Raw genomic sequence first — 57,671 nt, forward strand, 5'->3', positions numbered from 1 at the left:
TTTCGAGGTTGCCAGCGCGTTTTTCGCGCCGCGCCTCGACGCACCGCATTTCGCGCTCTCGCTCGAGATCAGGGAAATCATGCCCGGCACAAGCTGGAAAAAGAACACCATTCATCCGCGCCTGCAGGCCGGCTGAGTCAGGAACCGAGGACGCCCATGTCGACCCTGCAATCCAATCTCGCCAAGGCGAAAGGCTATCTCGCCCGATTCGAGTCCGGCGGTGTGGCCAACCACATTGGGGGCGAGAAGGTCTGGGCGGACGGCGACCGGACCTTCGAGACAATCTCACCGATCGATCTGGCGCCGCTGGCCAACGTGGCCCGTTCGAGGGCTTCCGATGTCGATCGAGCGGCGAAGGCTGCCAAGGCCGCCTTCCGCGAATGGGCGGCCATGGAGGGGGCCGCCCGGCGCAAGCTTCTGCATCGCATCGCGGATGCCATCGAGGCGCGGGCCGAGGAAATCGCCTTCACCGAGTGCATGGACACGGGCCAGGCGCTGCGCTTCATGTCGAAGGCTGCGCTGCGCGGGGCAGAGAACTTCCGGTTTTTCGCCGATCTGGCGCCTTCGGCGCGAGACGGCCAGGCGCTGCGCGGCCCCGGGCAACTTAACGTGACGGGGCGCTTTCCCATTGGGCCGGTCGGGGTCATCACGCCCTGGAACACGCCGTTCATGCTCTCGACCTGGAAGATCGCGCCGGCGCTCGCCGCCGGATGCACCATCGTGCACAAGCCCGCCGAACTCTCGCCGTTGACGGCCTCGCTGCTGGTCGAGATCGCCGAGGAGGCGGGGTTGCCCAAGGGCGTGTGGAACCTCGTCAACGGGTTCGGGGAGGAAGCCGGCAAGGCACTTTGCGAACATCCCGACATCAAGGCCATCGGCTTCGTCGGCGAAAGCCGCACCGGCTCGATGATCATGAAGCAGGGGGCCGATACGCTGAAGCGCGTCCACTTCGAACTCGGCGGCAAGAACCCGGTCGTCGTCTTCGCCGATGCGGATCTGGAGCGCGCCGCCGACGCTGCCGTCTTCATGATCTACTCGCTCAATGGCGAGCGCTGCACCTCGTCGTCGCGGCTTCTGGTCGAGGCTTCCATCCACGATGCCTTCGTGAAGAAGGTCGCCGAACGCGCGAAGCGCATCAAGGTCGGCCATCCGCTGGATCCCGACACGGTCGTCGGCCCGCTGATTCATCCCAATCACGAGAAGAAGGTGCTGTCCTACTTCGATCTGGCGCGAAAGGAAGGCGCGACGATCGCCGCCGGGGGCGAGAAGGTCGGCAAGGAGGGCTGTTTCGTTGCGCCGACGCTTTTCACCAACGCCCGCAACGACATGCGCATCGCGCAGGAGGAGATCTTCGGGCCGGTGCTGACCGCCATTCCCTTCGCCGACGAGGCGGAGGCGCTGGAACTCGCCAATGGCGTGCAATACGGGCTGGCCGGCTATCTGTGGACCTCTGACATCACGCGCGCCATTCGCTTCTCGGAGGCGATGGAAGCGGGAATGATCTGGGTCAATTCGGAGAATGTGCGTCATCTGCCCGCGCCCTTTGGCGGCACGAAAAGCTCCGGCATCGGCCGTGACGGCGGCGACTGGTCGTTCGACTTCTACATGGAGACCAAGAACGTCGCCTTCGCGACAGACCCGCGCAAAGTGCCGAAGCTCGGCGGCTGACCGCCCGCGCGTCTTGCGCTCAATCAAGGAGGGATGCGGCCCGCGCCGCATGATCGAGCGCCCAGGCGCATTTTTCGGAGGACTGAATGCCCGTACCCGCCCCAAATCTCTATCCCGAGTTCAACATCGTCCGGCTGTCGCATGTCGAACTGGTCGTGCGCGATCTCGCCGCCAGCCGCGCCTTCTATGCCGACACGCTCGGCTTCCAGGTCACCTATGAGGATAGCGAGCGCTTGTGCTTTCGCGGCCTGGAGGAGCGCGGGCACCATTGCATCGTGCTCACCAAGGGCGACGAGCCGGCCGCCGAGGTGCTGGGCTTCAAGCTCTATTCCGCCGCCGATCTCGACCGCGCCTATGGCTTCTTCTCGGCGCGGGGACTGCCTGTGTCATGGGTGGAACGTCCGCATCAGGGCCGCACCTTGCGGACCAGCGATCCGTTCGGCGTGCCGCTGGAATTCTATTGCGACATGGAAAAGCTGCCGGCCATCCACCAGCAATACAAGCTCTATCGCGGTGTGCGTCCGCTGCGCATCGATCACTTCAACTGCTTCTCGATCGATGTCGACGCTTCCGTCGCCTTCTACAACGGGCTCGGCTTCCGGGTGACGGAATATACCGAGGACGAGGAAACCAAGAAGCTCTGGGCGGCCTGGATGCACCGCAAGGGCGGCGTTCACGACATGGCCTTCACGAATGGCCGCGGCCCGAGGCTGCATCATGTCGCCTTCTGGGTGCCGACGCCGCTCGCCATCATCGACCTGCTCGACCTGATGTCGACCACCGGCTATCTTGCCAACATCGAACGGGGACCCGGTCGGCACGGGATATCGAACGCCTTCTTCCTCTATGTGCGCGATCCGGACGGGCACCGGGTCGAAATCTACTGCTCGGACTATCTGACGGTCGATCCCGACCTGGAGCCAATCAAGTGGGATCTGAAGGACCCGCAGCGCCAGACCCTTTGGGGGGCGCCGGCGCCGAAGAGCTGGTTCGAGGAGGGCACCCACTTTACGGGTGTTGGCATCGAGGAGGCGACCCTGAAAGCCCAGCCCATCGTAGCCCCCTGACAACGGAGTGATTACTTGACCGACCGTCCCCGCCTCGCCGCCTTCTTCGCCAACGGCCGCAGCCATTACGGGCTGGTGACGGGCAGCGGCGTCGTCGACCTCTACTCCCGCTATCATGATCGTTGGCCCACGCTGCGCGAGGTCATCGAATCGGATGCGCTCATGCGCGTGGCCGATGCCTGCGCCGGTGCGGAGACGGATTTTTCCTTCGACGACATCGCCTGGGAAATCCCGATCCCGGCGCCGGAAAAAATCATCTGCGTCGGCGTGAACTATCCCGACCGCAATGCGGAGTACAAGGACGGCCAGGACGCGCCCGAGAACCCGTCGCTCTTCGTGCGCTTTCCGCGCTCCTTCGTTGGCCATGAACAGCCGATCGTGCGCCCGCTTGCCTCCGAGCAGCTGGATTACGAGGGCGAGGTGGTGATCGTGATCGGCAGGGGAGGGCGCCACATAGCCGAGGCCGACGCGCTTGACCATGTCGCCGCCGTTTCGCTCTCCAATGAAGGAACGATCCGCGACTGGGTGCGCCACGCAAAGTTCAACGTCACACAGGGCAAGAATTTCGATGCGTCGGGCGCCATGGGGCCATGGCTAGTGCCGTTCGAAGACGAAGCGCAGATCGCCGATATCGGGCTGGTGACGCGCGTCAATGGCGAGGTCCGGCAGGAGGACCGCACAAGCCGCATGATCTTCTCCTTCCGCCGCATCATCGCCTATGTGTCGACCTTCACCACATTGGTGCCGGGCGATGTCATCCTGACCGGCACGCCGACGGGCGCCGGCGCGCGGCTCGACCCGCCGGTCTGGCTCAAGCCCGGTGACGTGGTGGAAGTCGAGGCCGATGGCATCGGGATCCTGCGCAATCACATCGTCGACGAGGAACCGGCATGACGCGTGAGGAAATCCGGGCCGCCGCCGCCGCTCTGGACGAGGCGGAGCGGACACGCTCTCAGATCGGGCTCCTGTCTCGCGCCCACCCGGAGATGAGCATGGACGATGCCTACGCCGTCCAGGCTGCCTGGGTGCAGAAGAAGCTGGCCCACGGGCGCCGGGTCATCGGGCGCAAGATCGGACTGACCTCCAAGGCGATGCAGGCCGCGCTTTCCATCGACATCCCCGATTCGGGCATCCTCTTTGACGACATGTTGTTCGAAAACGATGCGGCCATTCCACGCGACCGTTTCATCCAGCCGCGCATCGAGGCCGAAATCGCCTTCGTCATGAAGTCCGATCTGAAGGGCGATGTGGGCATCGACCAGGTTCTCGACGCCACGCATTATGTGCAGCCGTCGCTGGAAATTCTTGATACCCGGATCGTCCGCATGGATTCCGAGACGGGTGCCACACGCAATGTCTGCGACACGATTTCCGATAATGCCGCCAATGCCGGCATCGTGCTTGGGGGCGAGAAAATCGGACCGCGCGCGGTCGATCTGCGCTGGATCGGCGCCATCGTGATGAAGAATGGCGAGGCCGAGGAAACCGGCCTTGGCGGCGGCGTGCTCAATCATCCGGCCGAGGGCATCGTTTGGCTGGTGCGACGACTGGCCGAGTATGGGGATTTCATCAGGGCGGGTGAGATCGTCCTGTCGGGCTCCTTCATCCGTCCGGTGGAAGCCCGTCCGGGTGACGCGATCGTCGCCGATTTTGGCGGTTATGGGTGCGTGAGCTGTCAATTCTGAGGAGCGTTTCGTGACAGAGAACCGCCCTGCGAATGTTCGCTTGAGGAGCTTTTCCCGATCGCTGCCGATGGCGCTTCTGGTGGCACGCGAGGCGGTGATGAACCGCTTCCGGCCATCGCTCCACCTGTTCAATCTGACCGAGCAGCAGTGGCGCGTCCTGCGCGCGCTGAGTTCCGTGCATCAGGTCGAGGTGATGGACCTCGCCAAGGCGACTTGCCTTCTCGCCCCGTCGCTGTCGCGCATCCTGCGCGATCTGGAAGCGCGCGGGCTGGTGGCGCGCGAACATCCCGAAGCGGACATGCGAAGATCGTTGATCTCCATCAGTTCGAATGGACTCATGCTGATCGATGCCGTCGCGCCGCTGTCCGAAGGCACCTATGCCGAGATCACCGAAACCTTCGGCAAGGAGCGCATGGAGTTGCTGCACGGCCTGTTGAAGGAACTGACGCAGGCGCTCGACGCGCTGCCGCAGCGCGATCATTCCGGTGTGGAGCTCGACGGGGAGGTTGCCGGTCTCCTCAATGAAAGGCGCCGCGGCCGTCCGCGAAGCGGAAGCGGCTAGGGACCGCCTGAGGCGGGCCTGGTGAAAGCCGCCATCTGAGAAGGGCCGCCAAGACGCCGATGCCCTTCGGGCACGGGCTTGAAGACGACAGCATAGCCCCATTGCGACGCGATGCGTCCTGCCCATTCCTCGAACGTGTTCCGATCCCATTCGAAGCGATGGTCGTGATGACGGAAGCGCCCCTCGGGCACGCCAAGCAGTGGATTATACTCGCTGTTCGGCGTCGTCAGAATGACGGTTTCGGGTCGCATGAGGGAGAAGAGAGCCGCTTCGGCGGCCGGCAAAGCCGCCGGGTCCAGATGCTCTATGACCTCCAGCAGGACGGCGCAATCGAATCCCGCCAGCTGTCCGGGCTCGTCGGTCAGCGAGCGCACATCCAGGCGCACATCCCCAGGAAGCGTCATGTTCAGCGTTTCCAGACGCAGGCGGGCTGTCTCGATGGCGCCGGCGTGAAGATCAAAGCCCCACAAGCGTTCGACCTGCGGCAGGCGTGCCAGTTCCACCAGAAGATCGCCGTCGCCGCAGCCGAGATCGAGGATGGTGCGGGCACCGCTTGCCCGTACCTCGTCCAGAACGGCTTCGATACGTCTTCGATGAAGGCCGCTCCCGTCGCGGTTCAGGCCCATTCGCCTTTGCGGAAGACCGGTACGCGGCTGCCGTCCTGGTGCACGCCGTCAATATCGATCTCGGCGGAGCCGATCATCCAGTCAACGTGAATGACGCTCTCGTTGCCGCCGCGCTCGGCGATCTGTTCGCGGGTCAGCGACCCGCCGTCGCGGAAGCATTTGGCATAGCACTGCCCGAGCGCGATGTGGCAGGCGGCGTTCTCGTCAAAGAGCGTGTTGTAGAACAGGAGCCCGCTTTGCGAGATCGGCGAGCCGTGCGGCACCAGCGCCACCTCGCCAAGCCGGCGCGCACCTTCGTCGGAATCGAGCAGTTTCTCCAGCACCTTCTCGCCGCGCGACGCCTGCGCCTCGACGATCCGCCCTCCTTCGAAGCGCACCCGGATGTCGTCGATAAGGCTGCCTTGGTGCGACAGAGGTTTGGTGGAGGAGACGTGACCCTCGACCCGTGCAGCATGCGGCGTGGTGAACACCTCCTCGGTCGGAATGTTCGGGTTGCAGATGATGCCGTTCTTGGCCTGCGAGGCGCCGCCCATCCATTCATGCCCATCGGCGAGACCGACTGTGAGATCGGTGCCTGGTCCGGTGAAATGCAGGGCGTGGAAATTCTGACCGTTGAGCCAGTCGGAGCGCTGCTTCAGCGCGGCATTGTGCTCTTCCCAGCGCGTCACCGCGCCTTCCGTGTCCACCCGCGAGGCAGCAAAGATCGCATCGGCCAGTCGGCTGACCGCCTCGTCTGCCGACAGCTCGGGGAAGACGCGCATGGCCCAGGCCGTGCCCGGCCATGCGATGATGTTCCAGTTGATGTTGAAGCCCGTGATGCGCTCGCGCGCCGGGGTATAGGCGATCGAATTCGCCTTGTTGGCGCGCCCGACTTTCTCCGGGTCCTCGTTGGCGAGCAGCATGGGATCGTCACCGACGATGGCGAGCCTGGCCGTGTTTTCGTCGAAGGCCTTCCCCATGCCGTCATAAAGCCAGGTCGGCGCCCGGTCGAAGCTTTGCTCCTCGGCGTGTCTGAACCGAGCGAGCGACAATTCCGGATCGGAGAGCAAGGGCGTGACGACACCCGCGCCCGCCTCATAAGCGTGCACCGCAATCCGCCGGACGAGCGGGAGCGCCTCCACAGGAGCGGTCAAGAGCAGGTCCTGGCCGCGCTCGAGCCGCAGCCCGACCTTCACAGCAACCTCCGCCAGCCTGTCGAGTCTGACTTCGTCGATGGGTATGGCGGCAACCGGGGACTGGAGGTTCATGGCGTTCCTTGAGGACAAGTATCTTGGCCGCGAAACTAGGTTCGGCATCGAGCCTGGTCAATGGCAGCTTCCCGCGCTCGTTGCCGATTGCGCACGCGCCCGCGCTTTCGAAAGCTCTTTACAAACGTAATAACATAACGCTATCGGAGCAGAGCCTTCTCTGATTGCCGGAGGACGAAAGCAATTGACAAAGCCGTCTGATTTTCCGACCGTCCGCCCGGTCAAGGTTCTTTCAGGTCGGAGTTTTCCGGCGTGGAAGCTAAGAGGGAATCCGGTGCCCCCCGGCGAGAGGGAAATCCGGAGCTGCCCCGCAACTGTAAGCGGCGAGCCGCTTTGTCGAATACGTCACTGGCATCTCGATGCCGGGAAGACAGGCAGAGCGACGACGACCCGCAAGCCAGGAGACCTGCCTGACCTCATAGAGTTCCGTGGGCGGGGTGTACCATGGGAACGCACGCGCATTTGGGAAGTCTGCCTGCCGGCAGGTCTTTTCGCTCGTGGTTTCCGCTTCTCCCATCCGCACTGAGGAGAAGCGATGATGCAGTCGACCAGGACCGGCAAACTTGATCAGGCATCTGCCGGGCATGGCGGCCGCGCGGTGCTGCTCGTCGCGCGCTCGGCCTTCGCCGCCGCCCCGCATCGAGAGATGGCCCGGATCGCGACACGCGCTGGTCGCCTGCCGGGCGTCGACCGGGCCGAATTCTGCTTCATCGAACAGGGCACGCCTTCGCTGCTGGAGCGGCTGCTCGAACTGAGACGCGAGGGGCTGGCGGAGATCACCCTCGTGCCGCTGATGCTGCCGATCGAGCCCGGCTTCAGAAACTGGCTCGTCCGATGCCTGCGACGCTGGCAAGGCGAAGTTCCCGGTCGGTGGCCACGCCTAAGTATCGCCAGTGGGCCTGCGGAGAGCCCGGCGCTCGAAACCCTGCTTGAATCCGTGCTGACGGACGAACGTGTGGAGATCATTCCCGAACCTGGCCGCCCGCTGGCGGTCGAAGGCTCGATCGTGCCGGCACAGAAACGCCGCGTCCTTGTCTGTGCGGGGCGTGCCTGCAACGAGGCTGGCGCGGACGCGATCTGGGGCCACCTGCGCAACTGTCAGGAACGGCGCAAGCTGCGCGTGACGGGAGATGGCGTGATGACGGCCAAATCCACCTGTCTCGGCCCGTGCAGTCTCGCGCCGGTGCTGCAGGTGTTTCCCGAAGGAACCTATTATGGGGGCGTCACCGAAGCCGCCATCGACGCCATCGTTGAGGAACATCTACTCGGCGGACGGGTCGTTGAAAAACACGCATATCCACCGACCGGCAGGAAGCAACGGCTGCGCGATCCGCACGCCGACTCCGCCACGCCTTATCGAGAAAAGGACGAAATTCATGCATGACAAGCACACAAGACTTCTCGCAGGGCTGCTGACAGCCGCTTTCGCCGCCACTGCGCCGGTCGCCGCCATCGCCCAGGACAAGCTTCAGGTCGGCGCGACCTTCCTGGCCAGCGGGCTCGACCCGGCGCGCGGGTCCAATGGCTGGTCGCTGGTCAGCCACGGCATCGGGGAAAAGCTCTTCATGGTCGACGCCGAAGGGCGTCTCGTGCCGGAACTGGCGGAGCGGGCAGAGCGCATCGATGAGCTGACCTGGCATGTCAAACTCGCTGAGGGTCGCTACTTTTCCGATGCAAGACCTGTGACTGCTGAAGCCCTGGCAGAAGGCTTTTCCAATACATTCGCCAACAACTCTACCGCGCGCTCTACGGGAGGCATGATCGAGTTCTCGGCGTTCGACGATCACACGCTGGCAGTCCAGACGGAGCGGCCCGTGGCCTATATCGAGGCGCTGTTCGCCGAATGGCCGCTGATCGCCTACACGCTCGATGATGATGGCGAAGCGGTCTTCACCGGCCCCTATGCCGTCGAATCCTTCCATCCCGACGACCGGATCGAGCTGGTCGCCAATCCGTATTTCGAGGGGGCGGATGCGCGCTCCGACCTGACGCTGCGCCGCTTCGGCGATGCGCAGACCCTGGCGCTCGCCTTCGAGGCTGGGGAACTCGATCTGGCCTTCGGGCTTCCCTCCGAGATGGCGCCTCGGCTGGCGGCACAGGCGGGGCTGGAGGTGAAGTCGTTCACGGTTGGCTATCAATACATGGCGATCCTCAATCTGGACCGGCCCGCGCTGCAGGACGAGGCCGTGCGGCAGGCGATCGACCTTGCCATCGACCGCGAGCAACTCGTGGCGGCCATTAATGGCGGCGTGCCGGCGACGGGCGCCTTCGCGCCCTATTTCCGCTTCGCGCCAGCCGACCCGCGCCCCTCAGACGTCGAGGCGGCCGCAGAATTGCTTGCCGACGCCGGCTATCGTGCCGGCAGTGATGGCGTGCTGGAACGTGATGGCGAGCGCTTGTCCGTGCGCATCCTTGCCTATCCGCAGCGACCGGATCTGGTGACCATGCTGCCGGTCGTGCGCGCGCATCTGACCGGTCTCGGCTTCGAGGTCGATACGCGGGTGGTGGAGAATGTCAGCGAGGCTGCGGCCGACGGCGACTTCGACATATTCCTCTGGGCCCAGCACACCGCGCCTTCCGGCGACCCTGCCTTCTATTTCACTTCCATGCTCCGAAGCGGCGGGCCGATCAATCACAGCCGCTACGCGGATCCGCAATTCGACGAAATCCTCGACCGTCTTGTAGAGGCGGAGGATGCGGAATTGCGTGCTGAACTGGCACTCGACGCGCAGGACCGTCTCTTCGAGACCGTTCCGGTCGTCTACCTCGTCTCGCCGCAATGGCATGTCGGGCTTTCGGAGAGGCTGGCGGGATACGAACCTTGGGGCTCGGACTATCACGTCCTGCGCGCCGAGATCGGCCAAGGTCGGTAGGGAAACATGGCACGGCTGGCAATAGGGAGCGGCATTCGCGCGCTCGCCAGCCTGCTGGCGGTGTCGCTTGGGGCATTCTTGCTGATCGCGCTCATGCCGGCCGACCCGGTCATGATCGCGATCCGCGCCTGGAACCTCGCGCCCACGGAAGAAACAGTGGCCGCGTTGCGCGAGAACTGGGGCCTCGACCGGTCCCTGCCTGAACGATACGTGATCTGGCTTACCGGGTTCGTGGCCGGCGACTGGGGACTGTCCTTCCGCACTGGCGAACCGGTGCTGACGGAGTTCCTGCGCCGACTTCCCCTGTCGGTTGGCGTCGGCGTGTCGGGTCTCCTCCTGGCGATCGCGCTCTCGGTGCCACTCGGGCTGGCCGCCGCCCAGCGACCGGGTGGATTCGCCGACCGCTTCAGCCGGCTCATTGCCATCTCCGTGCAGGCCGTACCGGCGTTCTGGATCGGTCTCGTGGCGATCTGGCTTCTGGGTGTCCATCTCCAGATCGTGCGGCCCTTCTCGGGTGGACCGAGCATCGTCGCGATTGCCACTGCCATCATCGCACTGCATTCGATGGGGGTGCTTTCGCGCGTCTATCGCAAGGACATGCTGGAGCAGGCGAGCCGGCCGCATTTCCGCACCGCGCTGGCCAAGGGTCTCTCGCGGCATCAGGCGCTCTGGCATCATTGCCACCGTAGCGCCTTTTTCGCGCTGCTCGCGGCGGTCCGTTCCGAAGCAGGCTGGGTCATCGGCTCGACCGCCACGCTGGAGGTGTTGTTCGGCCTGCCGGGCATCAGCCAGTTCCTGGTGCAGAGCATCGCGGTTCGCGATTATCACGTGCTTATCGCCTATGTGATGGTCGTCGCCGGATGGATGCTGCTGATGAACGCAATCCTGCAGTTTGCCATGCGCCGGCTCGATCCGAGGCACGCATGAAAGGCTCCCTTCTTCTCGGCGGCCTGCTCATGCTGCTTCTTCTCGGCGGGGTGTGGCAGCCACACGATCCCGATGCGATCGATCTGCTTGCGCGGCACGCCACGCCGTCGGTGGCCCATCCGCTGGGGACCGACCATCTCGGGCGCGATCTTCTCTCGCGGATGATGGTGGCGGGATGGCGCTCCGCACTCGTCGTGCTGATCGTAGGCGCGATCGGCCTGGTGGGCGGCTCGCTGCTGGGCACCGTCGCCGCATTGATGGGCGGCTGGGGCGAGGCTGTCATCGTCAAGATTGCCGAGACCTTCATCGTCGTCCCCACGCTTATCGTCGCCCTGGCAATGGCAGCGGTCATGGGGCTGTCGCCGACGAGTGCGGGCGTGGCGCTCGGACTGGCGGGTCTCGGACCCTACACGCTCTTGTCGAATTCCCTCACGCGGCGTCTGCTCGGCCAGCCTTTCGTGCTGTCGGCGCGGGCGATGGGTGCCGGAACTGCCGCCATGACGCTGCGCCACATTCTGCCCAACACCGCGCCGGTGCTGTTTGCCTATGTCGGCAGCAATGCCGGACAGGCCATCATCGCCTATGCGGCGCTCGCCTTCATCGGGCTGGGGGCGGATCCGACCCGGCCGGATTGGGGCGGCATGCTGTTCGAGTACCGGATGTTCGTTTTCGATTCGCCGATGCTCATGCTCTGGCCAGGCCTGGCGATCGCGGTCACGGCCGGGCTGCTGAATTGGGTCTTCGATCCCGAGGCCGTGCCGGCGGCGACATGATGCGGCTTGTGTCACCTGTAATTTCGCAACAATAACGCCCCCAGATTTCCCGGACTCCCTTTGCCATGAACCACTCGGCCCTTCTCGCCATCCTCTTCTTCATCTCCGGAGCAGCCGCCCTGATCTACCAGGTGCTGTGGGTGCGCGAACTGGGACTGCTCTTCGGATCGACCGCGGAAGCGGCTGCGCTGACGATCGCCATCTTCTTTGCCGGCATTGCGCTCGGCGGCTGGTTCTGGGGCGCGCGGGCCGGGCAGACACCGCGACCGCTCAGGACCTTCGGTCTTCTGGAGATCGGCGTGGCCATCACCGCGCTGGGGCATTTCCTGGTGGCCGACATCTATTTCGCGATCTACCCGACGCTTTACGCCGCGATGGGCGCTTCGCCGGTGCTCGAAACGTTTCTCAAGGCGCTTGTCGCCGCGACGATCCTGATGCCCTCTGCCTTCCTGATGGGCGGAACGCTGCCGCTGATGGGGCAGCACGTGGTCCGCGCCCGAGACGAACTCGGACGCCAGGGGTCGCGCCTCTACGCAATCAACACCGCCGGCGGCGCCACCGGTGCTCTCGTCGCTGGCTTCGTCCTGCCGATGGCGCTTGGCTATTCAGGTGCCTATCTGCTGGCGGTCGGCATGGATCTGCTGGTCGGTCTTTCGGCGGTCGTTCTGGCCAGGCGCGTGCTTCCGATGGCGACGCAGCAGAGGCAAGCCGCCTCCGCGAGCCGGCTTCCGTTCCTCATCTGGTCCGTGGCCTTCCTGTCGGGCGTCGTGACACTGGCAGTCGAGGTGATCTGGACCCGCCTCTTCGCACAGGTATTGCAGAACTCCGTCTACACCTACTCGCTCGTGCTCACGACATTTCTAGCGGCGCTTGCCCTGGGTGCGGGGCTCGCCAACTGGCTGGCCCGCCAGAAGGTCTTCCACCCCGGCCATGTGCTCAGCCTTCTGCTGTTCGGTTCCGCGCTCGTCGTGGCGGGCACGCCCTGGCTCTTTCATGCCGTGACCGGCGGGCTCGGCTATCTCGGGCATGGACAGGATTTCCTCGGCTACGTCCTCGCCGTCCTCGAGGCGGCCAGCATCGTGATGCTCCTGCCTGGCGTGGTGCTGGGCGCTGTGCTTCCCTATCTCCTGCGGCTCATGCAGGGGGAGGGAGCAGCTCCGGGAGCGGTGCTGGGCCGTCTCATTGCCGTCAACACGGCAGGCGCCATTCTCGGTGCGCTGCTGGCAGGCTTCGCGCTGTTGCCGGTGTTCGGCTCGTGGCAGTCCCTGCAGTTGCTCGCTGCCGTCTATCTGGTGCTGGGCGCCGCGACGCTTGGCATCATGGGCAACATCAGGCTGAGCGTGAAGGCGCCGGGCATGTTGCTTGCGATCACTGCGGCCATATTCGTGGTGACCGTTCCGCCCGAACTGGAGACGATCCGGATCAATCCCATGCGCGGCGAAAACCTCGTGGAGATGCGCGAAGGGCGCGCAGCACACACCGCCGTCATTGAGCGCGAGGGCAATCTGGCGATACGGGTCAACAATTACTACACGCTCGGCGGATCGGGCGCGATGATCGCGGAGCGCAACCAGACGCTGATCCCGCTGCTGGCGCATCCCGATCCGCGGGAGATTTTCTTTCTCGGCATGGGAACAGGCATCACTGCGGGGGCGGCGCTGTTTCTGGATCCCGAGCGCGTGACGGTCTGCGAGATCCTGCCGGACGTCGTGGAACTCGCCGAGGCGCATTTCGGCTCCTACACCAACGGACTCTTCGAAGACGAGCGCGTGACCATCCATGCGGAGGACGGGCGTCACTGCCTGGCGCGCAGTACGGCGCGTTACGATGCCATCATCGCCGACCTCTTCACGCCGTGGAAGGCGGGCACGGGCAATCTCTACACGCTGGAACATTACCGCATCGCTTCCAGTCGCCTGAAGGAGGGCGGCTTCTATGTCCAGTGGGTGCCGCTCTATCAGGTGTCCATGGCGGAGCTCGAAATCATCGCGCGCACCATGAATGAGGTCTTCCCGCAGCTGACGCTCTGGCGCGGCGATCTCTATGCGGAGCGGTCGATTCTTGCGCTTGTGGGGTCGACCGACGAGGCCCCGCTCGACATCTCGGTCCTGCGCGAGAATGCGCGTGCCACGGCGACGAACCCCGACATGCCGGATGCCTATTTCGAGGCGATGGGGCTCAAACTCTATGCCGGCAACGCCCGAAGCGGCCTTTTTGGCGATGCCGCGATCAACACCGACAACCGGCCGATCATCGAGTATCAGGCGCCGCGAACCCACCGCGCGGTGCTGACAGGCAGTGCCCGCTGGGTCACCGGCCTGGAGAGGGACGGGTTCTATCGGTTGCTCGCCGAGGCTCTTGCCCCTTCCTCCGATCCCTACCTGGCTGGTCTCGACGAAGACCGGCTCGGCTATGTCGACGCCGGTCGCATCTATGCCGCCTACCGGGGCCAGCATCACCGAGGCGAAAGCGAGGCAGCCGCGGAAAGCTGGCAGGCCTTCACCACGCTGACACCGGCCTTTGCGCGCCGGCCGGATTCGCCCGCCGGTCAGGTCGGAAGCGGGGTGACGATGTTCGGTCTGTCGGAGGACTGATCGCGCTGTTGCGGCCTCGCAAAGGCAACCAAACGCGGACAGGCCCGTTTCGCAGAAGGCCTGGATATGAAGTCGCGATGAGTTTGAAGATCATCTTTTGGATTGCCGCCGCCTTCGTGGCGGTTGCACTGCCCTTCCTCGTTCTCCTGTCGGGAGAGCGGGTCGAGGGGCATGCGCTGTTGTTCGACTTCTCGATGGGCCTGGGCTTCGGTGCACTTGCGCTGGCCAGTCTCCAATTCGCACTGACGGCCCGATTCAGGCGCATGACGCATCCTTTCGGCGTCGACATTATCTATCTGTTCCACCGCTATCTGGCGATCGGTGCCGTTGCGGTGATGCTCGGACATTTCGCCATCCTTTACATCTGGTACGAGCCGGCACTTGGCGTGCTCAATCCGCTGGAAGCACGCTGGGAACTCACATCGGGCCGCGTGGCGCTCGGCTGCTTCATCGTGCTCGTGGTCAGCTCCGAATTCCGCAAGTGGCTGAAGCTCGAATATGAGCTCTGGCGTTACCTGCACGTGGCCCTTGCCGTCATAGGCTTCGGCGCAGCCGTCGCGCATGTGCTCGGCGTCGGCCGTTTTACGGCCGCGGCCGACCAGCGCGCGCTCTGGCTGGGGGTCACGCTGGGCTGGCTCGTGCTGCTGCTTTGGGTGCGACTGGGCAAGCCGTGGAAGCAGCGCAACAATCCGTGGAAAGTGGTCGACAATATCGAGCGCCATGGTGGGGTTCATTCGCTGGTCTTCGAGCCCCAGGGCAGGGCGTTGTCGAAATGGAAACCGGGACAGTTCGTCTGGCTTACCCTGGAAAATTCGCCCTTCGGCCTGCGCGAGCATCCCTACACCATCTCCAACGCGCCGGAGCAGGGGCCGAACATCATGCTTTCCATCAAGCCGCTCGGCGATTTTTCGGAACGGGCCGTGGGGACCGAAAAGGGCGCCACCGCCTATATCGATGGTCCCTACGGTGTGTTCTCGATCGACAGCCATCCCGACGCGACAGGTTTCGTCCTCATCGCAGGCGGCGTCGGTATCACGCCCATTATGTCCAATCTCCACGCCATGCAGGCGCGCAATGACCGTCGGCCCGCAGTGCTCTTTTACGCCAATTCGAGCTGGGATGACGCCGCCTTTCGTGACGAGCTCGAAACGCTAAGCGGGCAGATCGACCTCAAGGTGGTTCACATTCTGGAGGAAACGCCCGATGACTGGGACGGCGAGGAGGGCTATCTCGACAAGGAAATCATGGAACGCCACCTCCCGGCCGATCGTAAGGGTTTCCGCTATTTTCTATGCGGACCGACACCGATGACCGATGCCGCCCGGAAGGCGCTGACCGATCTTGGCGCACCGCTCACGCACATCGATTCCGAAATCTTCGACATGGTCTGACGGAGAGCCTCATGCGTCCGCAAATCGCGCTTGCCATCGCAATCCTTTTGACCGGCTTCACCGTACTGTGTGCGGTGCTCTTCGCCGTGGTGCTTAACTAGAAAGGTCTTCCATGTCCGACCGCGCGGCCGCGCTGACGCGCGAATTGATGTCCGAGATCGCCGCCTGGCACGCGGGCGAGGAGGAATATCTCCAGGCCGTCGAAGAAGTCGTGCGGGCCGTCATCACGGTTGAGAAGGCCGATGCGCAGTACACGGCCGCCCGCGTCCTGCGGCGGCTGGCGGAGCCCGACCGCGTCATCGCCTTCCGCGTTGAGTGGGCCGATGACAAGGGCGAGATCCGGCTCAATCGCGGCTGGCGGGTGCAGCATTCCAACCTGATGGGGCCGTATAAGGGCGGGCTGCGTTTTCACCCCTCGGTGACACGCTCGATCCTCAAATTCCTGGCCTTCGAGCAGACCTTCAAGAATTCCCTCACCGATCTGCCGCTCGGCGGAGGCAAGGGGGGCTCGGATTTCGATCCCTCAGGCCATTCGGATGCCGAAATCATGCGGTTCTGCCAGGCCTTCATGGGCGAACTCGTCCGCTATATCGGCCCCTCGCGCGACGTGCCGGCCGGCGACATCGGCGTGGGAACGCGGGAGATCGGCTATCTGGCGGCCGCCTACAAGCGGGCTACCGGCGAGGCGGAGGGCGCGATCACAGGCAAGGCGCTCTGCATCGGCGGGAGCGAATTGCGGGTCGAGGCGACGGGGTACGGGCTTGTCTATTTCGTCTGCGCCATGCTCGCGCGTGCGGGAGAGGAGATCGAGGGCAAGCGGGTGGCGATCTCCGGCAAAGGTAATGTCGCGCGTCACGCGGCGCGCAAGGCCATGCAACTTGGTGCGACGGTGGTGAGCCTGAGCGATTCTTCCGGCCTTATTGCCGCTGAAGATGGGTTGAGCGTCGAAGCGCTGGACTGGATCACCGCGCGTGCCGATGCCGGCCAGTCCGTGGACACGCCGCCAAAGCGCGTGGGATTCGAATATCTGCCCGGAAAGAAGCCATGGCAAATCGAATGCGACATAGCTCTGCCTTGTGCGACCCAGAACGAGCTTGATGCGGACGATGCGCGCGCGCTCGTCGAAGGCGGTTGCCGCTTTGTCGCCGAAGGCGCGAACATGCCTTTGACCAACAAGGCCGCGGCGGTTCTGTTGAAGGCGGGAGTTCTCCATGCACCCGGAAAAGCGTCCAACGCCGGGGGAGTTGTGGTCTCGGCCCTTGAAATGCGCCAGAACGCGGCCTTCCGTTCGATGCCGGCCGAGGAGGTCGACGGCCTGCTTCGCGACATCATGGTCGGCATCCACAGGCTGATCTGCGAGGAGGCCAATCGCGGCACGGCCAAGTCGACGGCGGAGGTCGACTATGTTCGCGGCGCCAACATCGCCGCCTACCGCAGGCTGGCCCGCGCCGTCGTCGATCATGGTCTGATCTGACGCTTCGCTGCTTGCGCTCCGCACGCCGTCCAACCCACAATGCGGTCTCGTGAATGGGGAGGGCGAATTGTCAGGAACCGAATACGCAGCCTATGTAGGGCGGTCGCGCCGTGCGCAAGACACCGTCGAACCCTGGCGCGTCGAAGCCCTCGCGGCATCACTTGATCTTGAGCTTGATGCCGCGCCCGGCGCGCCGCTGCCACTGCCGTTCCACTTCGCGCTGTTCCGCGAGACGACACCGCGATCGGCGACATCTCCCGACGGCCATCCCCAGCGCGGAGTCTTCCTGCCGCCAATATCGTTGCCACGACGTATGTTCGCCGGCGGGCGCATGGTTCAGCACGCCCCGCTGGCGATTGGCGGGGAGGTCGAGCAACTGGAACGAATCGCAGCCGTCGAGGACAAGGCCAGCGCTGGCGGTCGCCTGGTGGTGGTCCGCGTGGAGTACGAGTATCGCCAGGAAGGTCAGCTCTGCCTGAGCGAGGAACGCGACCTGATCTATCTCGAAGATCGAGGCCCGACTCCGGCCCCGGGGGCAAGCGAGACGGTGGCGGATGCGGCATGGCAGCGCGACTGGGAAATCGATCCGGTTCTCCTGTTTCGCTATTCCGCACTGACCTTCAACAGCCACCGTATCCACTACGACCAGCGCTACGCGAGAGAAGAAGAGGGCTATCCCGATCTCGTCGTCCACGGCCCGCTTCTGGCAACGCTGCTGTGCCGGCTGGCGGAAGAGGAAGCCGGCCGTGCCATCCGGAGCTTCCGTTTCCGGGCCATGCGGCCCTTCTTTCTCGGCTGGCCCGTCCGGCTGAGGGGGCAGCCGGACGGCGAGGGCGGAGGACTAGTCGAAGCGCTGACGCCATCCGGGGAGGTGGGCATGCAGGCAACTTTCGCATTTGCCTGAGCCAATACGAAAAGCCGGGGACGATGTCTGGAGCGTCCTTCATGCAGCAGGCGAATCTGCCACAAGGTACATCTCTTCCCAACTCCGAGATGAGAGGACACCATGGCTGCCAGCCTGCCGACAGGAAGTTTCGCCGAACTGAAATTCAGCCTCTCCGATCTTCGTGGCCCCGACGCTTCGGCCATGGAAGCCGCGCGGCAACGTCAGTTGGAACTTACCAAGCCGCCGGGCTCGCTCGGGATGCTGGAAGATCTGGCGGTGTTCCTGGCCGGCTGGCAGGCGCGCGAAAAGCCGATCCTCGATCGTGCCCAGGCGCTGATCTTTGCCGGCAATCACGGCGTCTGCGCACAAGGGGTCAATCCGTTCCCGCAGGAAGTCACCGCGCAGATGGTTGGCAATTTCCAGAATGGCGGCGCGGCGATCAACCAGCTCTGCCTGGCCAATGGTTGCGACCTGGGGGTAATCGCCCTGGAGCTCGATCGGCCGACAGGCGATATCAGCCAGGGACCCGCCATGGACGAGGCGGAAACACTCGATGCCCTGCGCCAGGGGGCAGAAGCCGTCGATCCGCAAGCGCAGCTTCTCGTTCTCGGCGAAATGGGGATCGGCAATTCGACCATCGCAGCCGCGCTGGCCTGTGCGGTCTTTGGCGGTAACGGGGCGGACTGGGCCGGGCCGGGCACTGGTGCGGATACCGAAGGCGTTTCGCTGAAGGCACGTGTCGTCGACCGCGCGGTGGAAGCCAACCGTGCAGCGATCGGTGATCCACTGGCGACACTCGCCGCGCTCGGTGGGCGCGAGCAGGCCGCGATCTGCGGTGCTGTCCTGGAAGCGCGCGCACGGCGCATCGTGGTCATTCTCGATGGCTTCATCTGTACGTCGGCGGCCGCCGTGCTGCACCCCTTCGCCGGAGCCTTGGATCATTGCGTCGCCGGTCACGTATCAGCCGAACCCGGGCACCAGCGCCTGCTGGCGGCCATCGGCAAGACACCGCTCCTGTCGCTCGGCATGCGGCTTGGCGAAGGTTCGGGGGCTGCGCTGGCGGTGTCGGTCCTGCGCTCGGCGGTGGCCTGCCACAACGGGATGGCCACCTTTGCGGAGGCTGGCGTGGCGGGGGGCTAAGCGCCATGCTATCCGCGGTGGACCGGAGGTACAGCTCTTGGAACTCAAGCTCATCGGCATCGGGACCGGCAATCCCGAGCACCTGACCCTGCAGGCCATTCGCGAGATGCGCGACTGCGATCTCATCCTCCTGCCGCGCAAGGGGGCCGACAGGCAAGACCTCGCCGATCTGCGGCGTGGCATCTGCGAGGAACATCTGGGCGCGACCACCCGCATTGTCGAGTTCGACATGCCGGTGCGCAATGAGGCCATCATCTCCTACCGGCAGCGTGTCGACGCCTGGCACGACGAGATCGCCGAACGCTGGATGGAGGCGATTTCGGCTCATGGAACTGCCGGCAGGGTGGGGCTTCTCGTCTGGGGCGATCCTTCGCTCTATGACAGCACGATCCGTATCGCCGAGCGGCTGTCGACGCGTGTGGATCTGCAACTCACGATCATCCCCGGCGTCACCTCGCTGCAAGGGCTCACGGCAGCACACGGCATCCCGCTCAACGAGATCGCAAAGCCCGTCGTCATCACGACCGGCCGCCGCCTGCGCGAGGAGGGTTTTCCCGACGGCGCGGACACGGTTGCCGTCATGCTCGATGGCGAGTGCTCCTTCACCTGCCTTGATCCCGCCGGGCTCGACATCTGGTGGGGGGCTTATGTGGGCATGGCGCAGGAGGCCATCATGGCCGGCCCGCTCCGCGACCTGGCCGGCCCCATCGAAACACGCCGCGCCGAACTCCGCGCCGAAAATGGCTGGATCATGGACATCTACCTGCTGCGTCGGCGAACAGCCTGAACGCTCCGGCGAGGGTCATGGTGCCCGATTACCGGTGGCAACTACTTAGTTGACATCGGTAACTAATTGCTCCCATTCTCCGGAAGCGGGAGGAATGATGACGGATTTTCAGCTGCACCAAAGACTGGGCTACCGGGTCTCGCGCCTGTCGCGCATCATGCAGTCCCGGCTCGAGGGCCTGATCGCCAAACAGGGCCTGACGCGGCTGATGTGGTGCGTGCTCACCGGCGTCGGCGAGGAGGGTGTCACGACCCCTTCCGACCTTGCGGATTATATCGGCATCACTAGGCCTGCCACGTCGCGGCTTCTTCGCGAGATGGAGGCCAAGGGCATGGTTGCACGCAATGGCAGCGATGCGGACGGACGGGGCAGGACCGTGTCCGTCACCCCGCTCGGGCGCGATCTGCTGGAAGCCGCGCGTCCGTCGATTGAAGCCGTCAACGATCACTTCACGACCAAGATCGCGCCGGATGAACTGGCGCTGGCCATGTCCGTGCTGGACCGGCTCGCCGCTGGTGAGGACGAACAGCTCACGCGGCTTTGAACGCGTAATGCGGCCATTGCGGCCGGGAGGAAGATGTCATGCGTTTCTTTTCCTACAAGGACCGGCCGGTTCATCTGGGGCCCTTTCCGCTGGAGCGGCTTCGGCGCAGCCAAGAGGCCCCCGATCTCGATCGTCTGCCAGAGATCGAGCCGCTCGCCTTCCATGCCGACGATCCGCACTCGCTGACCCATGCCATGGCCCGTTTCATGGGCATGTTCGATACGGTGCGCGACGGCGCGATCGTGCATGGCGAGGCGGAGGTGCCAGCCGACCCGGTCGAGCGCAGCAAACATCTGAAGGCGGCAGGCTACTATTTCGATGCGTCCATGGTCGGCGTCGCGCGGCTGAACGAGGCGCATTTCCTTTCGCAGCCATTCCGCAACCCCGTGATCGACCAGATCAGGTCCGAACTGGAGGCCGGTCAGCCGAAGAGTTATGCGGCAGGCGTCGACATGGTCTATGCCGACATTCTGGAGTCGGCCCGAACCACGCTCGAGCCGGCCCGCCACCACACGCATGCGCTGGTCTTCCTGGTCGAGCATGTCCGCGAGCCGCGACGGGACGAGCCTGGTACGGACTGGCTGCATGGCACCCAGGCTGAGCGGGCCGCACTGCTGACGGCCAACACGGCGATCGTGCTTGCCAACTACATGCGCATGTTGGGTTTCGAAGCACGCGCTCACACGGCCACAACATCGGAGATCGATCTTCGTCGCCTTGCCGTCTCCTGCGGGTTGGCTGGCATGGTCGAGGATGGCAACGGCGTGGCGATCGAGAACGCCTATGTCGGCCGGCGCTTCGGCCTCGCCGCCATCACCACCACGATGGAGATGGCGCCGGATTTGCCGCTCGCCCCCGACCTCGGGCGGAACGGGCTTGCCTCGCACGGTCCGTCCTGGTGGCTGGGCAAGGGCACGGCGCGCAAGGCGTCCACGGTCGAACCCTATCGCGACCGCGAGTTCCGCAAGGGCCCCCACCCTTTCGAGACGCTGAAGCGGCGCGACGAGCCCACCACCTTCATCGACGAGGAACGCGTGCCGCGTTTTCCGAAGCGGGCGGATTTTTTTGCCAGGGCGCTGTTCGGCGACATGGGCAAATCCGTGCAGGAAGCGGCCAAGGGCGGCATGTATGTGATGAAAAGCCCGATCGGCGCCTGTGCCCGCCGCGCGCTCGGCGCGCTGCTCCTGCTGCAGTTCGGCGAGGCGCGCGGTCCGGTCGCGCCGCAGGCGGCCGATCCGAAGCGCAACGCCGAGAACCTGAAAGCTGCCGCCTATTATCTGTCGAGCGACGCCGTCGGCCTCTCGCGCGTGCCGCAATGGGCCTATTATTCGCATGATGCCGGTGGCAACGAGCTTGCGGCTTATCATGACAGCGGCATTTCGATCCTGATCGACCAGGGTCATGAGACCATGGAAGGCGCCAGCGGCGACGACTGGATTTCGGTCGCGCAGTCCATGCGCGCCTATCTGCGCTTCTCGCTTCTGGGCGGGGTCATCGCCGAACAGGTGCGGCGTCTCGGCTATTCGGCGCGGGTGCATTCCGTGCTCGACGGTGATGTGCTGCAGCCGCCGCTGCTGCTTCTGTCCGGCCTGGGCGAAGTCAGCCGCATCGGCGAGGTGATCCTCAATCCGTTCCTCGGGCCCCGGCTCAAATCCGGCGTGGTGACGACCTCCATGCCGATGGCCCATGACAAGCCGATCGATTTCGGTCTCCAGACATTCTGCTCGAACTGCAACAAATGTGCCCGCGAATGCCCGTCCGGCGCCATCACCGCCGGTCCGAAGCTGATGTATAACGGTTACGAGATCTGGAAGTCCGACGCCGAAAAATGCGCGCGCTACCGACTCACCAACACGGCGGGCGGCATGTGCGGGCGCTGCATGAAGACCTGCCCCTGGAACCTCGAAGGCCTGTTCTCCGACGCCGCCTTCCGCTCGATTGCCATGAACTTTCCGCAGATGGCGCCGGCCCTGGCCAAGCTCGATGACCAGCTCGGGCACGGGACCATCAATCCGGTCAAGAAGTGGTGGTGGGACATCGAGCTCGATCCCAGGGCGGGGCGCTACGTGACGGCAGGCGCCGTCAATATGCGTGGCCTTTCGACCGAGATCGACCTGAAATACGAGGACCAGACACTCGCCGTCTATCCGGCCGATGTCATGCCCGCGCCCTATCCGATCATCCAGCCGCTGAACCGCGAGGAGGGGATCAAGCGCTATCGCTCCATGCTCACGCCGCAGGCCTATCGCGAGCGGCTTTCGAAGGGCGAAACCGAGGGTCTGGCGCCTGGCCCGCGCCATCACGAGGAGAAGCCGCCCGTTTTTCCAGTCGTGGTTTCCAGGCGCGAGGATCTGTCCGAGGATGTCGTGCGCTTCGAACTCACATCCGCCAATGGCTCGCCGCTGCCGCCCTTCACGGCGGGCGCCCATATCGATGTCGTCATCGCGCCGGAATATCAGCGGCAATATTCGCTGGCCGGCGATCCGGCCGACAGTTCGAAATACGTGCTCGGCATCCAGCGCGAAAAAATGGGTCGGGGCGGTTCGCTTCTCATGCACCGCGTCTTTCGCGAAGGCCGGCGCATCTTCGTCTCCGAACCGCGCAATCACTTCCCGCTCGATGAAGAGGCCGACTTCACAGTGCTGATGGGTGGCGGCATCGGCGTGACCCCGCTTCTGACCATGGCTCACAGGCTGCATGTGTTGAACAAGGATTTTCTGCTTCATTATTCAGCCCGGGCCCGCGAGGAATGCGGCTTCGTCGACGAGATCGAGGCCCAGCCCTGGGCGGACAAGGCCGGCTTTCACTTTTCCAAGGAAGGTGGGCGGGGCGATTTGTCGGCGCTCATTCCCGAATATCGCCGCGGCATGAAGCTCTACACCTGCGGGAGCGACCGTTACATGGATGCCGTTTTCGAGGCGGCCCGCGGCAGGGGCTGGCCGGAAGAGGCGTTGTCCAAGGAGTATTTCACCGTTCCCGAGCCGCCGGATTACGTGAACCATCCCTTCCTTCTGGAACTGGTGAATTCGGGACGCGTCATCGAGGTGCCGGCGGAGAAATCGGCGACCGACGTCCTCGCCGAGGCGGGTATCCACATCTCCACCAAATGCTCGGACGGCATTTGCGGGGTCTGCGCCTGTGGCCATCTGGGCGACGAGATCGAGCACCGCGACTACGTGCTGTCGGCTGCCGAGCGTGAAAAGCGCGTTATCCTCTGCTGCTCGCGCGCGAAGGCGCCGGGTGGCCGGATACGGGTGGCGCTCTAGCGCGTCTTTCGCGCGCCTGGCGGCTGGCTTCAGCCTGTCCGACGCAACATGATGGCGGCCGCGTTCTCGGCTATCATCATGGTCGGCGCATTGGTATTGCCGGCAACCAGCCGTGGCATCACCGAGGCGTCGACCACGCGCAGACCCTCGACGCCGCGCACGCGCAACTGCGGATCGACCACGGAGGCCCCGTCCTTTCCCATGCGACAGGTTCCGGCCGGGTGGTAGATCGTCTCGGCGCGGGCACGGATGTCGGAGAGCAGTTGATCGTCGCTCCGCAGATCGGGACCGGGATGCAGTTCCGCCTTGCGGTGGGCGGCCAGGGCCGGGGCATCCATGATCGCGCGCCCGATCCTCACGGCTTTGAGCATCGTGTCCACGTCGCGGGGGTCGCCAAGATAGTCGGGCTCGATCCGGGCATTGGCTGTCGGATCGGGCGAGGAGAGGCGGATGCGGCCCCGGCTTTCCGGCAGGAGGTCGCAGACATGCATGGTGTAGCCATAGCCGAACGAGATCTGCCTTCCGTGGTCGCGCAGGTAGGCGGGGATGAAGTGGAACTGCAGGTTCGGCCGGTCGCGCTCCGGACCGCTTCTGACAAAGCCGCCGGCTTCGGCGACGTTGCTCGTGAACTCCCCCGTACCATCGCGTGAAAAGGCCCGGTAGGCGCGAAACGCGCGTGGCAGATAGGACAGCGACAGCCCGATGGCGTCGCGCGTGCTGGCTGCAGCCATCAAGGTGACATCGAGATGGTCCTGCAGGTTTTCGCCCACTTCGGGCAGATCGTGCAGGACGGGGATGCCGTGACGCTGAAGTTCCGCGCCCGGACCGACGCCCGACAGCTGAAGCAGTTGCGGGGAGTTGATCGCGCCGCCCGACAGGATCACCTCGCCGCCGGGATTGAGTTTGAGGTCGCCCTGGGCAAGCGCGACACCTGTCGCGCGACGACCGTCAAACAGGACTCTCAGGACCAGCTGGCCTGTACGCACCTCCAGATTGGGGCGCCCCAGTGCCGGTTCGAGAAAGGCACGGGCCGAACTGAAGCGCCGTCCGTCGCGCTGCGTGACCTGAAACAGGCCAAATCCTTCCTGCCGTGCGCCGTTGAAGTCGTCATTGCGCGGATATTGCAGCTGGGCGGCGGCCTCCACGAAGGCATGGCTCAGCGGGTTGGCATGGCGCAGATGGGCAACAGCCAGCTCGCCTTCGACGCCGTGATGTTCGTCATGGATGTCGCAATTGTTCTCCATCGCGATGAAGAGTTCGCGCGCGCGCCGCCAGCCCCATTCGCCGCCCGCCGCCTCGGCCCAGCCTTCATAATCCGCCTTGTGGCCGCGCATGTAGATCATGGCATTGATCGAGCTCGATCCACCCAGCGTCCGGCCGCGCGGCCAGTAGAGCCGGCGGTCGTTCAGTTCGCGCTGCGGTTCGGTCAGATAGCCCCAGTTGATCTTGCGGTTGCGCGCGATCGCCGCCAGGCCGAGGGGCATGTGAATGAACGGGCTGGTATCGCGCGGCCCCGCCTCGATCAGGCAGACGCGTTTGTCTGGATCGCGCGACAGCCGGTTGGCCAGCACGCAGCCGGCCGAGCCCGCGCCCACGATGATGTAGTCGTACATGCCATTCTGCCCCTCACCCCAGCAGCCGGCGCGCCATGCGGATCAGCCGCTTCACCCGCTCCGTATACGGCGGAAACAGCATGGGAACCGCAGAGAAGCGGTTGGTCAAGATGGATTTTTCATGGCTGAAGGCGCGGAAGCCATGGATGCCGTGTGCCGCGCCCAGCCCTGAATTGTTGACACCGCCGAAGGGCAGTCCGGGATGCGTATAGTGCAGGAAGGCGGCGTTGACGCTGACCCCGCCCGAACTTGTCTCGGTCACGACCCGATCAATCAAGGCCTTGTCCCTCTCGAAGACATAGAGAGCCAGGGGCTTGGGCCTTGCATTGATCGTGACAATCGGATCGCCGATGTCGGCATAGGTCATGATCGGCAGGATCGGCCCGAAGATCTCTTCATGGTCGATTTCCATTTCGGGCGTCAGCGCCTCGATCAGCGTCGGCTCCAGGAAGCGCCCATCGCCTTTGCCGCCTTGGATCACCTGCGCCCCCTTCTTCAGCGCGTCGTCGAGGAGCCCGCGCAAACGCGCCGCGTGGTGATCGTTGACAATGCGGGCGAAGTCCGCCGACTGCTCGGCCTCCACGCCATAGAATTTCGTGATCTCGGTGCGGAGTGCCGCGGTGAAGTCCGCCGCGACGGATTGATGGACGAAGACGTGGTCAGGCGCGATGCAGGTCTGACCTGCATTCGAGAAGCGCCCGAACGCCGTCCATTGCGCGGCCTTCTTCAGGTCTGCGCCGGGGCCCACGATCGTGGGCGACTTGCCCCCCAATTCGAGCGTGACCGAGGCCAGGTTCCTGGCGGCTGCCGCCATCACGATCTTGCCGACCTGCGGGCTGCCGGTGAAGAAGATATGGTCGAAAGGCAGTTCCAGCAGTCGCTGCGAGACGTCCTTGTCGCCCTCGATAACGGTGACGAGTTCGGGCGGGAAGGTTTCCGCCACCATCTCGGCGATGAGGCGCGAGGTGGCGGGGGTCATTTCCGAAGGTTTCAGGATGGCGCTGTTGCCGGCCGCGAGTGCCGAAACCAGTGGCGAGAACATCAGGTTGAAGGGGTAGTTCCAAGGCGCGATGATGAGGCAGACGCCGCGCGGCTCGGGGCGGATTTGCGCGCTCGTGCCGAAGGTGGCCATGGTGGGCAACATCCGTTGCGGCTTCATCCAGCCGCGCAGGTGCCGGCGCACATGCGCGATTTCCTGGGTCACCGGCATGATCTCGGAAAAGATCGTTTCGGCCTCCGGCTTGGCGAAGTCGGCTGCGATGGCGGCCACGATGTCCTGTTCGCGGCGGTCGATCGCGGCCTTGAGGGCGTTGAGGGCGGCCAGCCTTTCCGCCAGCCCGAATTCGACCCTGCGGCGCGCACTGCCGGCCTTCTGAAGTTCGAAAGCCGAGGCGATCCTGTCGTGCTGGTTCATGGCGGTTTTCTTGTCCCGGTCTGCCTGCGGGCGAGTGTAGAAGCCTGCGGCGGGTTGTCGATATGCCTGGCAATCGCAATTAGGCATCGCCGCGGTTCTCTGCTAGGGGACGGGCGTTTCAGGCAACTCAAGGACACGGACGAAAGCATGCCTCCCTATCGTTCCCGCACCAGCACCCATGGACGCAACATGGCCGGCGCGCGCGGCCTCTGGCGCGCCACCGGCATGAAGGACAACGATTTCGGCAAGCCGATCATCGCGGTGGTGAACTCCTTCACGCAATTCGTGCCGGGGCACGTGCATCTGAAGGATCTCGGCCAGCTGGTGGCGCGCGAGATCGAAGCTGCCGGCGGCGTGGCCAAGGAGTTCAACACCATAGCCGTCGACGACGGCATCGCCATGGGCCACGACGGCATGCTCTATTCGCTGCCGTCGCGCGAGCTGATCGCGGATTCCGTGGAGTATATGGTCAATGCGCATTGCGCGGATGCGATGGTCTGCATTTCCAATTGCGACAAGATCACGCCCGGCATGCTGATGGCCGCCATGCGGCTCAACATACCTGCCGTGTTTGTTTCCGGCGGGCCGATGGAGGCAGGCAAGGTTGTGCTCGACGGCAAGGAGGTCGCGCTCGATCTCGTCGATGCCATGGTGGCTGCCGCCGACGACAGCTATACCGACGAGCAGGTACAGACCATCGAGCGCTCGGCTTGCCCGACCTGCGGCTCGTGCTCGGGCATGTTCACGGCGAACTCGATGAATTGCCTCACCGAGGCGCTGGGGCTCTCGCTGCCGGGCAATGGATCGACCCTGGCGACACACGCCGATCGCAAGCGCCTGTTCGTGGAAGCCGGCCATCTCATCGTCGACGTGGCCCAGCGGTACTACCAGCAGGACGATGAAAGCGTGTTGCCGCGCAACGTCGCCTCGAAGGCTGCCTTCGAGAACGCGATGGCACTGGACATCGCCATGGGTGGCTCGACCAATACCGTGCTTCACATCCTCGCCGCCGCGATCGAGGGCGAGATCGATTTCGACCTCGACGACATCGACGCGCTTTCGCGCAAGGTGCCGGTTCTGTGCAAGGTCGCACCCGCCAAATCCGATGTCCACATGGAAGACGTTCACCGCGCGGGCGGCATCATGGCGATTCTGGGTCAGCTGGACCGGGCCGGGCTTATCAACCGCGATGTCCCAACGGTCCACGCGACGACGATCGGCGAGGCGATCGACCGATGGGACGTATCCCGGACATCAAGCGAGAGCGTGCGGGACTTCTTCAGGGCGGCGCCCGGCGGCGTGCCGACGCAAGTGGCCTTCAGCCAGCAACGCCGCTGGGACGATCTCGATCTCGACCGCATGACCGGCGTCATCCGCTCGGCCGATCACGCCTTTTCGAAGGATGGCGGCCTCGCCGTGCTGACCGGCAATCTCGCCGAGAATGGCTGCATCGTAAAGACGGCCGGCGTCGACGAATCGATCCTGGTCTTCTCCGGCCCGGCACGGGTCTTCGAGAGCCAGGATTCGGCGGTCAACGCGATCCTGACCAACAAGATCTCGGCCGGCGACGTGGTCGTCATCCGCTACGAGGGCCCGCGCGGAGGGCCTGGCATGCAGGAAATGCTCTATCCGACCAGCTATCTGAAATCGAAGGGACTGGGCAAGGCCTGTGCCCTCATCACAGATGGCCGGTTTTCCGGCGGCACATCCGGCCTGTCGATCGGGCACGTCTCGCCCGAAGCCGCGGAAGGCGGCACGATCGCACTGGTCCAGGATGGCGACTTGATCGAGATCGACATTCCCGGTCGCTCCATCCGGCTGACGGTCGCCGAGGAGGAACTCAAGCGCCGACGCGTCGCGCTGGACCATGTCGGCTTCAAGCCGACAGAAATCCGCAAGCGCAAGGTGACGGCAGCGCTCAGGGCCTACGCCGCCATGACCACCAGCGCCGACAAGGGCGCGGTCCGGCACGTGCCCGAGTAGGGCTCGCGCCGCCAGCTCAGCGCTGGCACATCCGCCTTGGGCCACGATAGGGCTGGTATGTGCAGTCGGCGGCTCGGAACGAGCGGTAGGCACGCGAACAGGCCTGAACGTTGCAGCTCGCGGCTGCTCCCTGGCGACCGCCAGCGGCGCCATTCGTGCGCTCGTTGTTGCGTGCCATCTGTCGACGCGCGCCGGGGGTGAACACCTCCACGCCGTTGGATTGCGCCTGTGACTGGACCGGGTCTGCCGCGCCGATGTCGCACATCCGTCGGCCACCGCTGTAGGGCTGGTAGGTGCAGTCGGACGCACGGAACGAGCGATAGCGGCGCGAGCATGCCTGGACGTCACAGGAAGGACCCGCCTGGGCAACCAGGTCGTCGCGGGACGAGCCGTGCTCTTGAGGCTCGTCCAGGGGCGCGTTGAAGGTCGGCCGGTGGTTCAGGGGATCGATGCCGTCCGGAAACCGTGCATCTGCCTGATGGACGAACGAACTGAAAATCTCAGCAGGCAGCCCACCGCCGGTCACCCGGTTCATCGGCGTGCCATCATCGTTGCCGACCCAGACACCGACCACCCAGTTTTCCGAAAAACCGACAAACCATGCGTCGCGGAAGTTCTGGCTGGTGCCCGTCTTGCCCGCCGCAAAACTGCCCGTCGCCGCGTTGCGGCCCGTGCCTTCGTCCACCACCAGACGCATCATGTCGACCATCTGGTTGCGGGACGCGCCCAGTTCCTGCGTGCGCATGCGGGCAGGTCCGACGCGCAGGGGGCGGCCGGTCTGCTCGGCGCTGAAGGAGGCAATCGCCCACGGCTCGGTCGGTGCGATGCCGGAACGGATCGATGCATAGGCGCCCGTCAGGTCGAGGAGGCTGACTTCCGATGTGCCGAGAGCCAGGGAAGGGGTCTCCATCAGCGGCGAGTCGATGCCCAGCGTCCGTGCGGTTTCGGCTACCTGGTCGATGCCCACTGTCTCCGCGATCGACACTGTGGCCGCGTTCAGCGACCGCGCGAAGGCGTCGGCCACGGTCACCTGTCCGTAGAACTGGCCCCCGAAATTCTCTGGCGCCCAGCCGGCGACCTCGACAGGCTCATCGATGACAAGATCGTTGGGATCGATGCCGGCTTCCAAGGCGGCGTAATAGACGAAGAGCTTGAAGGTCGAGCCCGGCTGGCGCATGGCGGCAACGGCGCGGTTGAAACTGCTTTCGCCGTAGTCGACGCCGCCCACCATCGCCAGAACGGCGCCATCGGGTGCCATCGCAACGAGTGCAGCCTGAGTGGCGCCGGACGTTTCGCCATTCTCCTCGATAGCCTCACGGACAACTTCACTGGCAATTTCCTGAAGCTCGGGAACATGAGTGGTCTGGACGCGGATCGTACCGCGATAGGGACCGGCGATGTCGCGGGCCTCCTCCATCGCCCAGTCCGCAAACCAGCTGCCAGAGCTTTCCGGTGCCGGGCGCGTCACGATCTCGGTACCCTCGAGATCCGCTGCATAAGCCTCCTCGACAGTAAGCCGGCCGTCGATGCGCATTGCATCAATGACGACAGCAGCGCGCTGGCGCGAAGCGTCGGGATTGCGGCGAGGATTCAGAACGGAGGGCGCGCGGATGACGCCGGCGATCAGTGCGGATTCCTCCAGCGTCAGATCGCTTACGTCCTTGTCGAAATAGACGCGTGCGGCAGCCGGAACGCCAGTTGCTCCCGCTCCGAGATAGATGCTGTTGAGGTATCGGGTGAGAATCTCCTCCTTGCCCAGCCTTGCCTCTAGCCAGAAAGAGACAAATGTCTCCTGGACCTTGCGCCGCAAGGTCCGGTCTTGCTCCAGATAGAGCACCTTGACCAGCTGCTGGGTGATGGTGCTTCCACCCTCCACGACCTGGCCGGCACCAATGTTTCGCACGAAGGCACGCGTGATGCCGCGCAGGTCGATGCCGTAATGATCGAAAAAGCGCCGATCCTCGATGGCCAGCACCGCGCCAACGAGGTGGTCGGGATAGTCTTCCAGCGGCGTGTGGGCACCCTGGTAGGGGCCGCTCTGCACGAGGGGGTCGCCAGAGGCATTCTCGAGAAGGACCACCGGCCTCAGTGTTCCGTCGGCGATCTGTTGCCATGGGACGTCCCGCAAGGCCCACCATGTAATGGCGCCCGCGGCAACGATCGAGATCAGAGCGGCGACAGCTATCGCAGAAACCCAGTTGATACCTCTTCGGCGAGGTCTCGAGGATGGGGCCTCGCCCGCCTTGTCCAAAGGGTTGCCCCGGCTCGCTTCGTGCGTGCCATTATCGTTCTTGTTGTCAGCCATGCGCCTCTCCCGCTGTCGCGGCCGTCCCTTGCCGGTCTCGTCCCTTGGGGAGGACGATGATCTGCAAACGGACGACCTCGGGCGGGGTTCCCTCGCTCGACAACTGAACTGTGGAGTTCTGGCCTGCGCCGTGCTGGCGAGGCTCAGTCGACCGGCACTTCCACCCGCTTCACGGCCGCCTCGATCAGCGATTTGCGGTTCTCACCTTTCAGGCGGGCTTCGGCACCCACCACGATGCGGTGGGCGAGAACCGGGACGGCGAGATCCTTGGCATCGTCGGGAACCACATAGTCGCGGCCTCTGATCGCGGCCAGGGCCTGCGCGGCGGCGTAGAGCCGCTGGGTGGCGCGAGGGCTGGCGCCGAGATGGATGCCGGGAAGCTCGCGCGTGGCGCGCACCAAGCGCACGATGTATCGGCGCACGCTCGCCTCCACCTTCACCCGCCGGCAGAGGGTTTGGAGGCGGATGAGTTCCGGCCCGTCGATGACGGGAGCAAGCGACTCAAGCGGGCTCGACTGCTCGAACCGCATGACGATCTCCTCTTCCTCGTCCTCGCTGGGGTAGCCGTGGGATAGCGTAATCAGAAAGCGGTCGAGCTGCGCCTCGGGCAGCGGGAAGGTGCCTTCCTGTTCGATGGGGTTTTGCGTCGCGATGACGAGGAAAGGACGCGGAAGGGGATGCGAGCGGTCATCGACCGTGATCTGCCGTTCCTCCATCGCTTCCAGGAGGCACGATTGGGTGCGCGGGGTGGCCCGGTTGATCTCGTCGGCAAGGATGATGTTGCCGAGAAGTGGCCCCGGGCGGAAGCGGAATTCGCCACGCTGCTGGTCGTAGATGTTAAGGCCGGTCACGTCGGAGGGCAGAAGGTCGGGCGTGAACTGGATGCGGCGGAAGTCGCCGTCGATGCAGCGCGCCATGGTGCGGGCCAGCAGGGTCTTGCCCATGCCCGGAATATCCTCCAGCGCGACATGGCCTTCGCACAGCAGCGCGACCACGACCAGCGTCACCGTGTCCCGCTTGCCCACGATCACGCGTTCCACGGCGTCGATCAGCTCGCGCGCCCTCGGCTGGACCTCGGCTCCCGGGCTCTGCATGTGATCAGTCTCGCTTGCCGTCTTGAGCATAAGGGTCATGTTCCTTGTATCTGACCAGAGTGAGTGAGCGGCGCAGTTTGCGGCGCAGCTTTGCAAAGCGTCCCGGAGGTAGCTCGTCGGCTTCACCATAGCGCTGGGCATTGTAGAGCTTGCCGGCAAGCGCCAGATCGCCTCCCGGCGAGGGCCATATGCCGCGCATGCGGCGTGCGTAATCGGCGGGTGTTTCGTGCTTTTCGCGGGGCCACCCGCGGTTGTCGAGGTCACGAAGCAAGCGCAGATAGGTGCGCCGGGTGCTCCGCGTTTTCGATCGACCGAACCTCAGACGTCCTGCGAATTCTCGCACCCCCTTGGCTGCTGAAGCGAACAGCCCGACGAGATGCCTCCATAACTGGCGCAGCGTATCGCCCAGACCGTGGTTCGACCGGTCGAAATCCAGGCCCGTCGTCAGGCGGCGCGGCTTGCGAAGCCAGGCGATCAGGCCACGCAGATTGCCAAGCAATATGATCGCCACCACCACGGCGATCGTGCCGAAGAAAAGGACCGAGAAAATCCGCCGCAGATAGTCCGGGCCCCGCAGCACCGGCTCACGCGGTGCAGCCGGCATGGCGCCGCCGCCCGCCGGCTCCGGCAGTTCGAAGGGTTCAGGTTCCGGCTGAGGCAGGAAACTGAACAGCCAGGCGAGGAAGGACCCAGCCAGTTCCAGGCCCCGCATGAGCAGCGCCAGGACGATGTCCAGCACCGACCGATCGACCACCGCGCTTGCCAGCAGCCCGACAAGCAGCACCGCAGCGATGCCCACGATCGCCGAGATCGGATTGCGGGTCGATGTGCCAGCGGCGCTGGCGCCGGCGCGGACATGCCACAATGTTGCGAGCCCGAAGCCGATGAAGCCCATGGCGAGCCACATCACTACCCCTTGATCGTTTCGTAACGCCTGGCCGATGCCGAGCACCAGGAGGAGCACCAGAAGACCAATCTGGAAACCGAGCGCCACGGCATGCGCATCGAGCCTCTTGCCGGACAGCATGATCCCTCTTGCCCAGCAGAACGCGGCGCCGGTCAGAAGGATCAGGGCCTGCCGTCCGGCAGGATCGTTGATCAGCCAATCCAGTTGAAAGCCGGCCCCGCGCCAATGTGCGACGCTCTGCGGTGCGATGAGAAGGAAGGCGGCCAGCACGAAGCCGCCATATGCCGTGGCGTGGCTGGCGCCCAAAGGCCAATGGCCCAGGGAGGATTGCCTCAGCCCGGCGTCGAGAAGAAGGGCCAGCGGATAGGCCAGGCAGATGATTGCGAAGGGCAGGCCCGTATTCTGGCCGGCACCGCTGTCGAGGAGGAGCAGCAAGGCGGCGATCCAGCTCAGCTCCATGGCGATGAACAGCCATGACTGGAGATCCGGCCATTGGAGCCGGACTCTTGGGATCGCGCGGTCGTTCATGGCGCGAGGCCCCCGATCAGTGGACCGAGCTGGCGGCAGGAGAGCGAGGTGTCGGGCAGTTCGCCCGGACCCGCCTGGAGGAGGACGATCGGACGACCCCGCTGGTCGAGCTCGCGCAGGCGCGCGAGCAGTGCGGCGTCGAACTGTCTGGCGATGACGGCGAGCGTCGCCCGTCCGGCGGTGGCCGGAAGCGTCACATCGAGGAACGACCGGAAAGGTTCACTTGGCGAGCGGCCGAGCCTTGCGAGCCTTTCCAGGATGACGGTCTGCTGACCCGGCGCCCTGCTGGCGGGGACCGCGACCGCACCGGCGCCATCTCCCTGCAGACCGTTGGCAAAGACGCCGACCTGCCGTCGGCTCTCCAGTTCGTGGCTGGCGATCGAGGCGAGTGCGCTGACTGCCATCTCGAAGAGGTCGTCATCCACGACGGCGAAGCTGTCCACGGCCAGATAGAGCGCGGTATCGAGGCTGACAGTCGGCTCGTATTGCCTCGCCATCAGTTCGCCCGTGCGGGCCGACGCCGACCAAGCGATGGCCTTGAAGGGAGTCTCAGGCGTGTAGGGCCTGAGCGCCATCGGGCGGCCGGGGTCCTCGAACAGGCGCCGCGGGTCCCGGGCTGCGCCAAGCGGCTGGTAGGCGGGAAGACCGAGTTCGGACACCGGATAGATTCGTGGATAGACCACCAGCGCCTGGCCGGTCGGGAAGGATCGTGTCTTGATGAACAACCCGAACACGTCGGAACTGCGCAAGGTGCCAGCGCCGATCCTGTGGTAGCCGCGCTTGCGGCAGGAGATCAGCCGGCGCAGGGTTGCCTGACGATAAGGGCCGAGCGCCGTGGCGAAACGCAGGCATGGCGCGCCTGTCGCATCGGCTCCGAGCAGATCGTCGCCCGGCAGCAACTCGGCGGGCATCGAGATCTCGGCCTCGAGCCAGCTCAGCGGCAGGATCTTGGCGTTGTCGATCTCGACCGTGAACCCCACCTCGTCGCCTGGAAAGGCGCGTTGCGCCGAAAGGGCAGGCGACAGCGCAACGGCGTGAAGCGACAGATAGGCCCACCCCCGCGCCACCAGCCCTGTTGCCGCGACGAGTCCCGCCACAAGCACCAGGCCGCTCAGGCCGAACCATGCGGCGGCCACCATCGTCCCCGCCATGAGAACGAGGCCCGGAAGGTCGAACAGGAATAGCTGCGTTCCCGGCGACTGGTCGCCGGCCCGCGCAATATCCTGCTGTTCTGGGGTTGCCCCGGCTGAGGTCATGAAGCGGGCAGGGCTCCGGATGAGCGGGAGGGAATGACTCGGGCCTCTCCCCCCATGGCGCCGGCCACGAAGATGTCGATCGATCGCTCGAGAAGCGCGCAATCCAGCGCCTTTTCCGCAGTGCTCTCCAGCATCGCGCGGCGCAAGGGCGGCAGGACGATGAGGCCGAAAAGTATCTGCGCATCCAGGCGCGCGGCTTCGTCCGTGCGGTCGCCGTAGGCGTCGAGCTGGCGCAGGAGACTGGCGGTAATGGCCGTTACCCGCTCGCCACCCTCCAGATACATGCGGTGGGCGAGTTCCGGAAACTGATGCGCCTCGCCGGCGATGATCCGTTCGAGCGCTATGACCTGCGGATCGATCATGATGTCCAGCAGCTGGCGCGCAAGATCGTGGAGGCGTTCATGCGCATCCCCCTTGGGCACGATGATAGCCTCCAGTTCCCGCATCTTGCGGTGACCCAGTTCCGTCACCGCCGCCTCGAAAAGGTCGGCCTTGTTGGCGAAGCGCGCGTAGATGGTCGGCTTGGAGATGCCGGCTTCGGCCGAGACCATGTCCATGGAGGTCTTCTCGAAGCCATGCTTCAGGAACAGATCGGTCGCGGTGGCCACGAGACGCTTGGTCAGCGCGGCCGCGTCCTTGCGGGTCGGACGCCCCCCCCGCCGCTCTTTTCCTCCTGAACCTTCTGGTGGCATTGTGGGTTGCGCCTCTTGAATAAGCCCGGCACGACTTATATTAACTACACCGTTTAGTTTCAATGGATAAGTGCGGTGCATTCACACCCTTCCGGTTGATGTGAGCGCCGGTGAAACCATGTGTGGAACGGCAGCATTGCCCGTGACATGAAAGGATGGCCGCATGGGCCGCTATTTCAACGCAACGACCCTTGTCTTTCTCGGCCTGATCGCCCTCGTCGTGGTGTGGATCGGCAGCGGCATGATCACGCGCGAGCCCATCGCGCCGCCAGAGCGCGCGCAGACGCGCATGCCGACCGTCGCTGCGAGCTGGAGCGAGGCCGAGGAGATCGTGCGCGAACTCGTGCTCTACGGCGATGTCGAGCCGGTCCAGGTTGCCATGTTGCGGGCACGCACGGACGGTATCGTCGAGGAGGTCGTGTCACAGGGCACACGGGTGGAAAGCGGCGATGTTCTGGCGCAACTTTCCTCCGATGACCGTGAGGCGCGGCTTGTGCGCGCCGAAGCGCAACTGGCCCTGGCCGAGCGAGATTTTCGCGCGGCCGAGCAGTTGGCCGAGCGGGGCGTGGGGCCTGAAGCCGAGGCGCAGGCCCGACTTGCGCAACTCGAAGCCGCGCGCGCGGAGCTGCGCGCCATCGAGCTGGAGATCGGCAACACGACCTTGCGCGCTCCCATCAGCGGCACCGTCAACCAGATTGTCGCTGAGATGGGCGCCTATGTATCGCCGGGCGGCGAGGTGTTGGAGATTGTGGACAACGATCCGCTGGTCGCCGTGGTCCACGTCCAGCAAGCCCAGATTCCCAATGTGCGCGTAGGCGCCTCCGCCCGCGTCAAATTCATCGGGGGCGACCAGAAGGAGGGACGCGTTCGCTTCGTGTCGCCGATTGCCGATGCCGCAACACGCACTTTCCGCGTGGAGATCCAGATCGACAACGCCGACCGCGAGCTGCCGGCCGGTCTCAGCGCGGAGGTAACAATACCTTTCCAGTCGGTTCCCGCGCACCGCGTCTCGGCGGCGCTCGGGCGACTGGACGAGCAGGGTCGCATCGGCCTCCACATTCTCGACGAGGAAGACCGCATCCAGTTCGCGCCGATCGAGATCATCAGGGCGCGCGCCGATGGCGTGTGGGTTACGGGCCTGCCGGAGCGGGCGAGAATCGTCACCATCAGCCAGGGAACCTTGCGGCCAGGTCAGCAGGTCAACGTACAGGAAACACCAGAGGAATACCTCCTGGGCGGCGCGGGCTCTGGCGCATCCGATGCCATGCAAGCCGTTTCGGATCGCATCGGCGCTGACGATTCAGTTGCCGAGGAAGTTGAAGAGAACGGCTTGGAGAACCGCTGATGCATACGCTCATCGCCGCGGCCTTCAGCCGTGTCCGGACGGCGCTTCTGTTCCTGGTTCTGATCTTCATTGCCGGCGCCTATTCCTATGCGACCATTTCCAAGGAAGCGGCGCCGGAGATCGACATTCCCGTCTTCATCGTCAACGTCACCTATTCCGGCATTTCGGCCGAAGACAGCGCACGGCTTCTCGTCGAGCCGATGGAGCGCCAGTTCCAGACGCTGGAAGGCCTGCGACGCATGAGCGGCCAGGCGGGCGAGGGCTTCGCCACCATGACGCTCGAATTCCAGCCCGGCTATGATCAGGATCGGGCCCTGCAGGACGTTCGCGACGAGGCGGACAATGCGCAACCCGACCTTCCGGCCGGCGCCGATGCACCGATCGTGCGCGAGATCGATCTGTCGATCTTTCCCATTCTGACCATCGCCCTGTCGGGAGAGGTTCCCGAGCGCGAACTCATCGCGATGGCCCGCGACCTTGAGAACAGGCTGGAGTCGATATCTGGCGTTCTCGAGGCGGATCTGACGGGGGATCGAGAGGATCTCCTTGAAATCATCATCGATCCGCTTGCGATGCAGTCCTATGGCATTTCATCAGGTGAGATCGCCCAGGCGGTGCAGGCCAACAATCAGCTGGTGGCGGCCGGCGCGTTCGACACCGGCGCGGGTCGGATCGGCGTCTCGATCCCCGGAACGATCCAGACGCTTGCCGACGTCCTGGCCATGCCCGTCCAGGTCAGCGAGCGGACGGTCGTGCGCGTGCAGGACGTGGCGCAGGTGCGCCAGACCTACCAGGACGCCGTCAGCTTCGCGCGTATCGATGGACAGCCCACCATCGGCATCGACATCCGCAAGACGGCCGGCGCCAATGTCATCGACACGGTCGCACAGGTCCAGGCCATGGTTCAGGAAACCAGCGCCGGATGGTCGGACACGATCCGCGTCGACTACATGCAGAACCAGGCCGAAGACATCCAGACGCTGCTCGGCGATCTGGAGAACAACGTCATCGCGGCCATCATCCTGGTCATGCTGACGACGATCCTGGCGCTTGGCCTGCGCGCCTCGGTGCTGGTGGCGATCGCCATACCGGGCTCGTTCCTGGCTGGAATCCTGCTTATCAACCTGATGGGCTTCACGCTCAACATCGTCGTTCTGTTCGGTCTCATCCTGGTGATCGGGATGCTGGTGGACGGCGCCATCGTGGTGGTCGAACTCGCCGAGCGCTATCGCGCGGAAGGCATGTCGCGGCGCGAGGCCTTCCTGAATGCCGCGCAGCGCATGTCCTGGCCGATCACGGCTTCGACTGCCACCACGCTCGCGGTCTTCTTCCCGCTTCTGTTCTGGCCGGGCGTGGCGGGGCAGTTCATGATGTACCTTCCCGCGACGGTGATCGTGACCTTGGGCGCCTCGCTCTTCATGGCGCTGATATTCGTGCCCATCATCGGGACGCTGTTTGCGGGCGGGCGCTCGCCGATGATGAGCGCGGATTCCACGACGCATCCGAAGGTCTATGAGCGTGGTCTCAATTTCATGGTCGCCCGGCCGGGCTTCGCCGTCGGGCTGAGCCTTCTCGTGCTGGTGGGATCATTCTTCATCTACGGCCTGTTCGGGCGCGGCGTCGACTTCTTCCCGCCTGTCGAGCCCGAACGCGCCCAGATACAGGTCCAGGCCGACGGCAACCTCTCCGTCCAAGAGGCCGACCGTCTTGTTCGGATGGTCGAGAACCGGGTGGTCGGAACCGAGGGTATCGAACGCGCCTACTCGCGCACCATCGGGTCGGTCGAGCAGCGTCTCGGCCAGAACCTGGCGCCGGACGTGATCGGCACCATCCAGATCGACTTCACCGACTGGCGTCTGCGTCCGCCGGCGTCGGCCATCATCGAGCAGGTTCGCGGCATCACAGCGGAGCTGCCGGGCATCGGTGTGCGGGTCGAGGAACAGGAGGCAGGGCCAGGGGATGCGCGTCCGGTACAGATCCGTCTTTCGGCGGCAAACCGCGATCTCCTGCCCGAGGCCTCCGCGCTGCTCCAGGACCTGATGGTTGCGCAGGGCTCCTTTGTCGACATTTCGAGCGACGTACCCATCCCGTCGGCCGAAGTGCGGCTGCGCGTCGACCGAGAGCAGGCGGCGCGCTACGGCGTCGACATCGACACGCTGGGTACGGCCGTGCAGTTGCTGACGAACGGCGTGGTGCTGGGCAGCTATCTGCCGGACTATGCCGATGACGAAGTGGAGATCCGCCTGCGCTATCCGGCCGAGGAGAGAACCTTCGCCCAGCTGGCCGACCTGCGCATCTCGACGCAGAACGGCATGGTGCCGATCGCCAATTTCGTCGAGCTGGTGCCCAGCCTGGCTGCTTCCGTGATCAACCGGATCGACGGCCAGAACGTCCAGACCGTCTCTTCGGCGCTGACGGAAGGCACAACGGTGACGGAAGAATTGCAACGCCTGGAGCGATCCGTCGCCGAGGCCGGCCTGCCGGAGGGTGTCGCCATCAGCTTCGTGGGCGAGATCGAGGATCAGGAAGAGGCGATGACGTTCCTTGTCGTGGCGTTCATCGTCGCGATCTTCCTGATGTTCCTGATCCTGCTGACGCAGCTCAACAGCTTCTTCCAGAGCCTGCTGGTGCTTTCCGCGATCATCTTCTCTATCGCGGGCGTGCTGGTGGGCCTGGTCATCCGACAGGAATCCTTTTCCATTGTCATGAGCGGCATCGGCATCGTGGCGCTGGCCGGCATCGTGGTGAACAACAATATCGTGCTGATCGACGCCTATAACGAGCATCGCGGCAACGGCATGGCCCCGACAGATGCCGCGCTGAAGGCCGGCGCGGAACGCTTCCGCCCGGTGCTGCTCACGGCGATCACGACGATCGCCGGGCTGATGCCGATGGTACTCGGCATGACTGTCGACTTCATCAACCGCGACCTGTTCTTCGGCGCCCCGTCCGGCCAGTTCTGGGTGCAGCTGTCGACGGCGATCGTCGGCGGCCTCACTTTCGCGACCTTCATCACGGTCCTGCTGACGCCGGCACTTCTGGCATGGGACGGCAATCGCCGCGAGCGGCACGCGGCGCGGCGGCGCCAGCGGCTGGAAGGCGGCGATGCGGCGGCCGCGCCCGCCTAGTCGACGCCTCTCAGGGGCTGCCCCAGCCGCCCCCGTTGGCAGTGTGGATCAGCACTTCGTCGCCGGGGCGCAGCCTGACGCCGGAGGCGTAGGCGTGGTCCTCGCGGCTGCCGTCGGGATGGATCACCGACAGGCCGTTGGTGCCGCCCGCTTCGCCGCCATTCGAGCCCCAGACGGGCTGGCGGTTGCGGCTGTAGCCGGCCGACAGCACGGCATTGCCGCGCATGCGGTAGCTGGTTTCCATGCCTCGCCCGCCCTTGTGGCGGCCACGCCCGGCCTCGCTTTCGGACAGGCGTTTGTAGGCGACTTCCAGCCCGTAGCGCGCCTCCGAGATTTCGACCGGTGCGTTGTAGGTCTCGCCGTGGCTGCCGGAATACATCGCATCCAGGCCGTCACGGGTGGCCGTCGCCCCCCAACCACCCATCTGCGGCTCGACCATGGTGAAGCGGCGGCCGGTGTCGGGATGATCGCCGGCAATGACGGTGCCGCAGATCGATGCGAAATGTCCGGCCGGCAGGCGCTCCGGGATTGCCCTGGCCATGCAGCGCCACAGCATGTCGTAGAGGCGGATGCGGGTCTCGAAATAGTAGCCGTGCGGGGCGTTGCCGGTGGCGTGGAAGATCGTGCCGGGTTCGGTCACCACCTCAAGCGCCCGGAATGAGCCGGCATTGGCAAAAAGCGTGGGGTCGGTCAGCGCCTTGAAGATCATCTGCGCCGAGATGACGGCGCCATCGCGGCTGGTGTTGAAGGGAGCGGCGCGTTGTCCGGGATTGCCCGAGAGGTCGACCAGGAAACGATCGGGCGCAATGGTGATGGCGGCGCGCCACATCGCACCGTCATCCTGCTCCTCTTCGATCTCGTAACGGCCCTCGGGCAGGGCCGCGAGGCCCGCGCGGCCGCGTCGCTCGCCCTCGTCAAAGAGGGCCAAGAGAGCGGCTTCGTAGGCCGCAATGCCATAGGTCTCGACAAGCTGCCTGATGCGGGTATCGGCCTTGCGGCTGGCGGCCACCTGCGCCCACAGATCGCCCTTGACGAAATCGGGCAGGCGCGAATTGGCGGCGATGATGTCGAAGACGGCCGCAATCGGCTTGCCTTTTTCGAACAGCTTCACGGCCGGCAGCCGCAGGCCCTCCTGGAATATCTCCGTCACGTCGACCGCCATCGAACCGGGCGTTGCCCCGCCGATGTCGTTCCAGTGGGCGATCGATGCCGTCCAGGCCACGCAGCGTCCGTGGGAAAAGACCGGCAGGGCGACCACCACGTCGCTCAGATGCGTCACCCCGCCGAAATAGGGATCGTTGGTGACGAACATATCGCCTTCACGGATGCTGTCTGCGCCGTGCAACTCGACGATCCGCTTCACCGCCTTGTCGAGCACGCCGACGAAGGTAGGGATTCCCGCGCCGGAACTGACGAGATTGCCCACCGAATCCGTGATGCCCGTGCCGACATCCAGCACCTCGTAGATGATCGGGCTCATCGCCGTCTTCTTCAAAACCGCGAACATCTCATCGGCGGCTGCCACAAGACTCGCCTGGATGACGCTGGAGGTGATGGTATCAGGTCGGGTCATGCGCGCTTGGCTCGGTCATCTGGAGATCGCGGGGAGAGCAGATTTGTGCCGGCGCCAAGGGCGGAACGTCCGCCCCCGGCCAGGTCGGGCGACCCGTTCAGACCTTGGCGACGTGCAGGTCGCGGGGCAGGGTCGACAGGATTTCCGGCCCGTCGGCGCGCAGGATCACGATCTCCTCCAGCCGGATGCCGAAGCGGCCGGGCAAATAGATGCCGGGTTCGATCGAGAAGGTCATGCCTTCCTCCAGCACGGATTCCGAGGTCGCCGTGATGTAAGGCGGTTCATGCCCGTCAATGCCGATGCCGTGGCCGGTCCGGTGCACGAAGTATTCGCCGTAGCCGGCATCCGCGATCACGTTGCGCGCGGCCGCGTCGACTGCCTTGGCCTTCACCCCGGGACGCGCGGCGGCAAGTGCTGCCTGCACGGCCTTCTCGACCACGGCATGCACTTCCTCATAGCCTTCCGGCGGACGGCCGACCGCCACCATGCGCGTGATGTCGCTCGGATAGCTCGCCTTCTTGGCGCCGATATCGATGACGATGGCGTCGCCTTCCTGCAGCTTGCGCTCGCCGCTCTGGTGGTGCGGGAAGGCGCCGTTCTGGCCGCCGCCGACGATCCAGAAGGAAGGCGATGCGCCTTCGGAAGCGAAGTGCGCCTTGACGACATCGGCGATCTCCCGTTCGGTCTTGCCGACGGCGATCGCGTCGAAGGCCTTGAGCATGGCACGGTCCGCGATCTCGGCGTTCATCTTCAGCGCTTCATATTCGGCCTGATCCTTGGCCATGCGCAGCGCGCCGAGCGTCTCGGTGGTGAAGGCGTGGCCGGCACCCGGCAGATTGTCGAGCACCAGCAGCGCGAAGTCGGCGCGCATCGTCTCGTCGAGCACGACTTTCTTGGCGTTCGCGGCGCCGACATCCGACAGCGCCTTCATCAGCGCGCCTTCCGGGCCCTCGTCGTCGCTCCAGGGATGAAACGAGATGTCGGTGTCTTCCCGGGTTCCGTCGGCGTTGAGGGCGGGCATCAGGAATGTCTCCTTCTCCGGCCCGATCAGCAGGAGGCAGGGACGCTCGTCGGGATGCGGGTGGAAGCCCAGCAGCCAGTCCATGTGCGAGCCAGGCGCGATGGCGACGAGATCGACGCCAGTTTCGCCCATCTTGGTGCGAAGCGCGGCCAGACGGCCCTTCGTGTCGACTTTCATGTTTTCTTCCTCGTGATTGGGGGCAGTCTGTTCAGGCCGCCCTGCTGGTCTGGCGCGACGTTTCGGCCGGCACGACGACGCGTGTGCCAAAGGCCTCTCCCTCGTCGAAGCCGCCGAAACGGGTGAGTTCTTCTTCCGATGGCGCCTCGCAGGACCATTTGCGCGACGGCACCCAGCCGCATTGCCGCTTCAGGATCGCGGCGTATTCAGCCCGCTTGAGCGCGGCGATCGACGGATCGATTACCGGCACGCCGAGACGCTTCTCGATATCGCGGTAGAAACCAACTTCGAGCGTGCAGCCCAGGATCAACGCCTCGGCGTGGTCCTCCTCGACGGCCTTGCGGCCGGCCTCGATCAACCGGCGTTCGGTTTCGGCATGGTCCTGCTGGAACTCGTTGACGCCCAGTTCGACGTGGTAGAAGCCGGAGAGGCGATGCCCGTGGCCATGCTCGCAGACCGTGGCCTCCATCTGGTTGACCCATTTGCGCCGGCCCACGATCACGCCAAAACGGTTGGCGAGGCTGGCGGCGATTTCGCATGAGGCCATGCAGGGCGCGGTCACGATCATGTCGCCCGAGAGTTCGCGCGCGTCATGGAGAGCCGTGTCGTAGAAACAGCCGATGGCGAAGGCGTCGAAACCTTCGCGGTGGGCCGCCCGCGCGGCGCGGACGATGGCGCGCGTCACCATCGCCTCATAGGAACGGAACTCGATATGGGTAAAACCACCCTCGCTGGGAGGCAGGGAGGTCACGTGGACCTCCGTGCCCGGCAGCTTGTTGTCGCGCGCCATTTCGGCAAAAACCTTGTCATGCAGTTCGTCGCCCGCCACGGGGCTGAAATACATGATCTTCAGCGGTTTCTGGTTCATCTAGTCCTCCTGTCGCGGTCTCAGACCGAGTATCCGTAGACCTCCCGCGCGCGCTCCGCGGTGATGAAGCCGTTGCGGATATCCTCGGCAATCGCCTCGCGGTCGCGCTTCTTCGGATCGCCGGCACCGCCGCCGGCGCCGGTGTGGATGCGGATCACATCGTCGGTGTCGACAGAAATGCCGGAGGCGAAGGCATAGCGTTCCGAACTGCCATCGGTGCGCAGCACCTCGACATAGTTGGGCGATCCTTCCAGCCCGCCATCGATACCCCAGGGCAGGATGCGCGACCGGGTGTAGCCGGCCGTCATGAAGGAGTTGTCGCGGCGGATGCGGTAATCCATCACGATGCCACGGCCGCCCGTGAACTCGCCTTCGCCGCCGGGTGCCGTGTTCAGCTCCATGCGGTCGACAAACAGTCCGTTGCGCGCCTCGGAAATCTCGGCCGGGCAATTATACGTCTCGCCATGGAAGCCGGAGAAGATGCCGCTGTTGCCATCGCGGCCGCTGCTGGCGCCCCAGCCGCCGATCTGCGGCTCGACGATCGTGTACTGGCGCCCGGTGTCGGGATGGATGCCGCCGATGAAGGTGCCGCAGATCGAGGCAAAATGCCCGGCTGCGAGCCTGTCCGGCACATGGGCGGCGAGGCAGCGCCACAACAGGTCATAGACGCGGACTTCCGTCTCAAAATAGAAGCCCAGCGCCGACGGCTCCTTGGCGTGGAAAACGGTGCCTTCCGTGGTCAGCAGCTTGATCGGCCGGAACGAGCCCTCATTGGCTGGCGAGTAGGGGTCGGTCAGCGACTTGAAGATCATCTGTGCGCAGACCATCACGCCGTCTCGGCTGGTGTTGGTCGGGCCGGTGTCCTGCTCGGGATTGTCGCGCAGATCGACGACGAATTCTGTGTCCGAGATGGTGATCTTCACATTGTAGAAGCGGCCGTCATCCTGTTCTTCGGTCAGTTCGAAGGTGCCGTGGGGCAGTTTGGCAAGCTCGGCAAGCGATACCTTCTCACCGAACTCCATGAAGGAATCCATGGCGTTGCCGAAGGTGTCGACGCCATATTTGGTGGCAATCTCCGCAAGTCGCCGGGCGCCGATGCGCACCGAGGCAATGGCTGCCCACAGATCGCCCTCCAGATAGTCGGGCATACGCGAATTGACCTTGATGATGTCGAAGACCGGTTTGATGGGTTCGCCGCGCGAGATCATCTTGACGGCGGGCAGTCGCAGGCCCTCCTGGAAGATCTCGGTCGCGTCCGCCGACAGCGAGCCGGGCGACTTGCCGCCGACATCGGAATTGTGGGCGATGTTGGCCGTCCAGGCGATCAGGCGGTCGCCGGCGAAGACGGGCATGGCGACCACAATGTCGTTGAGATGGGTGACGCCGCCATAATAGGGATCGTTGGTGACGAAGACGTCGCCTGGCTCGATGTCGCCGGGCTTGTCGAATTTCGCCACCAGCACCTGCACCGCCTTGTCGAGCACGCCGATGAAGGCCGGGATGCCAGCGCCCGAGCTTGCGAGCCGACCGCGCGCGTCGAGGATGCCGGTGCCCATGTCGAGCACCTCGTAGATGATCGAACTCATTGCCGTCTTGCGCATGGCGGCGAACATCTCGTCGGCAGTCGCCTGGAGGGAATTCTGGATGATCTCCAGCGTGATGGGGTCGTTCTTGGCCGTCATCTCTGCCTCCTCAAGCGCTGAGTGTGATGTGGATGTTGCCATAACCATCGATCCGGACCTTGTTGCCTGGGTGGATGACGACGGTCGTGCCGGGGTCCTCGACGATGGCCGGTCCGTCGAATTCCATGCCCGGTTCCAGCTTCGTGCCGTCATAGATGTCGGCGGTGTGGACGCCTTCGAGCGCGTAGTCGACGCTCCGCTCGCCCTTCAGGGCTGCCGATGCCGGGGACCCGGTCGGCTGGCGCTCCTTGACGGTCAGCTTGCCGACTTCGGCCGAGGCGACGAGGTGGATGCCCACCATCTCGACCGGTGCGTCGAGCCGGTAGGTGTATTCGCGCTCATAGGTGTCGTGGAAGGAGGTCTCGATGGCGGAAAGCCGCGCATCGGTGATCTCGCCTTCATCAAGGAGCACCTCGGTCGTGTGTTCCTGGTTCTGGTAGCGGAATTTGCCGTAGCGCAGGAACTTGACCTTTGAGGCCGAAACGTCTTCGGCGGCGAACTGCGCAAGCGCCTGCTCCTCGGTCTCGGCGAAGAGTGCCTCGATGCCCTTTGCGGCTCCTTCCTTCAGGTCAGCGAGCCGCGTGACGAAATAGTCGCGCCGCAGATCGGACATCATCATGCCCCAGGCCGAGAAGACCGAAGCGCCGGCCGGCACCACCACCTTCTTGACGCCGAGTTCGCCCGCCAGCGCCACGCCATGCATCGCGCCGCCGCCGCCGAAGGCGACGAGCGTGAAGTCGCGCGGATCATGGCCGCGGTTGAGCGAGACCAGCTTGAGCGCATTGACCATGTTGTTGTTGGCGATGCGGATGATGCCGCGTGCGGCCTCGTCGGCATCGACGCCGAGCTTTTCGCCCACGGCATGGATGGCGGATTTCGCCTGGTCCATGTCGGCAACCACTTCGCCGCCGCAGAAATAGTCGCGATTGATGCGGCCGAGCCAGAGATTGGCGTCGGTGGTGGTCGCCTCGGTGCCGCCACGGCCATAGGCGGCCGGTCCTGGCATGGCGCCGGCCGATTGCGGGCCGACATGCAGCTTGCCGAAATCATCCACCCAGGCGATCGAGCCGCCGCCATTGCCGATCTCCACGAGGTCGACGACGGGCACCATGATCGGGTAGCCCGCGAAGGTGCGATCGCGCTCGATCCAGTAGTCGGTCATGATGCGGACCTGGCCGTCTTCGATCAGCGAGCACTTCGCTGTGGTGCCGCCGATGTCGAGCGCCAGGATATTGGGTTCGCCGATCAGCTTGCCGAGCTCGGCCGCGCCCCAGAAACCGGAAGCCGGACCCGATTCGACCATGGTGATCGGGATCTTCGAGACCGCCTCCAGCGAATCCACGCCGCAATTCGACTGCATGATGTAGGGGCTGCCCGCAAAGCCGCGATCCGACAGGCCGTCCTTCAGCCGCGCCAGATAGCGCTCGGCGATCGGCTGGACGTAGGCCGAGAGCACGGCTGTGTTGGTGCGCTCATATTCGCGCCATTCGCGGGTGATCTGGTGCGAGGAAACGGCTGAGACATCCGGCCACAGCTTCTTGAGTTCGGCCAGAGCCGCCTTCTCATGCGCGGGATCTGCATAGGAGTGCAGGAAGCAGATGGCCACCGCCTGCACGCCGTCGGCCTTGAAGTCCTCGACGATGGCCGGCAACCCCGACAGGTCGAGAGGCTTCAGCTCCTCGCCCTTGTAGGTGATGCGGCCGGGCAGCTCGCGGCGCAGATAGCGCGGCACGAAGGGCTTCGGCTTCTCATAGTGCAGGTTGAAGAAATCCGGGCGGTTGCCGCGCGCGATCTCGAGTGAGTCACGAAATCCTTCCGTGGTGATGAGACCAACCTTCACGCCCTTGCGCTCGGTCAGGGCGTTGATGACCACGGTTGTGCCGTGCGCCAGAAACTTGATGGCCGACGGCTCCACTCCTGCCTTCTCGAGAACGTTGAGCACGCCCTGTTCGAAATTGGGTGGGGTCGTGTCGGACTTGGCCGTCGTGATGCGGGATTCGCCGGTTTGCGGATCGGTCTCGAAGCACACCAGGTCGGTGAAGGTGCCGCCGACATCGGTCGCGACGCGCAAGGTCTTGTCTGCCATTATCGATCTCCACTCGATGGATTGCGTTGCTGGAGGAGCAGGCACAATGCGCCGGGCAGCTTGAGCGCCTCGGCGGCCTGGATCTTCTCCGGCGTGTAGAAACCTGCCTCGTGAAGGCAGTTGATGGTGCCGATGACCTCGCCAGCCACGATGATCGGCACGTTCATCACCGACTCGCAGCCCAATGACCGGATCAACTCGTGATCTTCGAATACCTTGGCTATCCCCCCGATATTGTTGGCCACGAAGGTCTTCTTCTCCTGCAGCACGAGCCGCGACCAGTCGGTCGGGTTGGCGGGCTTGGTGCCGGATACGGGGTAGGCGTCGGGCATGTTCGAATAGATGCGCTGAGCCATCCGGGTCCGCGGATCGAAGGTCATGACCGTGAACAGCTTCACGCCGACCGTGGCCTCGGTCAGTGCGCGCAAGGCGTCGAAAACGGCCACCGGCTGGTCACGTCGTTCGGCAAGCGCGGTGGTGAATTCTGTGTACTCAGGAATCTTCATGCGTGTTCTTGGCGAGCCGCGCGCGCAGCTCCTCCTCTTTTCTGGTGACGACGGGAACGGCGGCGATCAGCCGGCGCGTGTAGGGGTGATCGGGATCGGCGAATATCTTCTCGGTCGCATTGAGTTCGACCAGCTTTCCCGCCTCGAAAACGGCGACGCGGTCGGCGATGTTGCGGACCACGGACAGGTCGTGGGTAATGAAGATGTAGGTGAGCCCCCGCGCGGCGCGCAGATCGTTCAGGAGCTTGAGCACCCGAGCCTGGACGAGCACGTCGAGCGCCGAAGTCGGCTCGTCCAGCACGACCAGATCGGACTGGCAGGCGAGCGCCCGGGCAATCGCGACGCGCTGGCGCTGTCCGCCCGAAAGGGAGGCCGGCGAGCGGGAGCGGTAGTCGCCGGGCAGGCCGACCTCCTTCAGCAATTCTCCGGCGCGCTGCCATCGTTTCGACTTCTCCCCAATGCCGTGGACGTCGAGCGCAAGCCGCAACGAGGCGCCGATGGACCGGCGGGGATTGAGCGAGGACATCGGGTTTTGCTGCACGAGCTGGATGGCGCGGCGATGCGCCAACTCCCGCCGGGCAGGCAAAAGGGCGCCGCGGTAGCGCAGTTCGCCTTCGCTCGGTGGATAGATGCCCAGCACCATGTTGGCCAGCGTGCTCTTGCCGGAGCCCGATTCCCCGACAATCGCCAGGCATTCGCCCTGTCGGACCTCGAGCGACACGTCATCGACGGCGCGCAGTTTGCCCGAGGGCGTGTCGAACACCTTCGAGACCGAACTCAGCGTAAGAAGGTTTTCGCTCATGCCGCTCCCTCGGGCTCGCCGCAGCCTTCGTGCACCACGAGTGGCGCAAAATAGGCCTCCGAGACGTCCTCTATGTCGGGGATGCCGCCGCCGGTCAGGCGGGGTACGGCGCGCATCAGCGCCTGCGTGTAGGGATGCCGGGGATCTTCGAAGAGGCTGTCGGCGGGGCCATGCTCCACGATCCGCCCCTTGTAGATGACATAGACGCGGTCGGCGAACTCGCGCACGACGCCCAGGTTGTGCGAGATGAAGAGCACCGAGGTATCGTGCTCCTCGACTAGGTCGCGCATCAGGCGCAGCGTCTGTGCCTGGACCGTGACGTCGAGCGCGGTTCCCGGCTCGTCGGCCAGAAGAAGCGAAGGCTCGTTGGCGAGCGCCATGGCGATCATCACCCGCTGGTTCATGCCGCCCGACAGCTGGAACGAATAGGAATCCAGCACCCGGTCAGGATTGGGGATCGCCACGTCGGCCAGGGCTCTGGCCGCGCGCTGGCGCGCCTCCGCCATCTTGAGGCGCGGATCGCGCCTGCGCAGAACTTCATGGAACTGCACGCCGATCGTGTACACGGGATTGAGCGACGAGGTCGGATCCTGGAAGATCATCGACATCGCCGTGCCGCGCAGGCGCGCGCGGTCCCGTGCCGAAAGCGTGTCCAGATTCTGTCCCTCGAACTCGACCAGGCCCGAGATGCGTGCGCTGCGCACTTGCTGCAGCAGGCCGAGCACGATGCGGGCCGTGACCGACTTGCCGGAGCCGGATTCGCCGACGAGCGCCACGCGTTCGCCCTTGCGGATGTGCATGGAAATGCCGTGGAGGACCTCCACGGTTCCCGCCCAGCGCCGGAAACCCAGGCGCAGATCGCTGATGCGGAGCGTGGGGGCGGTCATTGGTCGGCCCCCAGGAGTTCGCGCAGCGCGTCGCCCACGAGGTTGAAGCCAAAGACCGCCACGAGGATCGCCAGGCCGGGGAAGACGGTGAGCCACCAGGAATCGGGCAGGTAGGTCGCGCCTTCGGCCACCATCGAACCCAGATCCGGGGTCGGCGGCTGCACGCCGAGACCGAGGAAGGAGAGCGAGGAGGCGATCAGGATGACGAAGCCGAGGTCGAGCGTCATCTTGGTCAGGATCGAGGGCACGCAGTTGGGCAGGATCTCGCGGAACATGACGTGAAGCCGCGACGCGCCGATCACCTCTGCGGCCAGCACATAGCCCTCTTCCTTTTCGGATCGCGTGATGTTGTAGACGAGGCGCGTATACCAGGGCCACCACATGGCGGTGACCGCCAGCATGCCGTTGGTCAATGTCGGCTGGAGCACGCCCATGATCGACATGGCAAGCACCAAAGGCGGGATCGAGAGGAATACGTCGGTCAGCCGCATCAGGACATATTCGGTCCAGCCGCCCAGATAGCCGGCCAGGAGACCGATGGTCACGCCGATGGGCACTGCGATCACCAGCACCACCGCGCCCAGCATGAGCGAGATGCGGAAGGCGTAGATGATGCGGGTGAAGATGTCGCGGCCGACGAGATCTGTACCGAAGATGTAGGGCCACTCGGGCGCGCGGTTGAAGTTCGCGAAATCCACCACCGCGCCTCGGTGCGCGGGAAACGGCGCGATGAAATCGGCAAAGATGGCAGAGAAGACCACGATGAAGACGAGCAGGAGGCCCAGCATCGACATCGGGTTGCGCAAAAGGATGTAGAGGGTGCGCTGCATGGTCAGGCCCTCTGCGAATGACGGATGCGGGGATTGATGTAGGCGGTGATCAGATCGACGATGATGTTGACGATCAGGAACAGCGCGGAGATGCAGAGCACCGTGCCGACGATGGCGTTGAGGTCCTTGCGCAGGATGGCGGCCACGCCGTAGCGCGACAGACCCGGCCACGCGAAGACGGCCTCGACGAGAAAGGCGTTGCCAAGCATGGCCGCGAAGTCGAGGCCAATGATGGTCATCGACGGGATCATCGAGGGCCGGAATGCATAGCGGCGCGCGATCCGCCGTTCGGGAAAGCCATAGGCCTGGGCCATCTCGATATAGGGGCGGTCGTATGTCTCGACCATGTTCGAGCGGGTCAGCCTGGCGGCCTGGCCGATGCCGGAAAGCGCCAGCGCGAAGGCCGGCAGGACGATGTGCGAAACGGCGCTGCCGAAGGCCCGCAAATTGCCCGCCACCAGCGTGTCGACCAGCAGGAAGCCAGTGATCGAGGGAACGACATGCATGTTCGCAATCCGTCCCGCGATCGGGAAGATCGGCAGGAAATAGGCGAAGAGCAGCATCAGGATGACCGCCCACACGAAGGCGGGCGCAGAAACACCGAGGAGCGAGACCATCCTGATCGTATTGTCGGCCCAGGTGTGCCGGTAGCGGGCGGAAAGTGCGCCGAGCGGCAGGCCGATCACGATCATCATCAGCCCGGCCACGAAGATCAGTTCCAGCGTCGCTGGCAGGAACTGCGCGATGTCGCGCGTGACCGGACGGTTGGTGTAGAGCGAAATTCCCAGATCGCCCCGGGCCAGATCAGCAACGAAGTGACCGTACTGAACGGGCAATGGCTCGTTCAGATGCAATCTCTCGCGCAGGTTCTCGACCTGCTCGGCGGTGGCGTTCGGCCCCAGCGCGATGCGCGCCGGATCGCCCGGTATGACCCGGGCGATGGAGAAGATCAGCATGGACACCCCGATGAGAACAATCATCGACGTGACCAGCCGCTTCGCGAGAAGGCGAAGGACGGGCGACATGGCAACCTGCACATTCGAAGGGGAAGCGGCGGACACGCCGTCCGCTTCCCGGTTTGGCCCCGAATTACTCGGCGGTCATCTCCATCAGGCGGAAGGAGAAGCCCATGCCGTCCACACCGAAGGCGTATTCCGGCGAGGAGAGGGCGGGGACGTTGACCCGGTTGCTTGCGGCGAAGATCGACTGGCGATCATAGCCGTAGATGGTGGCCGCGAGATCCATGAGGCGGGCGTTGAGGGCGCTGTAGGCTTCATCGCGCTCTTCATCGGTCATGGCCGTACGGCCGCGCTCGAGCAGCTCGTCCACCTCCGCATCGTCGAGGTATTCCGGCGACTGCCACGTACCCGCAACCGAGGAGTGATACATCGGATAGAGCAGCGTGTCGGGATCGCCCGTCACCGCGTTGACGAAAATCTGCGAGACGTGCGGCGTGGTTTCCGGGTTGGTCACCAGATCGGTGAACATCGCCCACGGTACGCGCTGGATCTGAGCGTTGAAGCCGAGCTCGCTGAAGTTCGACTGCATGAGCAGCGCGAAGCGCTCCTCGATTGGCACTTCGGCAATCCAGGACAGCTCCAGCGTGAAATCGGCCGGGTCGTATTCGCAGGCCTCGAGATATTCGCGCGCGGCATCCATGTCGCGCGTCAGGATCTGGTCTGCGGGGTTGGCGCCAAACATGCCGACGGGGATCGCACCGGTCGATGGGCTGCCCTGCGCGGCCTCGTCGGTGATCGCCACCATCTGAAGGGCCGCCTCGTAGTCGAAGGCGCTTACCAATGCGCGGCGGCAATTGACGTCGTCCAGCGGCGCCTTGGTTGTGTTGAGCTTGACATAGAAGGCGCCTCCGCCGGTCTCCTGCAGGAGCTGGGCGCCGGTGCCGGCAAGCGACCGCAGCACTTCCGGCGGAAGCCATTGCGAGGAGATGTCGTGCTCGTTCTGCGCGATCAGCGTCCGCACGGTCGCGGCTTCCAGGCCGTAGCGGAGGCGGACAGTGTCTGGTGCGGCGTCGGGCACCCCGAGGAAATAGTCGGGGTTCTTCTCCATCACGGTCTCTTCCTGGGGATTGTGCGAGACCACGACATAGGCACCGGTGCCGGCACCGTTGTCCGACAGAAATGCTTCACCCCAATCGCCCATCTCGTCGTCGCCCTCGGCGAGATTGTCCATGACAAGCTGCTTGTCGACGATGGGCAGGCGCACCAGCGAGGCGATGAATGGCGAGTAGGGTTCATCGAGCGAGAAGCGGACGGTGTGGTCGTCCACAGCCTCGATGCCGGTGACGTTCGCGAACAGGAATGACAGACCCTGGCCGAGCGCCTTTATGCGATCATAGGAGAAGACCACGTCTTCCGCGGTCATGGCGTTGCCGCTCTGGAACGTGACGTCCTGGCGCAGCGTGACGACAAAATCATTGCCGTCGATCTCCCAGCTCTCGGCAAGGTGGGGGCTGTAACCCGGTTCGCCTTGGGCGGGCAGGACCAGCGTGTCGTAGACGTTGAACATCAGCAGGGAGTCGGCATAGTCCGACGCCTTGCCGGGATCGAGTTCACCGACCGGGACCTCGTCCAGGCTGAGTACGGTCTGGGCGGCTGCAGGCAATGCCGTAAGCGACGTTGCCGCTAGCAAAGCTGCTGTAAGCGGGAGTGCAAATCTCTTCATGGTTTTCACCTCTGACTGTTCGAAGCTTCATGCGTTTCTTGTTCTTGCTGCCGACGGTCCGTACGCTTGGCCGTCGTGATCAGGTCGTCTCCTCCTTGGGTGCCTTCTCGCCGAACACGTCCATCGTTCCGACCCACAGAATGGTCGCCGGGCTGTCCGTATGGTTCCAGGAGGAGTGGATCTTGGTGGACTGAAAGTGCAGGGAATCGCCGGCTTCCAGAACGCTTCGTTCGCCGGCGACCTCGACCGTAACGGCCCCTTCGAGGACGTAGAACATCTCCTCGCCTTCATGGGCGATCGGCTCGGATCGGTGGCCGGGCGGCTCGTGGATGATGACGCTTCGCAGCGTGCTCCCCTCGAAGGACGACGACAGGCGCTCATAAGTCAGCGAGTTGGGGCTGACGGCATAGACCGGCCGCTCGTCATGGCGGGTCACAGGGCCTTCCGGCTTGGGCTGCGCGAGCAACTGGCCAACGTCCATCCGCAGGACGCGTGCGACCGAGACCAACGAGGACAAGGACGGCGAGGTTATGCCGCGCTCGATCTGGGAAATGAAGCCAACGGACAGTCCCGAGCCGAGGGCGACTTCCTTGAGGGTCAGTTTCAGATACTGGCGTCGGCCGCGCAGCCGCTCCCCCAGCGGCGAGAGCCCATCTTCTGAGACCTTGAACTGTTGCGACATCGTCCGCCCTCTGTTTAGCAACGCTAAAATTGAAGCAGGACTATAATGGAGTGTCAAGCGCTATCGCCCTGCGACATTCACGCCTGTTCCACCATGACGTGTAACGGCCGTTTAGCAAAGGGCGACACGGAAGGCTGCTTGGGAGGGGATGCGGCGGATTAAGCCGCACTGCACGTATGTTCAGACGCCTATTCGGCGGTGAAGCCCTTGCCCAGATAGACCATCCCGGCCGCAGCTATCACGGCCAGGCTTGTGGAAAAGGCTTCATAGCCCATGACGAGGATGATTGCAGCGGACATGGGAGTGTCCTTTCGGTGAACGACCTCCCAACGACCGGGAGCCGACGAGGTTCCATCGCCCAGAGATTTCCCTGATGAACCGCTCCGGCACGGCAACGACCGCTTCTGGCCAAGCCTCCCGTCCCCTGCTAATTCCCAGCCCGTATAAGCATGACAAGGGGACAGCCATGACGAGTGGAAATCGGGCAGGCATGATCGAATTCCATTTCGATTTCATCTCTCCCTTCGGTTTTTTTGCCAGCCTGCGGATCGACGAGATCGGCGCGCGCCACGGCTATGCGACGGACTGGCAGTCCATGCTGGTCGGCATCAGCGTGCTGAAGGTGATGGGCCTGAAAGCGATCCCGGCAACTCCATTGAAGGGGGAGTACGCGCGCAATGACGCCGAACGCTACTGCCGCCGTCACGGGATCGAGCTTGCGCGACCCTTCGGAGAAACCCCGGCCAATCCGCTGCCGGCCGGCCGCTCCTTTCACTGGGCACGCAAGCATGCACCGGAGCAGGCGAAGGCACTCGCAAAAGCTATCTTCGCGGCCTATTGGCTTGAGGGACGCGACATCGGGTCACTCGATCTGGTGCTGGATCTCGCCGGCCATCATGGCATCGATCGCAGTGCCCTCGCGGAAGGCCATGCAAGCGGCGAAGCCTCCGATCTGTTGCGAAGAGCCGTCGACCGGTCGCTGGAAAAGGGGGTTTTCGGCTCCCCCTTCTTTATCGTCGAGGGAGAGCCCTTCTTCGGGGTCGAGAAACTGGAACTGATGGAAGAGTGGATCGAGGCAGGCGGCTGGTAGGCGCGCGGCGCCCTTACGCTGGCAGGCCAAGCCGGCCATGCTTGCACGCTTGGCCCGGACATGTTCCGCATGCAAGGTCGAAAGGACAGGGAATCACCATTTGACCAGCTTCCGCTTTCTGCATGCGGCCGACCTTCATCTCGGCAGTCCCTTTCTGGGGCTGGCCGTCAAGGACGCGCAGGTGGCCGAGCTGTTCGCGCGCGCCACGCGCGATGCGTTTTCCCGTCTCGTCACCGTAGCCATCGAGTCCAAGGTCGCCTTCATGGTCATCGCAGGTGACATCTATGATGGCGAATGGCGCGACAACAGCATCGGCCTCTTCTTCAATCGAGAAATGGCGCGGCTGGATCGCGCTGGCATTCCGGTCGTGCTGGTGAAGGGCAATCACGATGCCGACAGCGTCGTGACACGATCGATCACCATGCCCGAAAGCGTGCGCCAGTTTGCCAGCCGCAAGCCGTCCACGATCGTGCTGGACGATATCAAGGTGGCACTCCACGGCCAGAGTTTCGCCGACCGTGCTGCCCCGGACAACCTGGCGCTGGCCTATCCCGATCCGGTGCCTGGCCATTTCAACATAGGCGTGCTGCACACTTCGCTTACAGGACGTCCGCCCCATGCCAATTATGCGCCTTGTTCGGTGGCGGATCTCCGGTCGCGCGGCTATGATTACTGGGCGCTCGGTCATGTTCACGATTACGAACTGGTGGCCGAACATCCGCACATTGTCTTTCCCGGCAATATACAGGGGCGCAATGTCCGCGAGACAGGCGCGAAGGGCGGCGTGCTCGTCGCGGTCGACGGCGGTCGCGTTGCGGGGCTTGAAAGGGTATTCGTCGACCAGGCGCGCTTTGCCCAGGTCGGTATCGACATTTCCCAATACGAGAGCCTGCCCGACATTCTGCGTGCGTGCGAGGCCACATGTTCCGCGCTCCTGGAGGGCGCCGACGATGTGCCGCACGCTATCCGGCTGAAACTGGCGGGCGAGACCCCGCTGAAGGGGTGGCTTCTGGCCGAGCGAAGCCAGCTGACGGACGAGTTGCAGGCGGCGTGCCACCGGGTGAGTGCCGATTTCTGGCTCGAAAAACTGGTTCTCGATCTCGCCAGTCCTCCCCTTGGCTCGCCGAGAAACGGCGAGGTGACAGTCGAACTCGCAGCGCTGGTCGATGCCGTCCTGGCCGATCCGGCGCTCGCGACGCGGGCGGAAGAGATTGTCCAGGAAATCCGCGCCAAGATGCCCTTCGCTCCCGGCGAGGGCGATGGACTGTCGGGCGAATCCATCTCCGAACTCCTGGCCGAAGCACGCGAAGTGGCGCTCGCGCGATCGATGGAGAACCGGGAATGAGGATCGCCCGGCTTGATCTCATACGCTATGGTGCGCTCAGTGACCGCGAGCTGATCTTTCGGCCCGGTGCTGCCGTCCATGTCATCCATGGCGCCAACGAGGCCGGCAAGAGCACCGCGCTTTGTGCGCTCTCGGATCTCCTGTTCGGCTTCGGCCAGCGCAAGACGCACGATTTCCTTCATGAGGGCAGCGCGCTGCGCGTGGGGGCGACGCTTGAAACGCGCGACGGCCGCACCATCGCCTTCCGGCGGCGTCGCGGCAACAAGAACACGTTGCTCTCTTCCGGCGATGAGGAAGAGGCGCTGCCCGACGACGCACTGGCGCCGTTTCTCGGCAACCTTACACGGCCGGTTTTCGAGCGCGCCTTTGGCCTCGATTCCGCCCGGCTCAGGGCGGGCTCTCAGGAGATGCTCGCATCCGGCGGCGAACTTGGCGCCATGCTCTTTGCCGCGTCGTCCGGAATCCTGGGTGTGGCGGCGGCGCGCAAGGCGCTGGAGATTGACGCCGAGAGGATCTTCACGCCCCGGAAATCTGGCCAACGCGTCTTCTACCAACTCCTCGAAAGGCACGAGACGGCGCGAGCAGACGAAAGATCGTCGGAACTGCGCGCCAGCGAGTGGAAACGTCTCAACGACGACATCGCGCGGCTCGAAGGCGAGCACGAGGACAGGGTTCGCGTGCGGGGGGAAGTGCGCCAGCGTCGGACTGAAACGGATACGCTGCGGCGTCTTTCGCCGGTTCTTGCGGAGATTGACGACGAGGCGCGGCAGCTCGAGGCCTATGCCGACATAGCGGAGTTTTCCGACGAACTCGGTCCCCGCTTGCTCGCCGTCCTTGCCGATGCGGAACACGGCAGACGGGCCATCGAGCAGGCGCAGGCTTCGGTCGACCGCATCCGCAGGGACATCGAACGCATCACCGTGACACCCGAACTGGCAGCGGCTCTTGTCCCGGTGGCGGGCGTCTTCGACCGCCGCGGCAGCGTGGCCAAGGACCAGACCGATCTGCCGCGCGTCATTGGCGAGCGGGATCAGTTTTCCGCGAAGATCCAGGAGATGGCGGCTCGGATCGGTATCCGACCCGAGCGGTTCGAGGAGGGGCAGCCGACCGATGCCGAGATCGCTCGGATCGAGCAGCAACTGGCAAGGCACGCCGATGCCGAGCGCCGCATCGAGGAACTCGACGGTCGCCTGGCGGAAGACGACGAGGCGCTGCGGAAGCTCGAGGAGGACAGGCCGCGGTCAGCCTTGATGGACCCGGCTCCCTGGCGCAGCCGGCTTGCGGCGCTGAAACCTGATCTCGACCGCCTGATCTCCTTCGAGGCAGCGAGCATCGACCTGGCCGGCCGGCGCCGCAGGCTGGGGGAGCGCGCAGCCCGACTTGATCCGCCCGTCCTCGAACTGGCCAGACTAGCCCGCGCGCCGCTGCCCTCGCGCGCCGAAACGGCCGAGCGGCGTGACGCGATCCACGCGGCGCGCAGCGCGGTCGAGGCCATCGAGGCGCGCCTGAACTCGCTACACGCCGAATTGGCGGAACTGGACAGGACGACGACTTCAGCGGATTTTTCCACCCTGCCCACGCTGGAATCCATCGCTGCCGCGCGTAGTGCCCGCGATGCGGCGCTCTCAGCGCTTGGCGGTGGCGTGCAGGGTGCTCCAAGCGCAG

The 57,671-nt window shown here is 64.6% G+C and carries 45 protein-coding genes and 1 riboswitch (2 of these 46 only partly in view); of the genes, 24 read left to right on the forward strand and 21 right to left on the reverse strand.

Going from position 1 to position 57,671, the window contains the following annotated elements; genetic code table 11:
* From GRZ55_RS10055 to hpaR, 6 genes are all read left to right on the forward strand, one after another.
* Positions 1-136 carry the 3' portion of a 5-carboxymethyl-2-hydroxymuconate Delta-isomerase gene (locus GRZ55_RS10055; protein ID WP_169286780.1) on the forward strand. Its footprint begins 251 nt before the window's first position, so only the last 136 of its 387 coding nucleotides appear in the window; the start codon falls outside the window, past its left edge; it ends in the stop codon at positions 134-136.
* 20 nt (positions 137-156) lie between these two features.
* Positions 157-1,668: a 5-carboxymethyl-2-hydroxymuconate semialdehyde dehydrogenase gene (gene hpaE / locus GRZ55_RS10060; RefSeq protein WP_169286781.1), complete on the forward strand. Its 1,512-nt coding sequence runs from the start codon at positions 157-159 to the stop codon at positions 1,666-1,668.
* Positions 1,669-1,754: 86 nt separating this feature from the next.
* Positions 1,755-2,735, forward strand: coding sequence for a 3,4-dihydroxyphenylacetate 2,3-dioxygenase (hpaD, locus tag GRZ55_RS10065; protein WP_169286782.1), 981 nt, complete (start codon positions 1,755-1,757; stop codon positions 2,733-2,735).
* Positions 2,736-2,750: 15 nt separating this feature from the next.
* Positions 2,751-3,629: a fumarylacetoacetate hydrolase family protein gene (locus GRZ55_RS10070; RefSeq protein ID WP_169286783.1), complete on the forward strand. Its 879-nt coding sequence runs from the start codon at positions 2,751-2,753 to the stop codon at positions 3,627-3,629.
* A complete protein-coding gene (gene hpaH, locus GRZ55_RS10075) occupies positions 3,626-4,420 on the forward strand; it encodes a 2-oxo-hept-4-ene-1,7-dioate hydratase (RefSeq protein ID WP_169286784.1) in 795 nt (264 codons plus the stop codon). The genes GRZ55_RS10070 and hpaH overlap by 4 nt, the downstream gene beginning before the upstream one ends.
* A gap of 67 nt (positions 4,421-4,487) precedes the next feature.
* Positions 4,488-4,982, forward strand: coding sequence for a homoprotocatechuate degradation operon regulator HpaR (gene hpaR / locus GRZ55_RS10080; protein WP_169286967.1), 495 nt, complete (start codon positions 4,488-4,490; stop codon positions 4,980-4,982).
* Here the strand turns inward: hpaR and GRZ55_RS10085 are convergent.
* Positions 4,979-5,608: a methyltransferase domain-containing protein gene (locus GRZ55_RS10085; RefSeq protein ID WP_169286785.1), complete on the reverse strand. Its 630-nt coding sequence runs from the start codon at positions 5,606-5,608 to the stop codon at positions 4,979-4,981. The two genes, hpaR and GRZ55_RS10085, sit on opposite strands and share 4 nt — an antisense overlap.
* A complete protein-coding gene (locus tag GRZ55_RS10090; RefSeq protein ID WP_169286786.1) occupies positions 5,599-6,855 on the reverse strand; it encodes an aminopeptidase in 1,257 nt (418 codons plus the stop codon). The genes GRZ55_RS10085 and GRZ55_RS10090 overlap by 10 nt, the downstream gene beginning before the upstream one ends.
* 207 nt (positions 6,856-7,062) lie before the next feature.
* A riboswitch (cobalamin riboswitch) is annotated at positions 7,063-7,284 on the forward strand.
* A gap of 106 nt (positions 7,285-7,390) precedes the next feature.
* Here GRZ55_RS10090 and GRZ55_RS10095 point away from each other — a divergent pair.
* The 12 genes from GRZ55_RS10095 to GRZ55_RS10150 all read left to right on the forward strand — a co-directional run bounded on the left by GRZ55_RS10095 (position 7,391) and on the right by GRZ55_RS10150 (position 23,510).
* Positions 7,391-8,239: a (2Fe-2S) ferredoxin domain-containing protein gene (locus GRZ55_RS10095; RefSeq protein ID WP_246734655.1), complete on the forward strand. Its 849-nt coding sequence runs from the start codon at positions 7,391-7,393 to the stop codon at positions 8,237-8,239.
* The gene (locus tag GRZ55_RS10100) at positions 8,232-9,728 is read left to right on the forward strand and encodes an ABC transporter substrate-binding protein (RefSeq protein WP_169286787.1); all 1,497 of its coding nucleotides are present in this window, start codon (positions 8,232-8,234) and stop codon (positions 9,726-9,728) included. Before GRZ55_RS10095 ends, GRZ55_RS10100 begins: the two co-directional genes overlap by 8 nt.
* A gap of 6 nt (positions 9,729-9,734) precedes the next feature.
* Positions 9,735-10,655, forward strand: coding sequence for an ABC transporter permease (locus tag GRZ55_RS10105; protein WP_210257303.1), 921 nt, complete (start codon positions 9,735-9,737; stop codon positions 10,653-10,655).
* Complete coding sequence (locus GRZ55_RS10110; RefSeq protein ID WP_169286788.1) at positions 10,652-11,428, forward strand: ABC transporter permease; 777 nt, start codon at positions 10,652-10,654, stop codon at positions 11,426-11,428. Before GRZ55_RS10105 ends, GRZ55_RS10110 begins: the two co-directional genes overlap by 4 nt.
* 65 nt (positions 11,429-11,493) lie before the next feature.
* Entirely contained in the window at positions 11,494-14,022 is a 2,529-nt protein-coding gene (locus GRZ55_RS10115) for a fused MFS/spermidine synthase (RefSeq protein ID WP_169286789.1), read from the forward strand.
* 77 nt (positions 14,023-14,099) lie between these two features.
* Positions 14,100-15,413, forward strand: coding sequence for a ferric reductase-like transmembrane domain-containing protein (locus tag GRZ55_RS10120; protein WP_169286790.1), 1,314 nt, complete (start codon positions 14,100-14,102; stop codon positions 15,411-15,413).
* 148 nt (positions 15,414-15,561) lie between these two features.
* A complete protein-coding gene (gene gdhA, locus GRZ55_RS10125; RefSeq protein ID WP_368856607.1) occupies positions 15,562-16,887 on the forward strand; it encodes an NADP-specific glutamate dehydrogenase in 1,326 nt (441 codons plus the stop codon).
* Between the two features lie 67 nt (positions 16,888-16,954).
* Positions 16,955-17,791: a MaoC family dehydratase N-terminal domain-containing protein gene (locus GRZ55_RS10130; protein WP_169286792.1), complete on the forward strand. Its 837-nt coding sequence runs from the start codon at positions 16,955-16,957 to the stop codon at positions 17,789-17,791.
* A 102-nt stretch (positions 17,792-17,893) separates the two neighbouring features.
* Entirely contained in the window at positions 17,894-18,913 is a 1,020-nt protein-coding gene (gene cobT, locus GRZ55_RS10135) for a nicotinate-nucleotide--dimethylbenzimidazole phosphoribosyltransferase (RefSeq protein WP_169286793.1), read from the forward strand.
* Positions 18,914-18,950: 37 nt separating this feature from the next.
* Entirely contained in the window at positions 18,951-19,700 is a 750-nt protein-coding gene (gene cobF / locus GRZ55_RS10140) for a precorrin-6A synthase (deacetylating) (RefSeq protein WP_246734656.1), read from the forward strand.
* Between the two features lie 97 nt (positions 19,701-19,797).
* On the forward strand, positions 19,798-20,244 hold the full coding sequence (locus tag GRZ55_RS10145) for a MarR family winged helix-turn-helix transcriptional regulator (protein WP_169286794.1): 447 nt from the start codon (positions 19,798-19,800) through the stop codon (positions 20,242-20,244).
* Between the two features lie 38 nt (positions 20,245-20,282).
* Complete coding sequence (locus GRZ55_RS10150; RefSeq protein WP_169286795.1) at positions 20,283-23,510, forward strand: 4Fe-4S dicluster domain-containing protein; 3,228 nt, start codon at positions 20,283-20,285, stop codon at positions 23,508-23,510.
* 29 nt (positions 23,511-23,539) lie between these two features.
* Here the strand turns inward: GRZ55_RS10150 and GRZ55_RS10155 are convergent, their stop codons facing one another.
* Both GRZ55_RS10155 and GRZ55_RS10160 read right to left on the reverse strand, forming a co-directional pair.
* On the reverse strand, positions 23,540-25,123 hold the full coding sequence (locus GRZ55_RS10155; protein WP_169286796.1) for a GMC family oxidoreductase: 1,584 nt from the start codon (positions 25,121-25,123) through the stop codon (positions 23,540-23,542).
* A gap of 13 nt (positions 25,124-25,136) precedes the next feature.
* Complete coding sequence (locus tag GRZ55_RS10160; RefSeq protein ID WP_169286797.1) at positions 25,137-26,537, reverse strand: aldehyde dehydrogenase family protein; 1,401 nt, start codon at positions 26,535-26,537, stop codon at positions 25,137-25,139.
* A 147-nt stretch (positions 26,538-26,684) separates the two neighbouring features.
* Between GRZ55_RS10160 and ilvD the strand changes: the two genes are divergently transcribed.
* Positions 26,685-28,520 carry a dihydroxy-acid dehydratase gene (ilvD, locus tag GRZ55_RS10165; protein ID WP_169286798.1) on the forward strand — a complete coding sequence of 612 codons (1,836 nt, stop codon included), beginning with the start codon at positions 26,685-26,687 and terminating at the stop codon, positions 28,518-28,520.
* A 16-nt stretch (positions 28,521-28,536) separates the two neighbouring features.
* Here ilvD and GRZ55_RS10170 read toward each other — a convergent pair whose 3' ends face one another.
* The 5 genes from GRZ55_RS10170 to GRZ55_RS10190 form a co-directional block, all read right to left on the reverse strand.
* Entirely contained in the window at positions 28,537-30,825 is a 2,289-nt protein-coding gene (locus GRZ55_RS10170) for a PBP1A family penicillin-binding protein (RefSeq protein ID WP_246734658.1), read from the reverse strand.
* A gap of 143 nt (positions 30,826-30,968) precedes the next feature.
* On the reverse strand, positions 30,969-31,958 hold the full coding sequence (locus tag GRZ55_RS10175) for a MoxR family ATPase (RefSeq protein WP_169286799.1): 990 nt from the start codon (positions 31,956-31,958) through the stop codon (positions 30,969-30,971).
* Entirely contained in the window at positions 31,924-33,354 is a 1,431-nt protein-coding gene (locus GRZ55_RS10180; RefSeq protein WP_169286800.1) for a DUF4129 domain-containing protein, read from the reverse strand. Before GRZ55_RS10180 ends, GRZ55_RS10175 begins: the two co-directional genes overlap by 35 nt.
* Positions 33,351-34,610, reverse strand: coding sequence for a DUF58 domain-containing protein (locus tag GRZ55_RS10185; protein ID WP_169286801.1), 1,260 nt, complete (start codon positions 34,608-34,610; stop codon positions 33,351-33,353). The genes GRZ55_RS10180 and GRZ55_RS10185 overlap by 4 nt, the downstream gene beginning before the upstream one ends.
* On the reverse strand, positions 34,607-35,302 hold the full coding sequence (locus tag GRZ55_RS10190; RefSeq protein WP_169286802.1) for a TetR/AcrR family transcriptional regulator: 696 nt from the start codon (positions 35,300-35,302) through the stop codon (positions 34,607-34,609). The genes GRZ55_RS10185 and GRZ55_RS10190 overlap by 4 nt, the downstream gene beginning before the upstream one ends.
* A gap of 163 nt (positions 35,303-35,465) precedes the next feature.
* Between GRZ55_RS10190 and GRZ55_RS10195 the strand changes: the two genes are divergently transcribed.
* Both GRZ55_RS10195 and GRZ55_RS10200 read left to right on the forward strand, forming a co-directional pair.
* Positions 35,466-36,647 carry an efflux RND transporter periplasmic adaptor subunit gene (locus GRZ55_RS10195; RefSeq protein ID WP_169286803.1) on the forward strand — a complete coding sequence of 394 codons (1,182 nt, stop codon included), beginning with the start codon at positions 35,466-35,468 and terminating at the stop codon, positions 36,645-36,647.
* The gene (locus tag GRZ55_RS10200; protein WP_169286804.1) at positions 36,647-39,775 is read left to right on the forward strand and encodes an efflux RND transporter permease subunit; all 3,129 of its coding nucleotides are present in this window, start codon (positions 36,647-36,649) and stop codon (positions 39,773-39,775) included. Before GRZ55_RS10195 ends, GRZ55_RS10200 begins: the two co-directional genes overlap by 1 nt.
* 10 nt (positions 39,776-39,785) lie before the next feature.
* Here GRZ55_RS10200 and GRZ55_RS10205 read toward each other — a convergent pair whose 3' ends face one another.
* From GRZ55_RS10205 to GRZ55_RS10260, 12 genes are all read right to left on the reverse strand, one after another.
* The gene (locus GRZ55_RS10205) at positions 39,786-41,348 is read right to left on the reverse strand and encodes a hydantoinase B/oxoprolinase family protein (protein ID WP_169286805.1); all 1,563 of its coding nucleotides are present in this window, start codon (positions 41,346-41,348) and stop codon (positions 39,786-39,788) included.
* A 97-nt stretch (positions 41,349-41,445) separates the two neighbouring features.
* Positions 41,446-42,546, reverse strand: coding sequence for a Xaa-Pro peptidase family protein (locus GRZ55_RS10210; protein WP_169286806.1), 1,101 nt, complete (start codon positions 42,544-42,546; stop codon positions 41,446-41,448).
* A 31-nt stretch (positions 42,547-42,577) separates the two neighbouring features.
* A complete protein-coding gene (locus GRZ55_RS10215; RefSeq protein ID WP_169286807.1) occupies positions 42,578-43,414 on the reverse strand; it encodes an aspartate/glutamate racemase family protein in 837 nt (278 codons plus the stop codon).
* Between the two features lie 20 nt (positions 43,415-43,434).
* Positions 43,435-45,096 carry a hydantoinase B/oxoprolinase family protein gene (locus GRZ55_RS10220; RefSeq protein WP_169286808.1) on the reverse strand — a complete coding sequence of 554 codons (1,662 nt, stop codon included), beginning with the start codon at positions 45,094-45,096 and terminating at the stop codon, positions 43,435-43,437.
* Between the two features lie 10 nt (positions 45,097-45,106).
* Positions 45,107-47,182: a hydantoinase/oxoprolinase family protein gene (locus tag GRZ55_RS10225; protein ID WP_169286809.1), complete on the reverse strand. Its 2,076-nt coding sequence runs from the start codon at positions 47,180-47,182 to the stop codon at positions 45,107-45,109.
* The gene (locus GRZ55_RS10230; RefSeq protein ID WP_169286810.1) at positions 47,182-47,688 is read right to left on the reverse strand and encodes a GAF domain-containing protein; all 507 of its coding nucleotides are present in this window, start codon (positions 47,686-47,688) and stop codon (positions 47,182-47,184) included. The genes GRZ55_RS10225 and GRZ55_RS10230 overlap by 1 nt, the downstream gene beginning before the upstream one ends.
* Positions 47,675-48,490: an ABC transporter ATP-binding protein gene (locus GRZ55_RS10235; RefSeq protein WP_169286811.1), complete on the reverse strand. Its 816-nt coding sequence runs from the start codon at positions 48,488-48,490 to the stop codon at positions 47,675-47,677. Before GRZ55_RS10235 ends, GRZ55_RS10230 begins: the two co-directional genes overlap by 14 nt.
* Entirely contained in the window at positions 48,487-49,377 is an 891-nt protein-coding gene (locus GRZ55_RS10240; protein WP_169286812.1) for an ABC transporter ATP-binding protein, read from the reverse strand. The genes GRZ55_RS10235 and GRZ55_RS10240 overlap by 4 nt, the downstream gene beginning before the upstream one ends.
* A complete protein-coding gene (locus GRZ55_RS10245; protein WP_169286813.1) occupies positions 49,374-50,207 on the reverse strand; it encodes an ABC transporter permease in 834 nt (277 codons plus the stop codon). Before GRZ55_RS10245 ends, GRZ55_RS10240 begins: the two co-directional genes overlap by 4 nt.
* Positions 50,208-50,209: 2 nt before the next feature.
* A complete protein-coding gene (locus GRZ55_RS10250) occupies positions 50,210-51,232 on the reverse strand; it encodes an ABC transporter permease (RefSeq protein WP_169286814.1) in 1,023 nt (340 codons plus the stop codon).
* A 64-nt stretch (positions 51,233-51,296) separates the two neighbouring features.
* A complete protein-coding gene (locus tag GRZ55_RS10255; protein ID WP_169286815.1) occupies positions 51,297-52,889 on the reverse strand; it encodes an ABC transporter substrate-binding protein in 1,593 nt (530 codons plus the stop codon).
* A gap of 79 nt (positions 52,890-52,968) precedes the next feature.
* Entirely contained in the window at positions 52,969-53,571 is a 603-nt protein-coding gene (locus tag GRZ55_RS10260) for a cupin domain-containing protein (RefSeq protein WP_169286816.1), read from the reverse strand.
* A gap of 466 nt (positions 53,572-54,037) precedes the next feature.
* On the opposite strand from GRZ55_RS10260, the gene GRZ55_RS10265 reads away from it, so the two are divergent.
* The 3 genes from GRZ55_RS10265 to GRZ55_RS10275 form a co-directional block, all read left to right on the forward strand.
* Positions 54,038-54,661, forward strand: a complete 624-nt coding sequence (locus tag GRZ55_RS10265; RefSeq protein WP_210257304.1) for a 2-hydroxychromene-2-carboxylate isomerase — start codon at positions 54,038-54,040, stop codon at positions 54,659-54,661.
* Positions 54,662-54,761: 100 nt separating this feature from the next.
* Positions 54,762-56,006, forward strand: a complete 1,245-nt coding sequence (locus GRZ55_RS10270) for a DNA repair exonuclease (protein ID WP_169286818.1) — start codon at positions 54,762-54,764, stop codon at positions 56,004-56,006.
* Positions 56,003-57,671, forward strand: the 5' end (the start) of a protein-coding gene (locus GRZ55_RS10275; protein ID WP_169286819.1) for a YhaN family protein. The gene runs 1,793 nt beyond the window's last position; 1,669 of the gene's 3,462 nt are visible here — the first part of the coding sequence; it begins with the start codon at positions 56,003-56,005; the stop codon falls past the right edge of the window. The genes GRZ55_RS10270 and GRZ55_RS10275 overlap by 4 nt, the downstream gene beginning before the upstream one ends.

The sequence above is a fragment of the Chelativorans sp. ZYF759 genome (genome assembly GCF_012911015.1).
Taxonomy (GTDB): domain Bacteria; phylum Pseudomonadota; class Alphaproteobacteria; order Rhizobiales; family Rhizobiaceae; genus ZYF759.

Coding starts and splice junctions, on each gene's coding strand:
- GRZ55_RS10200 (WP_169286804.1), top strand. CDS start 36,647: ATGCATACGCTCATCGCCGCGGCCTTCAGCCGTGTCCGGACGGCGCTT.
- GRZ55_RS10100 (WP_169286787.1), top strand. CDS start 8,232: ATGCATGACAAGCACACAAGACTTCTCGCAGGGCTGCTGACAGCCGCT.
- GRZ55_RS10190 (WP_169286802.1), bottom strand. CDS start 35,302: ATGCCACCAGAAGGTTCAGGAGGAAAAGAGCGGCGGGGGGGGCGTCCG.
- GRZ55_RS10250 (WP_169286814.1), bottom strand. CDS start 51,232: ATGTCGCCCGTCCTTCGCCTTCTCGCGAAGCGGCTGGTCACGTCGATG.
- GRZ55_RS10090 (WP_169286786.1), bottom strand. CDS start 6,855: ATGAACCTCCAGTCCCCGGTTGCCGCCATACCCATCGACGAAGTCAGA.
- GRZ55_RS10085 (WP_169286785.1), bottom strand. CDS start 5,608: ATGGGCCTGAACCGCGACGGGAGCGGCCTTCATCGAAGACGTATCGAA.
- GRZ55_RS10155 (WP_169286796.1), bottom strand. CDS start 25,123: ATGTACGACTACATCATCGTGGGCGCGGGCTCGGCCGGCTGCGTGCTG.
- GRZ55_RS10095 (WP_246734655.1), top strand. CDS start 7,391: ATGATGCAGTCGACCAGGACCGGCAAACTTGATCAGGCATCTGCCGGG.
- GRZ55_RS10255 (WP_169286815.1), bottom strand. CDS start 52,889: ATGAAGAGATTTGCACTCCCGCTTACAGCAGCTTTGCTAGCGGCAACG.
- GRZ55_RS10105 (WP_210257303.1), top strand. CDS start 9,735: ATGGCACGGCTGGCAATAGGGAGCGGCATTCGCGCGCTCGCCAGCCTG.
- hpaD (WP_169286782.1), top strand. CDS start 1,755: ATGCCCGTACCCGCCCCAAATCTCTATCCCGAGTTCAACATCGTCCGG.
- hpaE (WP_169286781.1), top strand. CDS start 157: ATGTCGACCCTGCAATCCAATCTCGCCAAGGCGAAAGGCTATCTCGCC.
- GRZ55_RS10150 (WP_169286795.1), top strand. CDS start 20,283: ATGCGTTTCTTTTCCTACAAGGACCGGCCGGTTCATCTGGGGCCCTTT.
- GRZ55_RS10160 (WP_169286797.1), bottom strand. CDS start 26,537: ATGAACCAGCACGACAGGATCGCCTCGGCTTTCGAACTTCAGAAGGCC.
- GRZ55_RS10170 (WP_246734658.1), bottom strand. CDS start 30,825: ATGGCTGACAACAAGAACGATAATGGCACGCACGAAGCGAGCCGGGGC.
- hpaR (WP_169286967.1), top strand. CDS start 4,488: ATGGCGCTTCTGGTGGCACGCGAGGCGGTGATGAACCGCTTCCGGCCA.
- GRZ55_RS10120 (WP_169286790.1), top strand. CDS start 14,100: ATGAGTTTGAAGATCATCTTTTGGATTGCCGCCGCCTTCGTGGCGGTT.
- gdhA (WP_368856607.1), top strand. CDS start 15,562: ATGTCCGAGATCGCCGCCTGGCACGCGGGCGAGGAGGAATATCTCCAG.
- GRZ55_RS10195 (WP_169286803.1), top strand. CDS start 35,466: ATGGGCCGCTATTTCAACGCAACGACCCTTGTCTTTCTCGGCCTGATC.
- GRZ55_RS10180 (WP_169286800.1), bottom strand. CDS start 33,354: ATGAACGACCGCGCGATCCCAAGAGTCCGGCTCCAATGGCCGGATCTC.
- GRZ55_RS10245 (WP_169286813.1), bottom strand. CDS start 50,207: ATGCAGCGCACCCTCTACATCCTTTTGCGCAACCCGATGTCGATGCTG.
- GRZ55_RS10215 (WP_169286807.1), bottom strand. CDS start 43,414: ATGAACCAGAAACCGCTGAAGATCATGTATTTCAGCCCCGTGGCGGGC.
- GRZ55_RS10210 (WP_169286806.1), bottom strand. CDS start 42,546: ATGAAAGTCGACACGAAGGGCCGTCTGGCCGCGCTTCGCACCAAGATG.
- hpaH (WP_169286784.1), top strand. CDS start 3,626: ATGACGCGTGAGGAAATCCGGGCCGCCGCCGCCGCTCTGGACGAGGCG.
- GRZ55_RS10265 (WP_210257304.1), top strand. CDS start 54,038: ATGACGAGTGGAAATCGGGCAGGCATGATCGAATTCCATTTCGATTTC.
- GRZ55_RS10230 (WP_169286810.1), bottom strand. CDS start 47,688: ATGAAGATTCCTGAGTACACAGAATTCACCACCGCGCTTGCCGAACGA.
- GRZ55_RS10235 (WP_169286811.1), bottom strand. CDS start 48,490: ATGAGCGAAAACCTTCTTACGCTGAGTTCGGTCTCGAAGGTGTTCGAC.
- cobT (WP_169286793.1), top strand. CDS start 17,894: ATGGCTGCCAGCCTGCCGACAGGAAGTTTCGCCGAACTGAAATTCAGC.
- GRZ55_RS10225 (WP_169286809.1), bottom strand. CDS start 47,182: ATGGCAGACAAGACCTTGCGCGTCGCGACCGATGTCGGCGGCACCTTC.
- GRZ55_RS10145 (WP_169286794.1), top strand. CDS start 19,798: ATGACGGATTTTCAGCTGCACCAAAGACTGGGCTACCGGGTCTCGCGC.
- GRZ55_RS10110 (WP_169286788.1), top strand. CDS start 10,652: ATGAAAGGCTCCCTTCTTCTCGGCGGCCTGCTCATGCTGCTTCTTCTC.
- GRZ55_RS10205 (WP_169286805.1), bottom strand. CDS start 41,348: ATGACCCGACCTGATACCATCACCTCCAGCGTCATCCAGGCGAGTCTT.
- GRZ55_RS10175 (WP_169286799.1), bottom strand. CDS start 31,958: ATGACCCTTATGCTCAAGACGGCAAGCGAGACTGATCACATGCAGAGC.
- GRZ55_RS10115 (WP_169286789.1), top strand. CDS start 11,494: ATGAACCACTCGGCCCTTCTCGCCATCCTCTTCTTCATCTCCGGAGCA.
- GRZ55_RS10240 (WP_169286812.1), bottom strand. CDS start 49,377: ATGACCGCCCCCACGCTCCGCATCAGCGATCTGCGCCTGGGTTTCCGG.
- GRZ55_RS10260 (WP_169286816.1), bottom strand. CDS start 53,571: ATGTCGCAACAGTTCAAGGTCTCAGAAGATGGGCTCTCGCCGCTGGGG.
- ilvD (WP_169286798.1), top strand. CDS start 26,685: ATGCCTCCCTATCGTTCCCGCACCAGCACCCATGGACGCAACATGGCC.
- GRZ55_RS10220 (WP_169286808.1), bottom strand. CDS start 45,096: ATGACGGCCAAGAACGACCCCATCACGCTGGAGATCATCCAGAATTCC.
- GRZ55_RS10185 (WP_169286801.1), bottom strand. CDS start 34,610: ATGACCTCAGCCGGGGCAACCCCAGAACAGCAGGATATTGCGCGGGCC.